This is a genomic window from Limnobacter parvus (assembly GCF_024623725.1).
GTDB lineage: Bacteria > Pseudomonadota > Gammaproteobacteria > Burkholderiales > Burkholderiaceae_B > Limnobacter > Limnobacter parvus.
This window is the reverse complement of the sequence record NZ_JANKHG010000017.1, coordinates 287819-345489: the sequence shown is the minus strand read 5'-3', so window position 1 is coordinate 345489 and position 57671 is coordinate 287819. Positions and strand designations below refer to the sequence as shown.

Annotated in this window: 54 protein-coding genes (2 of these 54 running past the window's edge); 25 read left to right on the top strand and 29 right to left on the bottom strand. The window is 51.7% G+C overall.

Features of this window, described 5'->3' with window-relative positions:
- The 6 genes from NSP04_RS08685 to NSP04_RS08660 form a co-directional block, all read left to right on the top strand.
- Positions 1-816, top strand: partial view of a lipocalin-like domain-containing protein gene (locus tag NSP04_RS08685; RefSeq protein WP_257511942.1) — the 3' portion only. 306 nt of this gene lie to the left of the window's left edge; only the last 816 of its 1122 coding nucleotides appear in the window; its start codon lies beyond the left edge, outside the window; its stop codon occupies positions 814-816.
- An 8-nt stretch (positions 817-824) separates the two neighbouring features.
- On the top strand, positions 825-2603 hold the full coding sequence (locus tag NSP04_RS08680; RefSeq protein WP_257511941.1) for an ABC transporter transmembrane domain-containing protein: 1779 nt from the start codon (positions 825-827) through the stop codon (positions 2601-2603).
- A 530-nt stretch (positions 2604-3133) separates the two neighbouring features.
- Complete coding sequence (gene thyA, locus NSP04_RS08675) at positions 3134-3928, top strand: thymidylate synthase (protein WP_257511940.1); 795 nt, start codon at positions 3134-3136, stop codon at positions 3926-3928.
- Positions 3929-3931: 3 nt separating this feature from the next.
- Entirely contained in the window at positions 3932-4504 is a 573-nt protein-coding gene (locus NSP04_RS08670) for a dihydrofolate reductase (RefSeq protein WP_257511939.1), read from the top strand.
- Between the two features lie 12 nt (positions 4505-4516).
- On the top strand, positions 4517-4789 hold the full coding sequence (locus tag NSP04_RS08665) for an oxidative damage protection protein (protein ID WP_130556630.1): 273 nt from the start codon (positions 4517-4519) through the stop codon (positions 4787-4789).
- A gap of 101 nt (positions 4790-4890) precedes the next feature.
- Positions 4891-5199, top strand: a complete 309-nt coding sequence (locus tag NSP04_RS08660) for a hypothetical protein (RefSeq protein WP_257511938.1) — start codon at positions 4891-4893, stop codon at positions 5197-5199.
- A gap of 72 nt (positions 5200-5271) precedes the next feature.
- On the opposite strand, the gene phoU is transcribed toward NSP04_RS08660, so the two are convergent.
- The 5 genes from phoU to aceE all read right to left on the bottom strand — a co-directional run bounded on the left by phoU (position 5272) and on the right by aceE (position 12829).
- Entirely contained in the window at positions 5272-5976 is a 705-nt protein-coding gene (gene phoU / locus NSP04_RS08655) for a phosphate signaling complex protein PhoU (RefSeq protein WP_257511937.1), read from the bottom strand.
- 144 nt (positions 5977-6120) lie between these two features.
- Positions 6121-6774 (bottom strand): ribose-5-phosphate isomerase RpiA, encoded by a 654-nt coding sequence (rpiA, locus tag NSP04_RS08650; RefSeq protein ID WP_257511936.1) that lies wholly within the window; start codon positions 6772-6774, stop codon positions 6121-6123.
- A gap of 193 nt (positions 6775-6967) precedes the next feature.
- On the bottom strand, positions 6968-8761 hold the full coding sequence (gene lpdA / locus NSP04_RS08645; RefSeq protein WP_257511935.1) for a dihydrolipoyl dehydrogenase: 1794 nt from the start codon (positions 8759-8761) through the stop codon (positions 6968-6970).
- A 12-nt stretch (positions 8762-8773) separates the two neighbouring features.
- Positions 8774-10111 carry a dihydrolipoyllysine-residue acetyltransferase gene (gene aceF, locus NSP04_RS08640; protein ID WP_257511934.1) on the bottom strand — a complete coding sequence of 446 codons (1338 nt, stop codon included), beginning with the start codon at positions 10109-10111 and terminating at the stop codon, positions 8774-8776.
- Positions 10112-10123: 12 nt separating this feature from the next.
- The gene (gene aceE, locus NSP04_RS08635; RefSeq protein ID WP_257511933.1) at positions 10124-12829 is read right to left on the bottom strand and encodes a pyruvate dehydrogenase (acetyl-transferring), homodimeric type; all 2706 of its coding nucleotides are present in this window, start codon (positions 12827-12829) and stop codon (positions 10124-10126) included.
- A gap of 232 nt (positions 12830-13061) precedes the next feature.
- Between aceE and NSP04_RS08630 the strand changes: the two genes are divergently transcribed.
- The 6 genes from NSP04_RS08630 (at position 13062) to NSP04_RS08605 (ending at position 22114) form a co-directional block, all read left to right on the top strand.
- On the top strand, positions 13062-15395 hold the full coding sequence (locus tag NSP04_RS08630) for a PAS domain-containing sensor histidine kinase (RefSeq protein WP_257511932.1): 2334 nt from the start codon (positions 13062-13064) through the stop codon (positions 15393-15395).
- A gap of 5 nt (positions 15396-15400) precedes the next feature.
- Entirely contained in the window at positions 15401-16048 is a 648-nt protein-coding gene (locus NSP04_RS08625; RefSeq protein ID WP_306815303.1) for a response regulator transcription factor, read from the top strand.
- Between the two features lie 84 nt (positions 16049-16132).
- A complete protein-coding gene (gene folD, locus NSP04_RS08620) occupies positions 16133-16978 on the top strand; it encodes a bifunctional methylenetetrahydrofolate dehydrogenase/methenyltetrahydrofolate cyclohydrolase FolD (RefSeq protein ID WP_257511931.1) in 846 nt (281 codons plus the stop codon).
- Positions 16979-17018: 40 nt separating this feature from the next.
- On the top strand, positions 17019-19082 hold the full coding sequence (locus NSP04_RS08615; RefSeq protein WP_257511930.1) for a M3 family metallopeptidase: 2064 nt from the start codon (positions 17019-17021) through the stop codon (positions 19080-19082).
- A gap of 20 nt (positions 19083-19102) precedes the next feature.
- The gene (xth, locus tag NSP04_RS08610; RefSeq protein WP_257512273.1) at positions 19103-19882 is read left to right on the top strand and encodes an exodeoxyribonuclease III; all 780 of its coding nucleotides are present in this window, start codon (positions 19103-19105) and stop codon (positions 19880-19882) included.
- A gap of 162 nt (positions 19883-20044) precedes the next feature.
- On the top strand, positions 20045-22114 hold the full coding sequence (locus NSP04_RS08605) for a methyl-accepting chemotaxis protein (RefSeq protein WP_257511929.1): 2070 nt from the start codon (positions 20045-20047) through the stop codon (positions 22112-22114).
- Positions 22115-22190: 76 nt separating this feature from the next.
- Here the strand turns inward: NSP04_RS08605 and ntrC are convergent, their stop codons facing one another.
- The 4 genes from ntrC to glnA all read right to left on the bottom strand — a co-directional run bounded on the left by ntrC (position 22191) and on the right by glnA (position 26990).
- Entirely contained in the window at positions 22191-23780 is a 1590-nt protein-coding gene (ntrC, locus tag NSP04_RS08600) for a nitrogen regulation protein NR(I) (protein ID WP_257511928.1), read from the bottom strand.
- Between the two features lie 23 nt (positions 23781-23803).
- Positions 23804-24880: a nitrogen regulation protein NR(II) gene (gene glnL / locus NSP04_RS08595; RefSeq protein WP_257511927.1), complete on the bottom strand. Its 1077-nt coding sequence runs from the start codon at positions 24878-24880 to the stop codon at positions 23804-23806.
- Between the two features lie 7 nt (positions 24881-24887).
- A complete protein-coding gene (locus tag NSP04_RS08590) occupies positions 24888-25403 on the bottom strand; it encodes a DUF4124 domain-containing protein (RefSeq protein ID WP_257511926.1) in 516 nt (171 codons plus the stop codon).
- Positions 25404-25577: 174 nt separating this feature from the next.
- Positions 25578-26990 (bottom strand): type I glutamate--ammonia ligase, encoded by a 1413-nt coding sequence (gene glnA / locus NSP04_RS08585; protein ID WP_257511925.1) that lies wholly within the window; start codon positions 26988-26990, stop codon positions 25578-25580.
- A gap of 334 nt (positions 26991-27324) precedes the next feature.
- Between glnA and NSP04_RS08580 the strand changes: the two genes are divergently transcribed.
- Entirely contained in the window at positions 27325-27789 is a 465-nt protein-coding gene (locus NSP04_RS08580; protein ID WP_257511924.1) for a rhodanese-like domain-containing protein, read from the top strand.
- A gap of 15 nt (positions 27790-27804) precedes the next feature.
- Here NSP04_RS08580 and NSP04_RS08575 read toward each other — a convergent pair whose 3' ends face one another.
- The 10 genes from NSP04_RS08575 to NSP04_RS08530 all read right to left on the bottom strand — a co-directional run bounded on the left by NSP04_RS08575 (position 27805) and on the right by NSP04_RS08530 (position 38234).
- Positions 27805-28179 (bottom strand): fluoride efflux transporter FluC, encoded by a 375-nt coding sequence (locus NSP04_RS08575; protein WP_257512272.1) that lies wholly within the window; start codon positions 28177-28179, stop codon positions 27805-27807.
- Positions 28180-28184: 5 nt separating this feature from the next.
- On the bottom strand, positions 28185-28652 hold the full coding sequence (moaE, locus tag NSP04_RS08570) for a molybdopterin synthase catalytic subunit MoaE (protein WP_257511923.1): 468 nt from the start codon (positions 28650-28652) through the stop codon (positions 28185-28187).
- Complete coding sequence (moaD, locus tag NSP04_RS08565) at positions 28653-28910, bottom strand: molybdopterin converting factor subunit 1 (protein WP_257511922.1); 258 nt, start codon at positions 28908-28910, stop codon at positions 28653-28655. It abuts the gene before it with no gap.
- Positions 28907-30127, bottom strand: coding sequence for a molybdopterin molybdotransferase MoeA (locus tag NSP04_RS08560; protein WP_257511921.1), 1221 nt, complete (start codon positions 30125-30127; stop codon positions 28907-28909). The genes moaD and NSP04_RS08560 overlap by 4 nt, the downstream gene beginning before the upstream one ends.
- Positions 30120-30650 (bottom strand): molybdopterin-guanine dinucleotide biosynthesis protein B, encoded by a 531-nt coding sequence (mobB, locus tag NSP04_RS08555; protein WP_306815302.1) that lies wholly within the window; start codon positions 30648-30650, stop codon positions 30120-30122. The genes NSP04_RS08560 and mobB overlap by 8 nt, the downstream gene beginning before the upstream one ends.
- Complete coding sequence (locus tag NSP04_RS08550; protein ID WP_257511920.1) at positions 30622-32739, bottom strand: sensor histidine kinase; 2118 nt, start codon at positions 32737-32739, stop codon at positions 30622-30624. Before NSP04_RS08550 ends, mobB begins: the two co-directional genes overlap by 29 nt.
- Before the next feature lie 29 nt (positions 32740-32768).
- On the bottom strand, positions 32769-34181 hold the full coding sequence (locus NSP04_RS08545; protein WP_257511919.1) for a sigma-54-dependent transcriptional regulator: 1413 nt from the start codon (positions 34179-34181) through the stop codon (positions 32769-32771).
- A gap of 87 nt (positions 34182-34268) precedes the next feature.
- Positions 34269-35684 (bottom strand): threonine synthase, encoded by a 1416-nt coding sequence (gene thrC / locus NSP04_RS08540; RefSeq protein ID WP_257511918.1) that lies wholly within the window; start codon positions 35682-35684, stop codon positions 34269-34271.
- Positions 35685-35686: 2 nt separating this feature from the next.
- The gene (locus NSP04_RS08535; protein WP_257511917.1) at positions 35687-37000 is read right to left on the bottom strand and encodes a homoserine dehydrogenase; all 1314 of its coding nucleotides are present in this window, start codon (positions 36998-37000) and stop codon (positions 35687-35689) included.
- Between the two features lie 7 nt (positions 37001-37007).
- The gene (locus NSP04_RS08530) at positions 37008-38234 is read right to left on the bottom strand and encodes a pyridoxal phosphate-dependent aminotransferase (protein ID WP_257511916.1); all 1227 of its coding nucleotides are present in this window, start codon (positions 38232-38234) and stop codon (positions 37008-37010) included.
- Between the two features lie 128 nt (positions 38235-38362).
- On the opposite strand from NSP04_RS08530, the gene NSP04_RS08525 reads away from it, so the two are divergent.
- From NSP04_RS08525 to NSP04_RS08510, 4 genes are all read left to right on the top strand, one after another.
- Positions 38363-38740: an Mth938-like domain-containing protein gene (locus NSP04_RS08525; RefSeq protein ID WP_257511915.1), complete on the top strand. Its 378-nt coding sequence runs from the start codon at positions 38363-38365 to the stop codon at positions 38738-38740.
- Positions 38737-39108, top strand: a complete 372-nt coding sequence (locus tag NSP04_RS08520; protein WP_257511914.1) for an SMR family transporter — start codon at positions 38737-38739, stop codon at positions 39106-39108. The genes NSP04_RS08525 and NSP04_RS08520 overlap by 4 nt, the downstream gene beginning before the upstream one ends.
- 80 nt (positions 39109-39188) lie before the next feature.
- Positions 39189-39659, top strand: a complete 471-nt coding sequence (locus NSP04_RS08515; protein ID WP_257511913.1) for a peroxiredoxin — start codon at positions 39189-39191, stop codon at positions 39657-39659.
- A 67-nt stretch (positions 39660-39726) separates the two neighbouring features.
- Complete coding sequence (locus NSP04_RS08510; protein WP_257511912.1) at positions 39727-41382, top strand: PhoH family protein; 1656 nt, start codon at positions 39727-39729, stop codon at positions 41380-41382.
- Between the two features lie 175 nt (positions 41383-41557).
- Here the strand turns inward: NSP04_RS08510 and NSP04_RS08505 are convergent, their stop codons facing one another.
- From NSP04_RS08505 to NSP04_RS08470, 8 genes are all read right to left on the bottom strand, one after another.
- Positions 41558-41764: a hypothetical protein gene (locus NSP04_RS08505; RefSeq protein ID WP_257511911.1), complete on the bottom strand. Its 207-nt coding sequence runs from the start codon at positions 41762-41764 to the stop codon at positions 41558-41560.
- Positions 41765-41943: 179 nt separating this feature from the next.
- Complete coding sequence (locus NSP04_RS08500; protein ID WP_257511910.1) at positions 41944-43329, bottom strand: replicative DNA helicase; 1386 nt, start codon at positions 43327-43329, stop codon at positions 41944-41946.
- Positions 43330-43462: 133 nt separating this feature from the next.
- Positions 43463-43915 (bottom strand): 50S ribosomal protein L9, encoded by a 453-nt coding sequence (gene rplI / locus NSP04_RS08495; RefSeq protein ID WP_257511909.1) that lies wholly within the window; start codon positions 43913-43915, stop codon positions 43463-43465.
- A gap of 18 nt (positions 43916-43933) precedes the next feature.
- The gene (gene rpsR / locus NSP04_RS08490; protein WP_257511908.1) at positions 43934-44203 is read right to left on the bottom strand and encodes a 30S ribosomal protein S18; all 270 of its coding nucleotides are present in this window, start codon (positions 44201-44203) and stop codon (positions 43934-43936) included.
- A 25-nt stretch (positions 44204-44228) separates the two neighbouring features.
- Positions 44229-44579 (bottom strand): primosomal replication protein N, encoded by a 351-nt coding sequence (priB, locus tag NSP04_RS08485; RefSeq protein ID WP_257511907.1) that lies wholly within the window; start codon positions 44577-44579, stop codon positions 44229-44231.
- Positions 44580-44603: 24 nt separating this feature from the next.
- A complete protein-coding gene (gene rpsF, locus NSP04_RS08480) occupies positions 44604-45008 on the bottom strand; it encodes a 30S ribosomal protein S6 (RefSeq protein WP_257511906.1) in 405 nt (134 codons plus the stop codon).
- A gap of 140 nt (positions 45009-45148) precedes the next feature.
- The gene (locus NSP04_RS08475) at positions 45149-46795 is read right to left on the bottom strand and encodes an AMP-binding protein (protein WP_257512270.1); all 1647 of its coding nucleotides are present in this window, start codon (positions 46793-46795) and stop codon (positions 45149-45151) included.
- Between the two features lie 174 nt (positions 46796-46969).
- Entirely contained in the window at positions 46970-47677 is a 708-nt protein-coding gene (locus tag NSP04_RS08470; protein ID WP_257511905.1) for an FFLEELY motif protein, read from the bottom strand.
- A 129-nt stretch (positions 47678-47806) separates the two neighbouring features.
- On the opposite strand from NSP04_RS08470, the gene NSP04_RS08465 reads away from it, so the two are divergent.
- From NSP04_RS08465 to NSP04_RS08450, 4 genes are read left to right on the top strand one after another with little or no spacing between them, the layout of a single operon-like run.
- Positions 47807-49261, top strand: coding sequence for a coniferyl aldehyde dehydrogenase (locus tag NSP04_RS08465; RefSeq protein ID WP_257511904.1), 1455 nt, complete (start codon positions 47807-47809; stop codon positions 49259-49261).
- Positions 49262-49272: 11 nt separating this feature from the next.
- Positions 49273-49788 carry a hypothetical protein gene (locus NSP04_RS08460; protein ID WP_257511903.1) on the top strand — a complete coding sequence of 172 codons (516 nt, stop codon included), beginning with the start codon at positions 49273-49275 and terminating at the stop codon, positions 49786-49788.
- Between the two features lie 2 nt (positions 49789-49790).
- The gene (locus NSP04_RS08455; protein WP_257511902.1) at positions 49791-51446 is read left to right on the top strand and encodes a GMC family oxidoreductase; all 1656 of its coding nucleotides are present in this window, start codon (positions 49791-49793) and stop codon (positions 51444-51446) included.
- A gap of 5 nt (positions 51447-51451) precedes the next feature.
- The gene (locus NSP04_RS08450; protein ID WP_257511901.1) at positions 51452-52462 is read left to right on the top strand and encodes an alpha/beta fold hydrolase; all 1011 of its coding nucleotides are present in this window, start codon (positions 51452-51454) and stop codon (positions 52460-52462) included.
- On the opposite strand, the gene NSP04_RS08445 is transcribed toward NSP04_RS08450, so the two are convergent.
- Positions 52459-54444 carry an SDR family oxidoreductase gene (locus tag NSP04_RS08445; RefSeq protein ID WP_257511900.1) on the bottom strand — a complete coding sequence of 662 codons (1986 nt, stop codon included), beginning with the start codon at positions 54442-54444 and terminating at the stop codon, positions 52459-52461. The genes NSP04_RS08450 and NSP04_RS08445 overlap by 4 nt on opposite strands.
- Positions 54445-54691: 247 nt before the next feature.
- Here NSP04_RS08445 and NSP04_RS08440 point away from each other — a divergent pair, with 247 nt between their 5' ends.
- The 4 genes from NSP04_RS08440 (at position 54692) to NSP04_RS08425 (ending at position 57559) form a co-directional block, all read left to right on the top strand.
- Positions 54692-55138 (top strand): phasin family protein, encoded by a 447-nt coding sequence (locus NSP04_RS08440; protein ID WP_257511899.1) that lies wholly within the window; start codon positions 54692-54694, stop codon positions 55136-55138.
- A 71-nt stretch (positions 55139-55209) separates the two neighbouring features.
- Positions 55210-56463 (top strand): patatin-like phospholipase family protein, encoded by a 1254-nt coding sequence (locus tag NSP04_RS08435; protein WP_257511898.1) that lies wholly within the window; start codon positions 55210-55212, stop codon positions 56461-56463.
- A 154-nt stretch (positions 56464-56617) separates the two neighbouring features.
- The gene (locus tag NSP04_RS08430) at positions 56618-57286 is read left to right on the top strand and encodes a TetR/AcrR family transcriptional regulator (RefSeq protein ID WP_257511897.1); all 669 of its coding nucleotides are present in this window, start codon (positions 56618-56620) and stop codon (positions 57284-57286) included.
- A gap of 18 nt (positions 57287-57304) precedes the next feature.
- The gene (locus tag NSP04_RS08425; RefSeq protein ID WP_257511896.1) at positions 57305-57559 is read left to right on the top strand and encodes an acyl-CoA-binding protein; all 255 of its coding nucleotides are present in this window, start codon (positions 57305-57307) and stop codon (positions 57557-57559) included.
- A 54-nt stretch (positions 57560-57613) separates the two neighbouring features.
- Here NSP04_RS08425 and NSP04_RS08420 read toward each other — a convergent pair whose 3' ends face one another.
- Positions 57614-57671: the end of an ArsR/SmtB family transcription factor gene (locus NSP04_RS08420; protein ID WP_257511895.1), read on the bottom strand. 287 nt of this gene lie beyond the right edge of the window; only the last 58 of its 345 coding nucleotides appear in the window; its start codon lies off the right edge, out of view; its stop codon occupies positions 57614-57616.

The following is a 57671-nucleotide window of genomic DNA, read 5'->3' as shown; positions in this document are numbered from 1 at the left end:
CATGCAGCCATTGCCCTGCCAAAAGCAGGCAAACTTCAACACGAGCAAATCATTCGACGCGCCGGAAGTGGCGGCGCTGAATTCAAAACCAATGGCAGCGAGGTGCTGAACATTCAAATGCCTGGCTGGCGATTGCAAACCGCACAAGGCGATGAATGGCTGTGTGTCATTCAAACGCCTCAACTGGCCATGAATTTGCGCATGGAGCAAACCCAGGCCCCGTGGATGCAAGGCCGTGGCGGCTATTCACAAAAAGGCCCGCTGCCTGAACAATCCAGCTACTACATCACGCTGCCACACATGAAAAGCAGCGGCACCATTCGTGTGAATGGCAAAACATCGCCAGTTACGGGCAGTTTCTGGATGGACCATGAATGGTCAAGTACCGTGTTGGCACCCAATGCACAAGGCTGGGACTGGGTAGGCTTGCACGGCAACAACGGTGAAGCGCTGATGGGCTTTCAAATTCGAGATAGGGATCAAACGCGCGACAACACAAAACCGCCAGTGTGGACCCACGCTGCGCTGCGCCAAGCCGACGGCAGTGTACGCAATTTCAAACAAGTGAAATTTGAGGTATTGCGCACCTGGAAATCGACACGCACGGGCATTGAGTACCCGGTTGCACAACGGCTGCTACTGGATGATCAAAACTTTGATTTGGAACCTTTGTTCGATGATCAGGAACTGGACGCCCGCGCCAGCACAGGCACCTTGTATTGGGAAGGCGCGGTGCGCGTGAAAAGCGAGGGCGCTTCACCCTGGGGGCAAGGCTACCTGGAAATGACAGGGTATGATCGGCCCATGCAACTTTAAACATCCCAATGAGCAACAACAAACTTCAAACCCTGGGCTCTACCCTGGGCTCGCTGGTAAAACCCCACAAAGCCTGGGCGTTTGCCGCCTTGGGCGCCCTGCTGCTGGGTTCGGCCATGTCGCTGACCATGCCGGTGATGTTTCGCTGGTTGATCGACAGCGGCTTTTTGGCCGGCGAGAACCCGGAAGGCTTGAACACTGCATTTGGCTACTTGTTAATACTGGTGTTTGTGTTGGCAATGGCCAGTGCCATTCGCTTCTACCTGGTAACCACACTGGGCGAACGCATTTCAGCCGACTTGCGCAACAGGGTGTACACCCACCTGCTGGTGCAACGCCCCGAGTTTTTTGAAACCTTGAAAGTGGGTGAAGTGTTGTCGCGCTTAACCGCCGACACCACATTGATTCAAACCCTGGTGGGCAGCAGTCTATCCTTTTTCCTGCGCAACAGCCTGACAACCCTAGGTGGGCTGGTCATGTTGTTGCTGACCAGCCCCCTGCTCTCGGGCGCGGTGTTGCTGTTGGTGCTTGTGGTAATGGTGCCTGTGGTTATTTTGGCGCGGCGCGTACGCAAATTGTCGCGGGCCAGCCAGGACAAACTGGCCGACAGCAGCGCGATTGCCCAAGAAGTGCTGAACCAAATCACCACGGTGCAGGCTTTTAACCAAGAACACACAGAAGCCGGAAAATTCGTAACATCGAGCGAACAAACCTACCAAACCGCGCGCAGGCGCACCGTGAACCGGTCGGCCTTGTTGTTCGTAGCGATTGGTTTGGCGTTTGCTGGCCTGGTGGCGGTGCTGTGGATGGGTGCAAAAGCAGTGGCCACTGGAGAAATGAGCGCGGGCGAACTAGCCCAGTTTGTTTTGTACGCGGCGTTTGTGGGTGCAGGCTTTGCAGCTTTGTCTGAGGTATTGGGTGAATTTCAGCGTGCCGCTGGTGCGGCTGAACGATTGGTTGAACTGTTGAATCTGGACACCACCATTCACAAACATGGTTTGCCACCGCCACCCAAGCAAGGCGGTTTTTTGATTGAATTCAGCCATGTTGATTTTGCCTACCCGTCTGCACCAGAAAAGTTCATTCTTGAAGACTTCAACCTGAGTATTCAACGGGGTGAAACGCTGGCCGTGGTCGGCCCGTCAGGGGCGGGAAAATCAACCCTGTTCAGCCTGCTACTGCGCTGGTACGACGTTTCACAAGGTCAAATTTTGGTTGAAGGTAAAGCACTGGAAACCTTGCACCTGGAGCAATGGCGTGCCAATTGCGCTTATGTGGCACAAGAAGCCGTTATTTTTTCTGGCAGCTTGAAAGACAATGTGCGCTACAGCAAACCCGATGCCACGGCAGCGGAAATCGACAAAGCCCTGGCCGATGCAGCCGCCAGCAATTTTGTGCGGCGAATGCCACAGGGGCTGGAAACCAATGTGGGTGAAAAAGGCGTGCGCCTCAGTGGTGGCGAACGCCAGCGCGTTTCAATTGCCCGCGCCGTATTGCGTGATGCCGGTTTGCTGCTGCTGGATGAAGCCACAGCCAGCCTGGATGCGGAGAGTGAGCAACTGGTGCAACAGGCCATTGAGAAAAGTCGCCACGGCCGAACCACATTAATTATTGCGCACCGACTGGCCACCGTAATGGCAGCGGATCGAATTGTGGTGATGAACGAAGGCAAAATTGTTGAAATGGGCACACACAAAGATTTGATGGCCAAGCAGGGTTTGTATGCCAAGCTGGCTTCATTGCAATTCATTGATGAGAATGCGCAGAAGCTGATGGCGCAAGTTTGATCGTCATCTCGTCGCGGCTTGCCTGATTCCGCACTGAAAACCGCTTAATCCCTATTTGAAACTCATCCTTGCTCAACAAATTCGGCAAAAAGGATGGCCGAATTTGATGTCGGCTTGCAGCCGAGCGCTGCGGCTGATTTCAAACGGGGCGGTTTCCTTGAAGTGCGGAACAAGCAATCCCGCTGCCGAGGTGGCTGCGAAAACGCGAGAGTGTGAGCAATCACCGGCAGATATAACGCCCAATCGATAGCGAATTCCCGATCGCCTCGCCTTCAAGAAAACCTGCCCGTTTGAATTCACACACCACGTTCGGCTACAAGCCGACAACCCGCTCGACCTTCAGTTTTGTCGAGCGGATTGAGTCAGTGTGAAGTTCAAAAAGAGATCGACAGGTTTTCAGGCGGAGCATTGGGACTCGCGCCGATTGAGCATCAACAAACTGGGTAACTGATCGGCACCGCGCTACCAATTGGAAATTAACAAGGTAAACTTGGGGGCCAGACTCCAACCGATTTCGCAGCGAAAACACCATGCAACAGTACCTCGACTTGATGCAGCACGTGCTGGACCACGGCACCAACAAAATGGACCGAACCGGCACCGGTACGCGTTCCGTGTTTGGTTATCAAATGCGCTTCAATCTGCAAGACGGCTTCCCCATGGTGACCACCAAAAAGCTGCACACCCGCTCGATCATTCACGAGCTGCTGTGGTTCCTGATGGGCGACAGCAACATTCGTTACCTGAAAGAAAACGGCGTTAGTATTTGGGATGAATGGGCCGACGAAAACGGCAATTTGGGCCCGGTGTATGGTGTTCAATGGCGCAGTTGGCCCACTGCCGATGGCCGCCACATTGACCAGATCAGCCAGTTAATGCAGCAAATCAAAAATAACCCCGATTCACGCCGCCACATTGTCAGCGCGTGGAACGTGGCTGAAATCAATAATATGAAGCTGCCGCCCTGCCACGCATTGTTTCAGTTCTATGTGGCCGATGGCAAATTAAGCTGCCAGCTTTACCAGCGCAGTGCCGACATTTTTCTGGGTGTGCCTTTCAACATTGCCAGCTACGCGCTGCTAACGCACATGGTGGCGCAGCAATGCGACCTGGAAGTGGGCGATTTCTTGTGGACTGGTGGCGACTGCCATTTGTACAGCAACCACATGGATCAAGTGGCCGAACAGCTAAGCCGCAAACCACATACGCTTCCTACACTTGAAATAAAACGCAAACCTGCCAGTATTTTCGATTACAAATTTGATGACTTTGAAATTCTGAATTACACCTGCCACCCGCACATCAAAGCCCCTGTGGCGGTTTAAATTATGAAAGTATCCATCGTTGCAGCCATTGCCAAAAACGGCATTATTGGCATTGACAATCGCTTGCCTTGGCACCTGCCCGAAGACTTGGCTTTTTTCAAGCAAACCACCTTGGGTTGCCCAGTGCTAATGGGGCGGAAAACCTATGAATCAATCAACCGCCCCCTGCCCGGTCGCCTGAATGTGGTGCTGACCAGCAACACGGACTGGCAACCCGCACCAGCGAAAGACGGCACACCACGCAACGTGATTGCGTACCCCACACCGCTACCCAGCGGAAGTACCACACAAATCGCCACAGCCACCAATTTGCCCAATGCCTTGCAGTGGCTTGCTAGGTTCGAGCAAATATTTTTGATTGGTGGCAGTAACTTGTATCAGCAGGCGCTGGAGCAAAACCTTGTGGACGAACTGGTATTGACCGAAATCCACCAGAACTTCGATGGCGATGCAAGCTTCCCGCAATGGGACCGCGAACGCTTCACTGAAGTGGATCGAATCACCAATCCAGCCACTAGCGAACGCACATGGGCCTTTGATTTTGTAAAATACGCCCAAGTCAACACGGGATTGTAAGGAGTTTAAGAAATGGCACGTACAGTGAATTGCGTTAAATTGGGAAAGGAAGCAGAAGGCTTGGACTTTCCACCCGCCCCGGGTGAGTTGGGCAAAAAGATTTTTGAGAACGTGTCCAAACAGGCTTGGCAAGATTGGTTGAAGCACCAAACCATGTTGGTGAATGAAAACCGCTTGAGCCTGGCCGATGCCCGAGCCCGTAAGTACCTGATGGAGCAAATGGACAAACACTTTTTCGGTGATGGTGCCGAACAGGCTGCGGGTTACGTGCCGCCCAGCAACTAATCTGTTCAAGAAGTGATGAAAACCTCGAAAGCCCCTGATTACAGGGGCTTTTCTTATTGGACAGGCCGTAGCATACTAAAACTGTCAACTGGGGTTTTAGCATGAGCAGCTTCCAAGACAGTGTGGTATTTCGATATTTTTTCTTTCACTGGCTGTTCCGCGACGCCAGCGTGAAAGAGTTTTATCAACGATCTGCGGCCATCGCGCACAACAAAGCCAATCGTCATCATCTGCTGGCGTACTTGCGGCGATGGATCGTGCTTGCCTTGTTGATGTTTTTTCTGGGCATCATGCTCGAACAATTCAACACGCCCGCCTGTGTATTTTTTTATACCATTGCCGCACTGTGCAGTTGCACCATTGTGAAGATCACTGTGGCCTGGATATTTTTGGGTCAAAGAAATTTATAGCGGGAATAAGAAATAAAAAAAACCCGCTTGACACTTTATGTAAAGCGGGCTTTTTAGAAGCAAGAACTAACTTCAGCTGTTGTCAGATGCTTCCTGCGCAACGGCTTCCGGGTTTTGGTGGCGCACATCACGCCCCTTGACCATGTACACCACATGCTCCGACATGTTTTTGGAGTGATCGCCGATTCGCTCAATCGCCTTGGCAATGAACAGAATCTCAATCGACCGAGAAATGGTGCGAGGATCTTCCATCATGAACGTGATCAATTGGCGCAGAATAGCTTTGAATTCATCGTCCACTTCAATGTCGGCCTTCACAACCTCAGCCGCAGAAACTGCGTTCACCCTGGCATAAGAATCCAGCACCTTGCGCAGCATGGCAATTGCATTGCTGGCGATTCTATGCAGATCCACTTTGGGTACAAAGTGTTTCCCAGCATCAGCGATCATGATGCCCATGCGAGCCACTTTCTCTGCTTCGTCACCGATTCGCTCAAGATCTCGAATCATTTTGATCGCAACAATCACTGAGCGAAGGTCAACCGCAGCGGGTTGACGACGGGCCAGAATGTGATTACACAGCTCGTCAATTTCCAGTTCGATCTGGTTAACTTCTTGCTCTCGGCGAATTACTTCTTTAAAAATGTTTGTGTCTGTGGCACCCAGGCCCTCAATGGCGGACACAATCTGATTTTCCACCAAGCCACCCATCTGTAGAACACGGGTACGCAGCGACTCCAGTTCTGCGTCGTACTGTTTGGACGTGTGTTCAGTCATTTGTCTTCCTTACCCAAATATTGTTGTATTCATACAATGTGGCACAAGCACATGACAGAAATTTGTCAAACCCACCCACTGCGCTATTTTATTCTGACATGTTACGCACAATTATTCAGGTCTTCATCCCGTCTGTTGTGGGGATTAACGCGTTTTTATGCCCTCTGCTGTTGCAATTAACACCACATCCGCTTTTCGAATGGCAAAAAGTCCATTTGTAACCACGCCCGGCCAATGATTGATCTCTTTTTCCAAGCTCACCGGGTCTGTGATTCTTAAGCCCGCTACATCCAGAATAATATTGCCATTGTCGGTCGTGAATCCTTCCCGAGGCTTCACCTGCCCACCCAGAGCTTCCAGTTTCCGGGCAATTGCATTGCATGCCATCGGCAGCACTTCAACTGGCAAGGGAAATGCGCCCAACACCTGAACCAGTTTCGATTGGTCAGCAATGCACACGAACTTCTCTGAAATGTCAGCCACGATTTTCTCGCGTGTGTTGGCACCACCGCCACCCTTGATCAAGCAGTTTGCGGGGTCCACTTCATCCGCACCATCCACATAAACAGACAGGCTTTCAACATCGTTCATGTCAACAATCGAAACACCGATTTCCCTCAACTTCTTCTCGGAACGTATGGAGGAAGAAACTGCACCTTTCAGTTGAATGCCCGAATCCGCCAGCGCATCGATGAAGCAGTCCACGGTTGAACCCGTGCCCACGCCCAATACTGTGCCTGGTTGAACATATTGAAGCGCAGCCTTGGCCACCATTTTCTTGAGAGTTAAAGCGTCCATGCGGTGCGAAAATTTCCTGGTGTGTGAGATGAGAACGTTCGATCAATGCTGCGATCTTTTACAGCGAAGCTGCAAAAGCTACAAACCGTATTTTAAATGGTCTTTGGATGAATCACCCCACTACGGGTCAAAACAGAAAAACCAACTGCGAACAGTTGGTTTTCCACATGCAGCACAGCAGTTTGCGCAGTACTTACTTCTTCTTTTGTGCCGGTAGATCGGTACAAACGCCTTTGTACACCTCAGCGGCCATGCCCACACTTTCACACAAGGTTGGGTGGGGGTGAATGGTTTTGCCAATGTCGACTGCATCAGCACCCATTTCGACTGCCAAACACACCTCGCCAATCAGGTCGCCCGCGTTCATGCCTACAATGCCGCCGCCCACAACACGCTTGGTTTCTTCGTCAAACAAAAGTTTAGTGAAGCCATCATCGGCGTTGTTGGCAATGGCCCGGCCGGAAGCCGCCCATGGGAATACTGCTTTGCCCACTTTGATGCCTTGGTCTTTGGCCTGGTCTTCAGTCAAACCAACCCAAGCCACTTCCGGGTGTGTATAAGCCACGCTTGGAATAACGCGGGCATCGAAATAAGCTTTTTCATCGGCTGCTGCTTCGGCAGCCACATGGGCTTCATGCACAGCTTTGTGCGCCAACATGGGCTGACCCACCACATCGCCAATCGCAAAAATATTGGGCACATTGGTGCGCATTTGTTTGTCCACAGGAATGAAGCCACGGTCGGTGACCGCTACGCCTGCTTTTTCGGCAGCAATTTTCTTGCCATTCGGTGTACGGCCTACTGAAACCAAAACCATGTCGTAAAGCTGTGGTTCTTTGGGGGCTTGTTCACCTTCGAAGGTCACCAAAATACCCTTCTTGGTTGCTTCAACACCCACCGTTTTGGTTTTCATCATGATGTTGTCAAAGCGAGGAGCATTTCGTTTTTGCCACACTTTCACTAGGTCGCGGTCAGCGCCTTGCATCAAGCCATCCAGCATTTCAACCACGTCCAGGCGTGCGCCCAGTGCGGAATACACGGTGGCCATTTCAAGGCCGATAATGCCACCGCCAATAATCAACATGCGTTTTGGAATGAAAGGCAATTCCAGTGCGCCGGTTGAATCAACAATGCGTGGGTCTTCAGGAACGAAAGGCAAGTGAACTGGTTGTGAACCGGCTGCAATAATCGCCTTGCTGAATTGAATCACCTGCTTGCTGCCTTCAGCCGTGACCACTTCAATGTGATTGGCACTCAAAAAGCTGCCCACACCCTGTACGGTTTTTACTTTGCGGCCCTTGGCCATGCCAGCCAAACCGCCGGTGAGCTTACCCACCACGCCCGCTTTGTGCGCGCGAAGTTTGTCCAAATCAATTTTGGGTTTTGCGAAGGCAATTCCATGTTCGCCCATGTGTTGCGCTTCTTCCAGAACCTGTGCGGTGTGCAGCAGTGCTTTGGATGGAATACAACCCACGTTCAAACAAACGCCACCCAAGGTGCTGTAACGCTCAATCAGAATGGTATTCATGCCCAGATCGGCACTGCGGAAGGCGGCCGAATAACCGCCGGGGCCGGCACCCAACACCAGCACGTCGCAGGTGTGATCCACCTGGCCGTTGTAGTTGCTGGCTGGGCCGGCGCTGGATGTGGCAGGCGCGGCCGGGGCTGGCTTTGCTTCAGGCTTGGGCTCTGCTTTCGCAGCGGGCTGTACCGCCGGCTGTATCGCCGGTTTTACTGCCGGTTGTGCGGCAGACTCACCGCCGCCACTGACTTCACAAATCTCGCTGCCCTTGGACACCTTGTCGCCCACTTTCACAAGCACTTTGGTTACCACGCCGTCATCGGATGCAGGAATTTCCATGCTGGCTTTGTCGGACTCAACCGTGATCAAAGACTGCTCTTTGCTGACTTTGTCGCCTTCTTTCACCAGCACTTCAATAATCTCTACGGAATCAAAATCGCCAATATCAGGAACGATCAATTTCATGTGTTCATCCCCTTAAAGCAGCACTTTGCGCATGTCGGCCAAAACGCCAGCAAGCTCGGTGGTAAATCGGGCTGCCATTGCACCATCAATAACCCGGTGGTCGTAGCTCAGGCTCAAAGGCAACATCAAACGCGGCTCAAATTCTTTGCCGTTCCACACTGGTTTCATGGCTGACTTGGACAAGCCCAAAATTGCCACTTCGGGTGCGTTAATAATCGGCGTGAAATAGGTTCCGCCAACTCCACCCAGTGAAGACACCGTGAAGGTAGCGCCTTGCATATCAGCACCCTTCAATTTGCCATCACGCGCTTGTGCAGACAATTCGCCCAATTCGTTGGCAATTTGCGAGAAGCCCTTTTGGTCCACGCCTTTAATGACGGGCACCATCAGACCGTTCGGTGTGTCTGCTGCAAAACCAATGTTCCAGTACTTCTTCACAATCAGCTTGTCGCCTGCTTCGCTTAACGATGCATTGAAAGCGGGGTACTTCTTCAGCACTGCTACGCAGGCTTTCATCACGAAGGCCAGCATGGTCAGCTTCACGCCCTGCTTGGCAAGCGCTGCATTGGTGTCTTTGCGGAACTGCTCAAGGTCGGTGATGTCGGCTTCGTCGAACTGCGTAACATGAGGAATCATGACCCAGTTGCGGTGCAAGTTGGGGCCCGACAATTTCTTGATTCGGGAAAGATCTTGTTCTTCAATTTCACCGAATTTGGTGAAATCAACTTTGGGCCATGGTAACAAATCAAGGCCAACACCACTGCCACCCTTGGCTGCACCTGCTGAGGAAGAACCCACGCCGGCAACGGCTGCTTTCACAAAGTTGCGTACATCGTCGGGGGTAATGCGGCCTTTCGGGCCAGAGCCTTGCACAGTCGCTAAATTCACACCCAATTCGCGCGCGAACTTGCGAACCGAGGGGCTGGCATGCGGTGCATTCACCGATGCGGCTGTTGGATCGTGTGGCTCAGTAGGTGAAGTGGGTGCGGCGCTAGCAGCAACCGGTGCAGCCGCAGCTTTAGGAGCCTCCTTGGGGGCTTCAGGCTTGGGGGCTTCCTTCGGTACTTCGCCTTTGGCCTCAGCAGCCGGTGCGGCTGGCGAAGCAGCGTCACCTGCTTCCGGTTCTAGAATCAGCATCAAGGTGCCTTGGGCAACCTTGTCGCCTACCTTCAGCTTCATTTCTTTCACAACACCGGCCTGTGGGCAGGGAATTTCCATGCTGGCTTTGTCAGATTCAACGGTGATGATGGATTGCTCCGCCTTTACCGTGTCGCCTGCTTTCACCAGCACTTCAATAATTTCCACCCCGTCAAAATCGCCAATGTCGGGTACTTTGATTTCGATTGTCATTTCTCGAGTCCTTTATGCGTAGGCTGGGTTGGGCTTATTGGGATTAATACCGTATTTCTTGATTGCTTCACCCACGGTGCTTAGTGGAATGTCGCCCTGATCGGCCAAAGCCTTCAGTGCAGCAACGGTTACGAAATGACGGTTCACCTCAAAGTGCTCACGCAACTTGGAACGGAAATCGGAACGACCAAAACCATCGGTACCCAATACTTTGTATTCACGACCCTTGGGCATGAATGGGCGAATTTGATCAGCAAACAACTTCATGTAGTCAGTTGAAGCCACAATCGGTCCTTCGGTTTTTGCCAGCATGGTTTCCACATAGCTTGGCTTGGACTTCTGCTCGGGGTGCAGCATGTTGTCACGCTCAACATCCAGACCTTCGCGACGCAACTCTGTGAAACTGGTGACCGACCACACATCGGCTGCAACGCCCCAGTCTTTCTCAAGCAACTCCGCTGCTTCCAGTGATTCGCGCAAAATAGTGCCGGAACCCAGCAATTGCACGCGCTTCTTGCCAGCCTTTTTCAAGGTCGATTCGCGGCAAACGTACATGCCCTTGATGATGCCTTCCTCTGTGCCTTTCTTCAGACCAGGCTGGGCATAATTTTCGTTCATGACGGTGAGGTAATAGAACACGTTTTCCTGGTCTTCGACCATGCGCTTCAAACCGTGCTGAATGATCACAGCCAGTTCATGGGCAAAGGTGGGGTCGTAGCTGACGCAATTTGGAATGGTCGAGGACAGAATGTGACTATGACCATCTTCATGCTGCAAACCTTCGCCGTTTAGCGTTGTACGGCCAGCGGTGCCACCCAACAGGAAGCCACGCGCCTGCATGTCGCCAGCAGCCCAGGCCAAATCGCCCACACGCTGGAAGCCAAACATCGAGTAGTAAATGTAGAAGGGAATCATCACGCGGTTGTTCGTGGAATACGAGGTGGCCGCTGCAATCCATGAACTGAACGCACCGGCTTCGTTAATACCCTCTTCCAGAATCTGGCCGGCTTTGTCTTCGCGGTAGTACATCACCTGGTCACGATCAACAGGTTCATACAATTGGCCTTGCGAGGAGTAAATACCCAACTGGCGGAACATGCCTTCCATACCGAAGGTACGGGCTTCATCCGGCACGATTGGCACGATGCGCTGACCCAGTTCTTTGTCTCGAACCAAGGCCGTTAAAACTCGCACGAAGGCTTGGGTTGTGGAAATTTCGCGACCTTCCTTGGTGGGTTCAAGTACCGCTTCGAATGCATCCAGCCCTGGCACTTTCAGCTTTTCATCGGCCTCGCGGCGGCGCTTGGGCAAGTAACCACCCAAGGCCTGACGGCGTTCATGCAGGTATTTGATTTCCGGTGCGTCGTCGGCGGGCTTGAAGAAAGGCACGTCGTCGATGATGTCGTCTGACACTGGAATGTTGAAACGATCGCGGAATTCCTTGATCGACTGAATATCCAGTTTCTTTTGCTGGTGGGTGGTGTTTTTACCCTGACCCACTTTGCCCATGCCGAAACCTTTCACGGTTTTGGCCAAAATCACTGTGGGCTGACCTTCATGCTTCATGGCTGCATCGTAAGCAGCATGCACCTTATGGGGATCGTGGCCACCACGGTTCAAGCGCCAGATGTCTTCATCCGTCATGCGGGCAACCATTTCCAGCAACTTGGGGTGTTTACCAAAGAAGTTCTTGCGCACGTAGGCGCCGTCATTGGCTTTACAGTTCTGATATTCACCGTCGACCATTTCCAGCATGACTTTGCGCATCAGGCCATCTTTGTCGCGGGCCAACAATTCATCCCAGTAGCCGCCCCAAATTACCTTCAAGACATTCCAGCCGGAACCACGGAATTCGCCTTCCAGTTCCTGAATGATTTTACCGTTGCCGCGCACCGGGCCGTCCAGGCGCTGCAGGTTACAGTTCACCACAAACACCAGGTTGTCGAGCTTCTCGCGTGCGGCCATGCCGATTGCGCCCAGTGATTCAGGTTCGTCCATTTCACCGTCGCCACAGAACACCCACACTTTACGCTTGGACGTGTCGCAGATGCCCCGCGCGTGCAAATACTTTAAAAAGCGGGCTTGATAAATTCCCATCAAAGGACCAAGACCCATGGACACAGTCGGGAATTGCCAGAAATCAGGCATCAACTTGGGGTGCGGGTAACTGGAAAGGCCCTTGCCATCGACCTCCTGACGGAAATTGTCCAATTGTTCTTCAGTCAATCGGCCTTCCAGAAAAGCACGGGCATAAATACCTGGAGACACATGGCCCTGAAGGTAAAGTAAGTCGCCGCCGTGGTTTTCATCTTCAGCATGCCAAAAGTGATTGAAACCAACACCCAGCATTGTGGCCAGCGATGCGAAAGAAGCAATGTGACCACCCAGGTCACCGCCATCGGGCGGGCTTTTCTTGTTGGCTCGCACCACCATGGCCATGGCATTCCAGCGCATCCATGAACGAAGACGCTCTTCATATTCCATATTGCCCGGGCAGCGGGTTTCTAGGTGAACGGGAATGGTATTGACGTATTCAGTGTTGGCCGAAAACGGAATAAACGCGCCACTCAGGCGCGCTTTTGAAATCAGTTGTTCGAGCAAGTAATGCGCGCGCTCAGGGCCTTCACGCTCTAGCACGGCCTCCAAGGCATCTAGCCATTCTTGGGTTTCTTGGAAATCGGGATCGTTTGATCCGGGGAAATCGAGTTGCGCTGACATTGCTTCCTCCTGGGGGTCTCTTGGTTCTTTTGCAGAACTGACAGCTTTTGACTGTAATTCCTGTAGATATTAGAGTATCACACCTAATCCAGAAAGTTTCAAATTGTGATTTATGTTTTCACATTATGGGATTTATAAGGATTTTCCCGAATCCCCTCCAATCCATTTCACCCAGCCTATCGCATGTTTTGTACACTTCAAGCATCTTCCGGTTTTCGAGACTTAACCAACAGTGCGCCTCAGCGATCAACCCCGTACAAGCCCCCTGGTGTGGGCCACCCCGCTGGTGGGCATCATCCTTTTTCTGTTGGCCATGGGTGCGTTTTTCTATACCCTGCATTCGGAAGATCAAAACCAAACCCAACTTCGCGTAATCCGGGATGTGGAACTGGCGCGTCAAACCATTCGCACCCGCCTGTTGACGTCACAAGAAAGACTTAACCAAATAGCACGGGCTGTTGAGCAAAACAGCGCAGATTTCGATGGCTTCAAGTCGCCAGCACAAGCCCTGCTAAATGAATTCCAGGAAATCAGTAGCGTGATGGTGATCGACAATGAACGCAGGGTTACCAAGCTGGCCCTGCCTGCACTGCGGTCTTCGGAGGTGTTGCACCCGCTTTACCAAACCATTGAAGACGCTGAAAGTTACTGGGCTTTTAACACGGCAAAAGAAACCCGGTTGGCAGTATTTTCGCGTCCATTTTTAGGGCCATCGGGCAAGGTGTTTATTGAAGTTCACAGCCCGGTTTTTGATAAAACCGAGTTTCAGGGCACTGTAGCAGCCACCATTCCCATGGCATCGCTGTTAAATGACGCCGTGCCGGATTCCTTTGTGCAGCTTTATCTTGTAAGTATTGTGGATGGTGGCGGCAACCCTGTGGCTTCGAATGTAAGTCGATCGATCGACAACGCCAAACTAAGTCACGAAGTACCCCTGGACCCCCCGGGACATGGCTTGAAGCTGCGTGCGGTGCTCTACAAAACAAACACCGAGCTGTTTTCAAACATGCTGGCCTGGACCGTATTTGGCCTTTCGCTGGTGATTGTATGGAGCTTCATTTTGCTGTTTCGGCATGCCAAGCTGCGTAGCCAGGCCGAAAAGCGCCTGCTGGCGGAAACCAAGTTTCGCCGCGCCATGGAAGACTCTGTGATTACCGGCATGCGCGCGATCGATATGCATGGACGCATAACCTATGTGAACCCCGCATTTTGTAAAATGACCGGCTTCAAGGAATCGGAATTGGTGGGTATGGTACCGCCCTTTCCGTATTGGCCTGACAGATCTTATGAAGCGCAACAAACCAATCTGGACTTGATTTTATCCGGCAATGCGCCACAAAAAGGCATTGAAGTACAAGTGCGCAGGCGCGATGGCAGTGTTTTTGATGCGCGCATGTCTGTGTCGCCACTTGTTGATAGCGATGGACAGCAAAGCGGCTGGATGACCTCGATGACCGACATTACAGAGCCACGCCGAATTCGTGACGAATTGGCTGCAGCCCACAGGCGATTTGTTCGCATTCTGGAGGAACTGGATGCCGCAGTGTGCGTTCAAGGTCCCGAGGCAGGCACCGACGAGTACATTTTCGTTAACCGACTTCACCGCGAATGGTTTGGCAAGGCGACGCCACCCCGCATGTCGAAGAATCGCAGAAACAGAACCAATTTGTATGAGCCTTTTGAGTGGCTGAACCCTGTTTCTCAGCGCTGGTACGAGGTTCGCCGCCGTTCTATTTCTTGGGTAGACGGCGCGACGGTGGTTATGCAGGTGGCCACCGACATTTCGTCACGCAAGGAAGCCGAGGACATGTCGCGCCAGCAACAGGAAAAACTGCAATTTACATCGCGCCTGATTACCCTGGGTGAACTGGCCTCTTCCTTGGCCCATGAAATCAACCAGCCGCTTGCCGCTATTTCCAACTACAACATGGGCAGCGTAACGCGGTTGAAAGCAGGCAAGGTGAGCCCGGAAGAATTGTTGCCTGTGCTGGAAAAGGTCAACGTGCAGGCCCAAAGGGCTGGCGATGTAATTCGCCGTATTCGGGAATTTGTAAAGCAACAGGAGCCCAAGCGCAGCCCTTGCCCGATTGGCAAGATTATTGAAGATGCCATCAGCTTTTCCCGGCTGGAAGCCAAACACCAGTCTGCCCGGATTGAAATGGACCTGCCTGACGCATTGATGTCAGTGGTGGCCGACCCGGTGCTCATTGAACAGGTTTTGATGAATTTAATCAAAAACGGGCTTGAAGCGATGGGGCACCTGCCCCCCGATCAGAAAAAGGTGGAAATTCGCGTGGGCCAATCAGCCCAGTTTGCCCTGGTTGAGGTTAGAGACCATGGTGTTGGTGTGCCAGAGGAAATCCGCCAGCGTCTGTTCGAGTCGTTTTTCACCACCAAATCAGATGGAATGGGCATGGGCCTGAACATCTGTCGTACTATTATTGAGTATCATCAAGGCCAATTGTGGGTAGAACCCGCGCAAAGTCAAGGCAGCGTATTCAAGTTCACATTGCCATTGGCTGAAGATGCTGTGCTTGCGCACATGAACCCACCTGTTATGGAATAAAACCAATGCTTCACACACAGCCACGACCCACTGAAATGCACGAAACCGTATTTATTGTGGACGACGATGAAGCCGTGCGCGACTCGCTGCAATGGTTAATTGAAACCGAGGGTTATCAGGTCAAAACCTTCGAAGACCCTGAACTTTTTCTTGAACAACTGCAGTGGCCACAGCCCTGTGTGCTGCTTCTTGACATTCGCATGCCCAAACTTTCAGGTCTGGAAGTCCAAAAAACCCTGAACGAACGCGGTATTCCAATACCAATTGTGTTTATTACTGGCCACGGCGACGTAACCCTTGCGGTGGAAACCATGAAGAATGGTGCAGTAGATTTTCTTGAAAAGCCTTTCAACGAGGTCAAAATCAAAGAATTGATACATCAGCACATGCGCTTGGCACATGACCTGGCGCAAGCGTACAAGCTTGATGAGCAAATCAACAAACTGTATTCCAAGTTGACCACCCGGGAATTGCAAGTGCTGGAACGCATTGTGTCGGGTCGTTTGAACAAGCAAATTGCAGACGACCTGAACATCAGCATTAAAACAGTTGAGGCGCACCGGGCAAACATCATGGACAAGCTACAGGTAACCACCGTGGCCGATTTGTTAAAGATTGCTTTGCGCAAGTCGCCTGAACTGGCCCAACCCTGAACCCATCAAAAAAAGACCTTCTTCGTGACAAAACAGAAGGTTTTTTTCATTTGAACTATTTCATTTCTTAGAACTCACTCAACCATGTCTGCACAAATCATTAGCGGCACTGAACTGGCCGCCTCAATTCGTGAAACCATTGCCACCCGAGCGGCAGAGCTGACTACGCTTGGCCACAAGCCAGGTTTGGCTGTAGTGCTGGTGGGCGACGACCCGGCTTCTCGGGTTTATGTGCGCAACAAGGTATCCGCCTGTGAAAAGGCGGGATTTAAGTCAGTGATGTATGAAATGCCTGAAAACACGAGCCAGGATGCCTTGGTGGGCTTGGTTCAGCAGTTGAACGCCGACCCGAGCATCCACGGTATTTTGGTGCAATTGCCTTTGCCCAAGCACCTGGATTCGCATGTCGTGATTGAAACAATTAGCGCTGCGAAAGATGTAGATGGCTTTCACATAAGCAATGCAGGACTGCTGATGACTGGCAAGCCACTTTTTCGCCCGTGTACACCCTACGGTGTCATGAAAATGCTGGAATTGACAGGGATCGAACTGCGTGGCGCCGAGGCCGTGGTGATTGGCGCCAGCAACATTGTAGGCAAGCCACAAGCCATGCTGCTTTTGCAGCAAGGTGCCACTGTAACCCTGTGCAACAGCAAAACAAAAGACCTGAAATCGCATTGCCAGCGTGCGGACATACTTGTAGTGGCTGTGGGTCGCCCCAATATGATTACGGGTGACATGATTAAACCCGGCGCAGTGGTGATTGATGTGGGCATTAACCGCGTGGACGGAAAACTGTGTGGGGATGTGGATTTCGATTCAGCCAAGGAAGTGGCCGGCTGGATAACGCCAGTGCCCGGTGGCGTTGGCCCAATGACTATTACCATGCTGTTGCAAAATACAATTGAAGCTGTTGAACGTAGCCTGTAAGCGCAGCATTTAAGAAACTTTTTAGCAGGACCCAAGAACCATGAGCATGACGATGAAAGTGAACAATCCCCTACTCGACTTTTCTGGACTGCCCCGTTTTTCGGACATTAAAACCGAGCATGTGGAACCAGCGATTGATACGCTGCTGGCCGCTGCAAGAAAACAGCTGGAAGTTACTGCCAGCACAGCGCCTGCACATGCAACCTGGGAAGAAACCCTGTTGCCTTTGGATGTGGCCTGCGAGCAGTTGAGCCGCGCCTGGGGTGTAGTTGGGCACTTGCATTCCGTGGCCGATACCGAAGAACTGCGCGCCGCTTACAACGCTTGTCTGCCTAAAACCACTGAGTTCTGGACCATGGTGGGGCAAGACGAACGCCTTTACGCCATATACAAAGCCATTGAACAAAGCGAAGTGGCCAAAGGTTTTACAGCCGCACGCCTGAAGGTGCTGGCCAATTCAATTCGTGGTTTCAAACTGGGCGGAGCGGAACTGCCTGCTGACAAAAAGCCCCGCTACGCTGAAATTCAAGATCGCCAAGCCGCTATTACCGCCAAGTTTTCCGAAAACGTACTGGATGCCACCAATGCCTTTGAATTGATCGTAACCGACAAGGCTGACCTGGCAGGTATTCCTGAATATGCAGTAAACGCTGCCGAGGAACTTGCCAAATCAGAGGGCAAAGAAGGCTACAAATTTACGCTGCAATTCCCCTCGTATTTTCCAGTACTTCAATATGCCGAAAAGCGCGAGTTGCGTGAAGCCCTGTACGAGGCCTATGCAAAGCGTGCTTCAGAATTTGGCCCCGCAGAATTGGACAACACGGCCCTGATTCGTGAACTGCTGCAACTGCGCTTAGAAGAGGCGCAAATGCTGGGTTACAACAATTTCGGCGAGCTAAGCCTTGTGCCCAAAATGGCTGACACACCCGATGAAGTGGCCAGCTTTCTGCGCGAACTGGCAGCCAAAGCAAAACCCTTTGCTGAACGCGACCTGGAAGAATTGAAAGGATTCGCAAAAGCCGAATTGGGCATGGATGAACTGCAAAGCTGGGACATTAGCTATGCCTCTGAAAAACTGAAAGAAAAAAAATACGCTTTCAGTGACCTGGAGGTGCGCCAGTACTTTCAGGAAGACCGCGTACTGGATGGCCTGTTTAAGCTCACCGAAAAACTCTTCAGTGTGAACATTGTGAAAGCCCAGGCTGAAACCTGGCATGCCGATGTGCGCTTTTTTGAAGTACAAAAAGAAGGCAAGGCCATCGCGCATTTTTACCTTGACCCCTACGCGCGGGCCAGCAAACGTTCTGGCGCATGGATGGACGATGCCCGGGGCCGCAAGCGCACCGAACAAGGCGTGCAAACACCCGTGGCCTACCTAACCTGCAACTACACCAAACCCGCTGCGGGCAAGGCTGCGCAGTTGTCGCATGACGATGTACAAACCCTGTTCCATGAATTCGGGCACGGCATTCACCACATGCTGACCAAAGTTGACGAACTGGACGTGGCTGGTATCAATGGCGTGGAATGGGATGCGGTTGAGCTACCCTCGCAATTCATGGAAAACTTTGCCTGGGAATGGAGCGTGGTTGAATCATTAACTGCACACGAAACCACAGGCGAGCCCATGCCAAAAGCGCTGTTCGACAAAATGGTGGCGGCCAAGAATTTCCAGAGTGGTTTGCAGGCGCTGCGCCAAATCGAATTTTCTTTGTTCGACATGTTGGTCCACACTGAATTCGACCCGCACAGCAACGCCAATATTCTTGACTTGCTGGCCACGGTTCGCGAGGAGGTTTCGGTGCTGGTTCCCCCAGCCTACAACCGCTTCCCGAATTCATTCAGCCATATTTTTGCAGGTGGTTATGCCGCTGGTTATTACAGCTACAAATGGGCTGAAGTGTTGTCTGCCGACGCATTTGCCATGTTTGAAGAAAATGGCGTGGTCAGCCCTGAAACAGGCAAAAAGTTTTTGGAAGAAATTTTGTCGGTTGGCGGCAGTCGCCCAGCCGCCGAATCATTCAAAGCCTTCCGTGGTCGTGAACCCAATATTGACGCCCTGCTTCGCCACACTGGCATGGTCGACAACCGACAAGCCGCGTAAGGGACAACACAGTGGCAACTATTCAACTGGCGAGCTGGAATGTGAATTCGCTGAAGGTGCGCCTGCCGCACCTGCTGCAGTGGCTTGAAACCAACCCGGTCGATTTGCTGGGCTTGCAAGAACTCAAATTGACCGACGAAAACTTTCCGCTGACCGAGCTGGAAGCCGCAGGTTATGGTGCCGTGTTTGCCGGGCAGAAAACCTACAACGGAGTGGCGATTTTGTACAAGAAAGCCACCATGCCTGAACCTGTCGATGTGCTGGTGAATTTGCCCAGTTTCCCAGATGAGCAAAAGCGTGTAATCGCGGCAACTTTTGGCGACTTGCGTTTTATTAGCGCTTATGTGGTGAATGGTTCTGAAGTGGGTTCAGAAAAATTCGAGTACAAAAAGGCCTGGCTCGATGGGCTTTTGAAAGATTGCGAAGGCTGGCTGGCCCAGTACCCCAAACTGGCACTGGTGGGCGACTACAACATTGCCCCAGACGATCGGGATGTGCACGACCCCAAAGCCTGGGCTGGGCAAGTGTTGTGTTCAGATGAAGAACGAGGCCGGTTCAACACCCTTCTCGGCTTGGGCCTGGTCGACAGCTTCAGGCTGTTTGAACAAGCCGAAAAAACTTATTCCTGGTGGGATTACCGCATGCTGGGCTTCCAGAAAAACAAAGGTCTGCGAATTGACCATGTTTTGCTGTCCAAACCCCTGGCCGAAAAATGCACAGCAAGTGTGATTGACCGAGCGCCCCGAAAATGGGAAAAACCTTCCGATCACGCGCCTGCAATCGCCACTTTGTCCATTTGAACTCTCAACATACCCCCTACCAGTTTGGGGGTACCAGTTTTCAGTAAGGCATTCGCTTTAAGTTGCTAAAGCAGGCGATTTACCCCTCTTATTGGGCGATTAGCCGAGTTACCCCGGTGCGATTATCTAGCTTGTTCTTCAACCCATCAATCGCATCGAACCATGAATCTAAAAACCTTGCCCTTGTCCAAGCAGATCAGCCTAACCAGTGCTGCCTTGGTGGCTTTGATTGTTTTAACTCTGGTGGGCGCAACAGCATGGTTCACCTTCAATGCGGCAACCCAGCGCACAGAACGCGCGGTGACAACCCAGGCCGAAGGTTTGAAACAAACCATGGACATTGCTTACAAACTGTCTGAAAGTTCTGTCACGCAACTGGCCGATTTGTTTGAACTGCAATTCAAGGGTGAACTTGCTGTAGACCCTACCCAGATGATCTCCATTACCCCGGAAGTTGAAGGCCCCATGGTGACCTTGGACTCCAACTTCATTACCGGCAATTTCGGCGTGGTAGACAACTTTTCACAGATGACCGGCGGGATCGCTACGGTGTTTGTACGCACGGGTGAGGACTACCTTCGCATTTCCACCAGCCTGAAAAAGGAAAACGGCGACCGCGCTGTGGGTACGAAACTTGACCGTAGCCACCCCAGTTACGCCAAGGTAATCAAAGGCGAAACGTACGTTGGAGAAGCGCTGTTGTTCGGCAAACGCTACATGTCGAAGTACCTTCCAATTAAAAGTACCGATGGCAAAACAGATTTGATTCTGTTCATTGGTTTTGACATGACCAACCTGTTTGCCGACCTGCAAAATGCGGTGCTGGGCACAAGAATTGGTGAAACCGGCGTGCCTTATGTGCTGTACACAACGGGCAGCAACGCTGGAAAGGTGATGATGCATTCGGAGTTAAAGGGCGACGACTTCAAAGAACTGGCCGCTACACAGGCCGATTTGCAAGCATTGCTGGCCACTATCACCGAAAAAGATTCTGGCATGGAGCAAATCAGCTGGACGGACCCCAAAACGGGTGCCAAGCGCGGCGAATTTGTTGCGTTCAGCAAAGTGCCTCAGTGGGGTGGTGCAACAGTGATTGCCCCTGCCTTAAAGTCTGAAATGTTCAGCACGATTTACTCCATGACGATTTTAATGATCGTAATGGGTTTGGTCGCCACAGTGATCATTGCGATGGCCCTTTTCCTGGTGACCAGCCGACTGACAGGCTCAACCAAGGGTTTGACCGCCTTGGCACTGAAATTGGGCAATGGCGACATGACCGCACGCGCCGCTGACGAGGTAACCAACGGCAGTGTGAACACCAAGAACGAAATCAGCCTGCTGGCACGTAGCATGAATCGCATGGCCGAAAGCATGGAACAGGCCTTGGGTGCCGTGAAACGCAGCACAGACCAGGTTCAATCTGCTTCGGAAGACCTGGTTCAAACAAGTGAGGAACTCAGCAAAGGCGCAGCTTCGGGTAGCGACGCAGCTTCGGGTATGGCCGCAGCTGTTGAAGAAATGTCCTCCTCAATTTCCAGCGTTGGCGAATCTGCCACGGAAGCCAAAGACGTCAGCAACAAGGCCCGCCAATTGGCAGACGATGGCTTGGGCGCAATCAATTCTGCGACTCAGCAAATGCACAAGATTTCAGAAAATGTGCAAGGCACAGCCGACGTGATTCAACAGCTTGGTGCACAGTCTCGTGAAATTTCCGCGATCGCTTTGATTATCAAAGGCATTGCCGAACAAACCAACCTGTTGGCCTTGAACGCAGCCATTGAAGCAGCACGAGCGGGTGAACAAGGCCGAGGTTTCTCGGTGGTTGCTGATGAAGTTCGCAAACTGGCCGAGCGCACACGCAAGTCCACCGACGATATTCACGGCATGATTGAAGCGATTCAAAACAGTTCGGGCGTTGCTGTGAACAACATGGACATGGCTGTTGAAAGCGTGAAAAAAGGCGTGGAGCTGGTGGATCGTGCCGGGCAAGCCATGAACCAGATAACAACCGATTCATCCGCTGTGGCTCATTCAGTTGAAAACATTCACGCGGCTCTGCTGGAACAGAACCAGGCTTCGGAAAGCATTGGCCACCAGGTTGAAGTGGTTGCCCAGCTGTCGGAAGGCAACCTGGACATGGCGCGCCGTGCTTCTAACGCAGTTTCTGGATTGAAAGGTGTTGCCACTGACTTGTCGAATATCCTGAAGAAGTTTCAGGTTAAAAACATGTAATTCAGCTCGGCTGCATAAAAAAACCTCTGCATGCAGAGGTTTTTTTTCGCACTGATTTCAGCCAACTTCATGCAAATCAATCCAGATCTTTCACATCAATGTTCAAGTCCTGAATTTTTCGAGTAATTGTGTTGCGTCCTATTCCCAGCCGCTGGGCCGCCTCAATTCGCTTGCCATGGGTGGCTTTCAAGGCCGCCTGAATCATGGTGGTTTCAAATTGGGCGGTTAGTGCATCCATTACATCAGGCATGCCGCTTTCAAGCGCTTTCTCTGCTTCCAGAAAAAGCAATTCGAGCCAACTGGCACTGCCTGCCTGAAGTGGCAAAGCAGCCAGCGAATCACTCGGTACATCGAACGGATACTTGCCTGCTGACATGCCAGAAGACGAAGGCCCCGTTCCAACCACCGCAACACCAACGGCACTGGGAACAGGCGCATTGCTTTCAGAAAGCCACAAATTCGGGCTCGGTGAATTGCCTGCCATTTTTTCAAGCGCAGGTGCACCACCCGATTGAAAAGCCTTGAGTTCTGGCGGCAAATCGCGTGCTTCAACCAGTTGCGCGGGGGCCATCACAGTAATCCAGCGGCATACGTTTTCAAGTTGGCGAACATTGCCGGGAAACGGAAATTCGCAAATAATTCGCACAGCAGAATCTGACAAACGCTTGGTTTCAGTGCCCAACTCGCGAGCCGACACACTCAGGAAATGCTTGGCCAGAATTGGAATGTCTTCCTGCCGCTCACGCAGTGGTGGCAAGCGCAGGCGAATCACATTCAAACGGTGATACAAATCTTCGCGGAACATGCCCTGCTTTACGCGTTCGTCCAAATTCTGGTGGGTAGCGGCAATTACCCGCACGTTTGCCTTGATGGGTTGTTGCCCACCCACACGGTAAAAATGTCCATCCGAAAGCACGCGCAACAAACGGGTTTGCAGTTCTGCCGGCATGTCACCAATTTCATCCAGAAACAATGTGCCACCTTCGGCTTGCTCGAACCGGCCTTGCCGCTGGGTTTGCGCCCCTGTGAATGAACCCCGTTCGTGTCCAAACAACTCCGATTCAAGTAGGTCTTTTGGAATGGCGGCTGTGTTCAGCGCAATAAAAGGTTTGTTCGCACGCGGGCTGTGTCGGTGCAAAGCTCGCGCAACCAATTCTTTGCCTGCGCCACTTTCGCCGGTAATCAACACCGTTACATTCGACTGTGAAAGCCGGCCAATGGCACGAAACACTTCCTGCATGGCAGGAGCCTGGCCTAGAATTTCGGGGGCCGATGTATCAGCCTCTTCAACAAATTCCTCGGTTTGAGATTCGCGCACCGCACGCAATATCAATTCGACCGCTTTTTCAATGTCAAAAGGCTTGGGCAGGTATTCAAAGGCACCACCTTGAAAGGCAGACACTGCGCTGTCCAGGTCGGAATACGCCGTCATGATAATAACCGGCAAATCTGGCTGCATTTCACGCACTTTGGAAAGCAGCGTCAGCCCGCTTTGCCCCGGCATGCGTATGTCGGAAACCAGCACCTGGGGCACTTCAGTTTCCAGTCGTTCTAATACTTCGGCAGCTGACGAAAAAATTTCGCAAGGAATACCTTCGCGGGAAATTGCTTTTTGCAAAACCCAACGAATAGAGTGGTCATCATCAACAACCCAAATTGGACGCATTAATTGTGGTTCCTTAAAACCGCTCAGCTGGTAGCGTGATCAAACTGCAGCGGCAATGTGACTTTGAAAAGTGTTTTTCCCGGTGTGGAGCTGCATTCAATAATGCCCTCGTGTTGTTGCACGAATGTTTGAGCCAGAGTTAAGCCCAAACCACTGCCCCCCTCGCGCCCTGAAACCAGCGGGAAAAAAATTCTTTCCATGATTTCTTCAGGTATGCCGGGACCGTTGTCTATCACTTGCAAGTCTAATGCCAGCCTGTGTTGCTTGCGGTTTAAGGTTACTCTACGCACCACTCTGGTGCATAGCGTTATTTGTGCGGTGCCGTCAGCAATTTTAGGTGCCAAAGCTTGTGCAGCATTGCGCACTATGTTCAGGATCGCTTGAATAAGCTGCTCAAGATCGCCCAGAAATTCAGGGATGGATGTGTCGTAGTCGCGAATAAACTTTAGGCCCTTGGGGTGCTCAGCCAAAATAACTGACCGCACACGCTCGCAGACCTCGTGAATGTTCATCATTGACACAATGTGGGGCTTTCTGTGGGGGGCCAGCAAGCGATCCACCAAGGTTTGCAAGCGATCCGACTCCTTGATCACCACCTGGGTGTATTCCTTTAATTCCGGCGAGGGCAGCTCCACTTCAAGCAACTGCGCCGCGCCGCGTATCCCACCCAAGGGGTTTTTGATTTCATGCGCCAGGTTGCGAATCAATTCCTTGTTGGCCAAAGACTGATCCATCATGCGGGCTTCACGGTCCACTTTCAACTGCTGTTCGATTTCTCGCAATTCCATGATTGTGGCGCCGTGGGCACCATCCGGGCAGGAAAGTGTGACATGAACATGTTCAGCCGTGCCGCTGGGCCGGATCAACTCAAACACCTGGCGCTTTACACCAAATGGGTCAAGTTGCGACTTCCTGAGAAACTCGCGAAAGGCAGTTGCTTCAACAAAAAGAGCGGCCAGTGCCTGCCCGTCTAAACTACGCCTTGAAACTTCAAGCAATGTTTCCGCTGACAAATTGGCGTACAACACCACACCATCGGGATTGCTTACCACCACTGCTGTGGCCAGCAACTCCAAACCTTGAAACCGTTCTTTGTTCAATTTGCCCTCATTTCGACAATCGGATCAATTCTGTTTTTAGTATTTCAATGTTGTCATTGGTCACCATGATCTCTTGCTCAAGGCGGGCAACCCGGTCCAGGTACTTCTGGTAGTTGCGCTCTTCGCCAAGTCGATCTGGCTGACCGTTCTTGTATTCATCTTGCAATGACTTCAGTTTGCTTTCCTCTATTCGCAACTCTTCTTGCAAAATTTTCATGCGGTCGTCTTTTGCATTGAAGTCACTGGCAGTTCGGCGGTCGTAGGCAGTTCCGGAATCAGTGTTTCGACCAGAATTGAATGATCCCGATTTCGGTACGCTTGATTTTGGCGCGGGTACTACCGTGATTGGATTGAGGTTCAAAGGCACGCAACCGGCACCACCATCGGAATTTTGATAGGTTCTAACACCGTCGCTACCTGTGCACACAAACATTTCAGAACCCTTGGCCTGCACGTTCGGCAGAGCCAATACACCAAACGCGATCAAAACCAAAAAATGCTGAACGGCCGGTTGCTTCACCATGATTACATCTCGGAAAATTTAAGGACAATTTTCATGATAACCGATCATTCCACGCCACCCCTCCCCTTGGAAGGCGAGTGCTGATACCAGACGGGTGAGGATCTTTACAAAAGCCTCAAAGCAAAAATGGCCCTTTGCAGGGCCATTTTTGATCAACTGAATACCAAGGTCTGATTAGAGGCCGTAGTACATGTCGTATTCGATGGGGTGCGGTGTCATGCGCATGCGCTGAACTTCTTCCATCTTCAATGCAATGTACGCATCGATCATTTCCTTGCTGAACACGCCGCCACGAGTCAAGAACTCGTTGTCGGCTTCCAGGGCTTCAAGAGCTTGCTCCAGGCTATGACACACGGTTGGTACCAATGCGTCCTCTTCTGGAGGTAAGTCGTACAGGTTCTTGGTAGCAGCTTCGCCTGGGTGAATCTTGTTCTGGACACCGTCCAGACCAGCCATCAACAAGGCAGAAAATGCCAGGTAGGGGTTGGCCATAGGGTCCGGGAAACGCGCTTCAATGCGGCGACCCTTGGGGTTTGCCACATGTGGAATACGAATTGAAGCTGAACGGTTCTTGGCAGAGTAAGCCAGCTTCACCGGTGCTTCGTAACCAGGTACCAGACGCTTGTAGGAGTTGGTAGAAGGGTTCGTAATCGCGTTCAAGGCACGTGCATGCTTGATGATGCCGCCGATGTAGTACAAGGCGAAATCGGACAAACCGGCGTAGCCGTTACCCGCAAACAGGTTCACGCCATCTTTCCAGACAGACTGGTGTACGTGCATGCCTGAACCGTTGTCGCCCCACATTGGCTTGGGCATGAATGTGGCGGTTTTGCCATAGCTGGCAGCCACGTTCCACACGGTGTACTTCAAAATCTGGGTCCAGTCAGCGCGCTTGGTCAGCGTGGAGAACATGGTACCGATTTCGTTTTGACCAGCGCCAGCCACTTCGTGGTGGTGCACTTCGACTGGCACGCCCTGCTGTTCCAGCAACAGACACATCTCGGAACGGATGTCCTGGAATGAATCAGTTGGGGATACTGGGAAGTAACCGCCCTTTACTGTTGGGCGGTGGCCCAGGTTACCGTGCTCGTAATCAATGCCAGTAGACCAAGAAGCTTCTTCAGACTTGATCTTGAAGAAACAACCAGACATTTCATCACCCCAGGTGATGCTGTCGAAAATGAAAAATTCGGGTTCTGGGCCGAAGTAAGCTGTATCGCCCAAGCCAGATGACTTCAAATACGCTTCAGCGCGACGAGCGATGGAACGTGGATCGCGGTCGTAACCTTTGCCATCAGTTGGTTCGATCACATCGCAAGTCAAAATCAGGGTTGGCTCTTCACGGAACGGGTCCATGCGAGCAGTGTCGGGATCGGGCATCAACAGCATGTCGGAAGCTTCAATGCCTTTCCAGCCAGCGATTGAAGAGCCATCAAATGCGTGACCTGACTCGAATTTGTCGTCATCAAACATTTTTACTGGCACGGACACGTGCTGCTCTTTGCCTTTGGTGTCGGTGAAGCGGAAGTCAACGAACTTGACTTCGTTTTCCGCAACCATCTTCATTACGTCTTGGGCGGTCGCCATTAAAAATCTCCTGGTACGTGAGGTGGGTATTGATCTAAAAAAATTTTGAGTTGAACTCTTTGATTTATGCGAAACAATAGCACGTTCGGTATAGCTATATATGACGCTTAGCACGAATTCACTCAACGACTTGGGGAACAAAAGCAAAGACCATACCAGCGGTCCGCTCACGTGAAACTGGGGCTTTCAGACCCACCACGACATCACCCACAATCGGTACTCGCCCAATTATGGTGCGTAACGCACCATTTAAGTGCATGCTGGTATTTTGCTAGGCAATCACATGCTTGTATTACAATATGCTCATCAAAAAAATCAACCCCACAAAATCTTTATGAGTACAACACTGAACCTTCTGGAATTGGCAAAACAACGTGCAGCCGAAAAAGGCTTGAGCTACCTTGGCGCACTATCGCCGAACGAGGCTTGGGCCTTGCTGAATTCCGATGAAAACGCGGTACTGGTGGATGTGCGCACTGACGCCGAACTGGATTGGGTGGGACAAGTGAGTTTTTCAGAAGACCGATCCTTCCATGTGGAATGGAACAATTACCCCGATGGAATTCGCAATTCAGACTTCATCGCGCAAATTGCGGCACGCGTGGAAACACACCAGCCTGTGCTGTTTATTTGCCGCAGCGGTGCGAGGTCACACCATGCAGCAACGCTGGCCGCCAAACACGGGTTCGAGTCTGCAATCAATGTGCTGGAAGGTTTTGAAGGCGACAAAAACGACAACCACCAACGCTCCAGCGTTAACGGCTGGCGTTTCCACGGGCTACCCTGGGAGCAGCATTGAACGCGTTTTCAGTGTTTACTGAGCAAACAAGCCAAACAATTTGCCTGCGATAAAAAATGCAGCCAAACACCCGGCAACATGTATCACAGCGTGGCCCAAAGCCAGCAACGGCTTGTCCAATAATAGGTTTGCACCTTCTGCTGTGAAGGCTGAAAAAGTAGTCAACCCACCCAGAACCCCGGTCATTAAAAACAGACCCACAGGGTTGGCCTTCAGCCACACAGGGCCAAGGGCTGCGAACAACGCACCAGCCAGAAAACCACCAATGACATTCGCCGCCAAAGTGCCCACAGCAAAAGGCATCCAACCGGGCTGCGCCAGTGCAAGGCCCAAACCATAACGACCCACACCCCCCAGGCCTGCGCCCACAAAAACCGCAAAGGCATTCATTACGTTCACTCGGCTTGCTCCCAACGCTCTTTTGCAGAGTCGTCACTGTCGCGGGCTGAAACCCAACGTGCGCCCTCGGGTGTGTCTTCCTTTTTCCAGAAAGGTGCCTCGGTTTTAAGGTAATCCATGATAAATTCGCAAGCCAAAAAAGCCTGTTGTCGGTGTTCACTGGTGGCGGCAGCAAACACAATTTGGTCTTCGGGGTACAGGGGGCCAACCCGGTGAATGATCATGGCCGAAGTAACTTCGAACCTTTCATCAGCCACCTTCAGAATATTCTCAAGCGCTTTTTCCGTCATGCCAGGGTAATGTTCCAGGGTCATTGCGCGCACTGTGCTGTTCTCATTGATGTCACGCACCGTGCCAACAAAGGTAGCAACTGCACCAATTTCAGGCAAGCCTCGCCGCAGCCATTGAATTTCTGCGCCAACATCGAAATCAGATTCCTGAACCAGTACTTTGGAGCGCTTCATTCAGCCCCCTGTCACAGGAGGAAAAAACGCAACCTCGGCGTGGTCTGCGACCGGGGTGTCGTCATCGGCCATGTCCTGATTCACCGCTGCCCGCAAGCGCCCTATTTCTGCAATCGCCTTTGCAAACGCAGGGTGCTCGGCACACAAATGGGCTCGCAAACCCGCTACAGTTGCTGGCTCGAAAACAGTGCTTACTTCCAGGCTGTCTTGCCCGAACTGTTCTTTCAAACTAGCGAAAAAACGAACCTTGACTTTCATTTCATTAAATCCTGATACGACACATAATCAACCCAATCACCAATATTCACCTGCTGACCCTTGGCCAAGCGAACCAAGCCGGTGGATTGCGCAAGCGAAGTCAACACACCAGAACTTTGGTTCGCGAACAGGGTCGCTTTGCCAGATTGTACATCCACGCGCAAAAACTCCTCGCGGCGCGAATCGGGCTTTTGCCAGTCAAAAGCAGCTTGGACCTTGCGCGTGCGATGACGCCAGTCCACTTGATGCAACGATTGCCCTTCAAGCAGATTCAAAAAGGGCTTCACAATCAGTTTAAATGCCACTGCGCTTGAGACCGGGTTGCCAGGTAATCCAAAAAACCAGCTGTGCCCGCCGCCTTGGCGATTGATGTGACCAAATGCAATCGGTTTGCCTGGCTTCATGGCCACTTTCCACGAACGCAATTCACCCACTTCTTCAATCGCAGGCTTCACATGATCCTCTTCACCCACTGACACACCGCCGGAACTGACCACGGCATCGCAATCAGCCAGCGATTCCAGCGCAGCACAAGTGGCCTCGAAATTGTCTGGCACCACACCGACCGACTGCACATCAATGTGCATACTTTCCAACAACCCACACCAAACGAATTCGTTGGAATTGTAAATTTGCCCTGCTTGCAAAGGTTGCCCCGGGCTTTGCAATTCGCTGCCAGTGGCCATTACCCCCACCTTCAGGCGCTTAAACACATTGACTTGCGGTACGCCAATTGAGGCAAGCAGACCAATGTGAATCGCACCCAACCTTGTACCCTGCTGCAGAAGGACCTGCCCTCTTGAAATGTCTTCTCCCGCACTGCGTATCCATTGGCCCTGCTTAGGCAATACTGCAAACGCGACTGAGCCATCTTCATTCACCACGACATCTTCCTGCATCACTACGGCATCCGCGCCGGGTGGAATTGGCGCGCCTGTAAAAATTCGGGCCACGGTGCCGGGCTTTAACGGGCTTGGCGATGAACCCGCCGGCACGCGCTGCGACACTTCGAACTGCGTTGCAAGCTGACAGTCAGCCACGCACACTGCATAGCCGTCCATCCCGCTGTTGTCGTGCTGGGGGACATCAATCGCCGACGATACATCTGCAGCAAGCACACGGCCAAGTGCTCGCCTCAAGGGCACAGTTTCCGGTTGGCTCGATCTTTGTGAGGCCAAAGGCCACACCTGTTCAAGCAGTTCATTCAAATCAATCATTCAAAAACCGTTTCACAATAAATTCTGCAATGGTGACTGGATGATTCAATGGCAACAACGGCAGGCCTTTGCAGTCAATTTCGGCATCGCATGCCACGGCCACGATGTTAGGGTCTTGAGGATACAACATTGGCTTGCCATTGGCCTCTCGCCATATCTCGATTTTGGGGAACTCCACGCGCTTAAACCCCTCCACGATCACCAAATCACAAGGCGATAATCGGCCCAGTTGCTCTTCGAGTGTTGGCTCGACTTCATTGCGCAATTCATGCATCAACACCCAGCGCTTATTGGCAGTAATCAACACCTCATGGGCACCTGCGGCGCGATGTCGGTAAGAATCCTTTCCGGGAATGTCGATGTCGAAGTCGTGGTGCGCATGCTTGATGACCGACACGCGAATGCCCTTCCCGATCAAAATCGGAAGCAGCTTCTCTATCAATGTGGTTTTACCCACGCCGGAAAAACCGGCAAATCCAAACACCTTGGGCACTTCAATTTCCTTCTGACAGTTGCTTTTCAATCAACAAAAGCTGTTGACCTGTTTCTTTCAAAATATCGGCAGATGGGCGTGCCCTGCAACGCAACACAATTTCGAAACATGCGCCGAATTGCGGCTGTGCCGAGGGCACCACCGGGCTGTTTGCAAACAGATCGCCGCCATAACGCTGCACTAGCATACGAGACACCGGCAAACCAAGACCAGTTCCACGACCGGCCTGCTTGCTGGTGTAAAACATTTTGAAAATCAATTGAAGTCGTTCCGCCGGAATTGCTTCTCCGTTGTTCAGCACCCTGATTTGAACTGCGGGCTGACCATCACCCAACACCACATCCGCAGTATCAATAAAAATGGTCGGTGGCTCTTGCAAAACCGCCCGCTGAGCTTCAAACGGCCCCTCAAGTGCGTGGCTTGCGTTAATCAATAAATTAACCATCACTTGTTGCAATTCTGTTCTACTAATTTGCACGGTACGTTTTGCTGCAAATTCGAATTTCAGCTGGGCACGTGCCAACTCCACTTCATTGCGTACAAACAAAATACTGTCCTGAATTACTTCGTTGACATTCACTTCTTCTGTGTACGAGGCGTATTCATCGGGTCGGCAAAACTGCAACAGCTTTTGAACAATGTTGCGCATGCGGTGAACCTGCTCATCCAGCAAACGCAGTGTTTTTGCGCTCTCCGGATCATCCAGAGTAATCCGTATTAAATCCAGATGCCCCATCATAATTGCCAAGGGGTTATTGAACTCATGCGCAATACCTGCTGTTAATTGGCCCAATGCAGCCAACTTTTCAGAAGCCAGCAATTGCTCCACCGCCTGGTGCAATTTCTGATTGGCAGCCTGTAGGTCGGCGGTGCGTTGACGAACCCGTTCATCAAGTTGTTCATTCAAACCAAGCAACTCGCTTCGGCGCGCGTCCAACTGATCGAGCAGCACATCAAAGTGATTGGCCAAATCAGCGAATTCATCGTCGCGACGAAGGTCACCTACACGGGCCGCGCTGTCGCCATGCTCTTGCAGACTCATGATGTAGTTCATTCGACGCAACGGGTAAAAAATACCCGACGTCAAACGGATCACCATCATGGCGCCCAGCACCATGGCTGCGCCCACCGCCAATAGAAACAGAATCAACAACTGGGTTTTAATGCTGGCGTAAGGTGCCTCCAGAAATCCGACATAAAACATGCCGATTCGGGCGCCCTCCGGGCTTAGCAAGGGCGCGTAAGCCGCAACATACCAATCATTGACCACGAACGCGCGTTCAAGCCACACTTCGCCCCGGCCCAACACACTTTGGCTCACAGCGTCTGACACGCGCGTGCCCAGCGCGCGGGACTCACCATTGCTTCGAACCGTGGTTGCCACGCGTACATCTTCCAGAAAAATGGTCGTGGTTCCTATTGATCCTTCCAGCAAAGTGTTGGGTGAGTAAATCAAATTGTTAATGTCGTCAACAATACCCAGGTTGCCATTCAACAGAATGCCTCCTTCCAGGTAACCCAGCATGTTTCCATTGTTGAATACAGGCTGAAGAACTTGCACCACCAAACCACGGTCCTCGGAACTTTTTGGCGTTGGACTGGCATTCGATGTAGGAACAATCGCCTGCACGGCACGCGTTGCGAGGTCGGTAGAAATTTCCATCAATTCGGAATTTGACAGCAGCACAATATAACTGCCCGATTCGCGAAATTTCACCGACTTTTGCAACTCAGGGTTCATCATGTACGGCAAGCGGGGCGGGTAGGAATTCATCACCATGCCGGTTGGATTGATCAAACGCAGGTAAGTGAAACCTAGCTTCTCGGCTTGCGCTTGAAGGTCTTTGCTGTTTAGTTTTCCACCGCGTTGTTGCAGCAAATTTCGAAGGTAAGCACTTTCCGACCAAGCTTTGAGGGCCTGCGATTTGTCGTCTTGAGCATCAGTAAATTTTTGCTGTGCCAGTACCAGGTCGCTGCGAACTTTGGAAATCAAAATCTTGGTGTAAGCGGCCTGGCCCGCCGACCACACCAGCATCGCTACCACCGGGATCAACACCAGCAAAGGAATGCAAGCGGTTACAACCAGTTTGGTTTTAACTGTCCAGTGGGAGGGCCACAAGTGCCCTCGGGGCGGGAAAGGCCGCTGACCTATTCTTGGCTCCACGCCATGCATTTTCGTTCTAGGGTTTTTCTGGACACACCCAAACGGCGCGCCGCTTCAGACTTGTTGCCACTGCATGCATTCAGCACGCGCAAAATATGTGCTTTTTCAACCTGCTCCAGCGACTCGTCTTGGGGATCCTCTTCAACTTCGCTGCGATCATCCAGATTCAGATTCAAAGGCAGATCTTCTTTGGGGAAATAACCCAAAATCAAAGACCGCTCAATAAAATTTCTCAGTTCGCGTACATTGCCTGGCCATTCATAGGCCTGCAGACGGGCCAGCATTTCAGGGCTGATTTTCAATGCATCAATGCGAAGTTTTTTAGCGAAAATCTTGATGAAGTAGTTGGCCAACAGCTCAACGTCTTCAGGACGAGAACGCAGCGGCGGCATTTCAATTGGCATGACCTGCAAACGATAGTACAAGTCTTGCCGGAACCGACCGCGCTTTACTTCCACATCAAGATTCACATTCGTCGCAGCAACAATGCGCACATCCACATCGACCTCTTTGGTGCTGCCAACGGGACGAATGCGGCGGTCTTCCAGCACACGAAGAAGCTTGGTCTGCATGCTCAATGGCAACTCACCGATTTCATCGAGAAACAGCGTGCCTCCCTGTGCGTAATAAAATAAACCTTGGTGCGACTCGTTCGCGCCGGTGAAAGCGCCCTTTGCATGGCCGAATAGCTCACTTTCAATCAATTCAGGTGAAATTGCGCCACAGTTAATGGGCACGAATGGCCGTTCGCTGCGCAAGCTCATGCCGTGCAAGGTACGGGCCAGCACCTCTTTGCCAGAACCTGATTCGCCGGTCAGCAACACGGTTGAATCGGTGGGGGCCACTTTCGCGACTAGCTTGCGCAATTGCCGCACGATAGGGCTTTCACCCACCATGACCTGTTCATTTTGCTGCAAGTTCGATACCGCTCGCTTCAACACAAAGTTTTCACGCTTCAAGCGGTTTTGATCGGCTGCCCGGTCTAGTGCATACCAAAGCTGATCGATTCGAAAAGGTTTCTGAAGAAAGTCTTGCGCGCCTGCGCGCAGGGCGCCAATTGCGGTGTCCATGTCGGCGTAGCCGGTAATCAGAATCACGTCACCCTCGTACCCGCCTTGGCGAAGCTCGTTCAACCAAGCCAACCCACTTTTTCCCGGTAAGCTGACGTCGAGAACAATGGTGCTGTAATCGTGGCCATCAAACATGGCCTGTGCCATTTCCACTGAACCTGCTGTGTCGACCCGTGCAAAACGGGTTTCCAATGCTTTCTCAAGAAAGTGGCGCATGCCGGGTTCATCATCGACTGCCAGCGCAGACAAACCCTTACGGGGCTGGGCGTCAATGCCTTGCCCAGGGATTGTTCTTGGGGTGTCAACTGTGTTGGATTGAAAGGTCAAAACAATGGTTTCTCAGGGCGATGCCGAACCCTCACATTGTTAATGATTCCGCCTAACGCTGCAAGTTAGGTAAACCCTATTTGTGCCTTACAAGCCCGTATTCTGGGCGATGAATGCCTTCACCATGTCCACGGAAATCGGCATCTCCACCACTCTCTGTGGCAGACCTTCAATTCCCATGAACTGCGGTGGTACAGCTGGCATTTGTCCGGTCGCTTCCTGAATGGTCTCAGCAAACTTCACGGGCAAAGCTGTCTCAAGCACAACCATGGGCACGCCAGGTTCGACCAACTCCCGGGCGACCTTCACCGCATCGGCCGTGTGAGTGTCGATCAGCGTGCCGGTCCGGGCATGCACCTCGCGAATTGTGTCTAGTCGATTCTGGTGGCTTGACGAACCTGACTGAAAACCGAAGTCTGTTTCGAGGTGTTTAAAGCGGGAATCCTCTGACAAATCAAACTGGCCTTCCTTGGCCAGTGTTTGCCAAAGGGCTTTCAACGCTTTGGGGTCGCGGCCCAGCAAGTCATAAACAAAGCGCTCGAAATTTGAGGCTTTGGAAATGTCCATGGATGGACTGGACGTGATGTACGTTTCCGCTGACTTGCGCGGGCGATACACCCCGGTTTTAAAAAACTCATCCAGCACATTGTTTTCGTTGGTCGCCACGATCAACTTGCGAATGGGCAAGCCCATTTGGCGTGCAATGTGCCCAGCCAGTACGTTGCCGAAATTACCAGAGGGCACCGCGAAACTGACGGGATCACCAATTTTTTCAGCGGTGCGCAAATAGGCATTGAAGTAGTACACCACTTGGGCTGAAATTCGCCCCCAATTAATGGAGTTCACCGTGCCAATTTTTTGTTGTGACTTGTAAAGCAGGTCTTCGCTGACCGCTTTCACAATATCTTGGCAATCGTCAAATAAACCATCAACAGCAATATTGAAAATGTTCGGGTCTTGCAAGCTATACATTTGTGCGCGCTGAAAGGCGCTCATTTTGCCCAAAGGGCTTAGCATAAAAACACGCACGCCTTTTTTGCCGCGCATGGCGTATTGGGCCGCCGAACCTGTGTCGCCACTTGTGGCACCCAGAATATTCAATTCACGGTTGGTGCGGGCCAATTGATATTCAAACAGATTGCCCAGCAACTGCATCGCCATGTCTTTGAAAGCCAGCGTGGGGCCATTCGAAAGCTCCAAGATCTTGATGCCATCAAACAACTCACGCACCGGGGTAATTTCCTCGGTGCCATACACCGCTTTGGTGTAAGTTTTGGTGGTCAATACTTTCAGGTCAGCTTCAGGAATATCGGTGACGAAAGGACGCAGCACCTCAAAAGCCAGTTCACCGTAGCTTAGGTGTTTCCAGCTTTCCAACACGTGCAAAGCCACCTGGGGATAAAACTCGGGCACTGCCAAGCCGCCGTCTGGTGCCAGGCCTTCCAGCAAAATTTCAGAAAAATCTTGGGGCGTCATGCCACCGCGGCTGCTGAGGTATTTCATATTCAGCTCAAGTCCTCGACACGAATGCGGGTTAGCGGGCCATGCACGCTGTCCAGTGCTTCAATGGTTGCGATCGCCTTTTTTACATCGCCTTCAAGACAGCGGTGGGTCAGCAACACAATTTCAGCAGTGCGCTTTTCATCAGTGGCTTGGCGCTGAATCATGGCTTCGATAGAAATTTGATTGTCGGCCAGCACGCGGGTTACTTCAGCCATCACACCAGGGCGATCTTCAACCGCCAGGCGCAAATAAAAGGCAGTAACCACTTTATCCATGGGCAGCACTTCAAGATTTTGGATGCCTGCTTTCTGGAAAGCCAATACAGGCACACGGCTGGCCAAAGGTGCCTGGCTAGCCCGGGCAATCTCTATCAGGTCGGCCACCACCGCAGATGCCGTGGGCATACTGCCCGCGCCTGCGCCGTAATACAGGGTTGGCCCCACGGCATTGGCCTTCACCAACACCGCGTTCATCACACCTTCCACGTTGGCGATCAAACGCTTACCTGGAATCAGCGTGGGGTGCACGCGCAATTCAATGCCTTGATCTGTGCGCTTGGCAATGCCCAGCAGTTTGACCCGGTAACCCAGTTGTTCTGCAAACTCAATGTCTTCTTTCGTCAGCTTGGTAATGCCCTCGATGTAGGCCTTCTCGAACTGAACAGGCACACCAAATGCGATTGAACTTAGCAAGCTGATTTTGTGGGCTGCATCGACACCTTCGATGTCGAAAGTGGGATCTGCTTCCGCATAGCCAAATGCCTGCGCCTGAGCCAACACCTCGGCAAAGGGCAAACCTTTGTCACGCATTTCCGACAAAATAAAGTTACAGGTGCCATTGATAATGCCTGCGACGTATTCAATTTTGTTGGCGGCCAAACCTTCTTTCACCGCCTTGATCACAGGAATACCACCAGCCACGGCGGCTTCAAACGCCACCATCACGTGTTTGGCTTCGGCGGCTGCGAAAATTTCATCGCCATGTACGGCCAACAACGCCTTGTTGGCTGTAACCACATGCTTGCCGGCTTCAATTGCGGCGAGTACCAATTGTTTGGCAATGGTGTAACCGCCAATCAATTCAACAACCACATCAATGTCATCGCGCTTTACAGCCTCAAAGGCATCGCCCACTACCTCAACACCGGGGCCAGCCAATTCTCGGGCCTTTTCCGTGTTCAGGTCGGCAATTACCTTGATCTCAATGGGAAAACCCACTCGACGTTCAATTTCGCCCGCGTTGTCTTTCAGCACATTGAATGTGCCTGAACCAACTGTACCCAAACCCAATAGGGCCACTCGAAGAGGTTTACTCATTTTTAAATCAGCCAAGGTGTTGTTTTCGATAACTTTCTAGGAAGCGTGCAATTCTACCAACTGCATCCGCCAAATCATCGGTATTGGGTAGGAAAACCACCCGGAAATGATCCGGGTTGATCCAATTAAATCCCGTGCCCTGCACCACCAGTACTTTTTCCGCCTCCAGAAGCTCCAGCACAAAGCGCTGGTCGTTCTTGATCGGGTACACCTTGGGGTCAAGGCGCGGGAACAAATACAAGGCAGCTTTGGGTTTTACGCAGGTAACACCGGGAATAGACGTCATCAGGTCGTAAGCCATGTCGCGCTGGCGAGTCAACCGCCCGTTTGGCCCCACCAAATCGTTAATGCTTTGGTAACCACCCAGCGAAGTTTGAATGGCGTATTGGCCGGGCACGTTCGCGCACAGGCGCATGGACGCCATAATGCCCAAGCCGTCGATGTAATCAGTGGCGTGGCGTTTGTCGCCTGAAATGACCATCCAGCCGGCCCTGTAACCACAGGCACGGTAATTCTTGGACAAACCATTCATGGTAATAAACAGCACATCGTCTGCCAACGAAGCAATCGAGGTGTGCTCTGCACCGTCGTAAAGCATCTTGTCGTAAATTTCGTCCGCGAAAATAATCAACTGGTGTTCGCGGGCTATTTGCACCAATTCCTGCAACACTTCCTCGGGGTACAAAGCACCTGTGGGGTTGTTGGGGTTGATGATGACCATGGCTTTGGTTTTTTCATTAATCAGACTGCGCAAGTGCTTTGTGTCCGGGTACCAGTCGCTTTGCTCATCGCACAAGTAATGCCTTGGCGTGCCGCCAGAAATACTGACCGCGGCGGTCCACAGCGGGTAATCGGGCGCTGGCACCAACACTTCATCGCCATTGTTCAACAGGCCTTGCATACTCATCACGATCAATTCCGACACACCGTTGCCGACAATAATGTCGTCGAGTGTCACGCCCTTGATTTTCTTTTGCTGCGTGTAATGCATGATGGACTTACGCGCTGCAAACAAACCTTTGCTGTCGCTGTAGCCAGAGGCATCTCCGAGGTTCATGATGACGTCCTGACGTACCTCGTCGGGCGCCTCGAAGCCGAATGGCGCCAAGTTGCCGATGTTCAGCTTCAGAATGCGGTGCCCTTCCTCTTCCAGCTGACGCGCTCGCTGCATCACCGGTCCGCGGATGTCATAGCAAACATTGGCCAGCTTGGCAGATTTGAGAATGGGTTTCATGTCGACCTGTGTGGATTGTTTTGTTGCTTGTTTGGGGTGGTAATTTTTTTGCTTGCGCAAAGTCTTATAATTTAACCGTTTAGGCCAGTGCCTGCAAAGGTTTGGCCGCATCCTGGAGCATCTTTCGAATGAAATTTCAACCTGAATCGCTCGACAATCAATTCGTCGTGCAACGGTATGACGAAGACGGTGTCGTGATCAGCGGCAGACTTCAAACCGAAAGCGTGGTGTTTGGCACCGACTTCACCCCCCGAATCTGGGAAAATGCGGGTTCTGGCCCCCTAAACATTGCGCACTGCGAATGGCTGCACAGCCAATGCCCGCCCAGCATGGAAGTGTTGTTGATTGGCACTGGAACAAAGCAAATATTTCCGGGCATGGACATTCGCAAATTTTTTGCCGACAAGCGCTGCCCAGTGGAATACATGGACAGCCAGGCCGCCTGCCGCACCTACAATATTCTGGTGGGTGAAGGCCGTCATGTAATCGCAGCGATTCTGATATGACCGCCTACGCTGCCCTCTTGGTACTTTCAGGCGTTGTGTTGAATGCAGTTGCACAACTTTTGCTAAAAATGGCCACCAACAAAGTGGGAGTGATCGAAGCTTCGAGTGCGCTGAGCCTGGGGGCCATGTCTGCCCTGTTTTTACAGTGGCCAATGATCCTCGGTTTGTTCTGCTACGGATTTTCCTTGCTTATCTGGTTAATGGCTCTTTCCCGTGTTGACGTAACGCTGGCCTACCCCATGCTGGCCATTGGTTACGTGATCAATGCTTTTGCTGCCCAATACTTTTTGAATGAGCCGGTCAGCCTGCAACGCTGGGTGGCCATTGGAGTGATCGTACTGGGTGTTGCCCTTTTGGCACGTTCCTGACGCTGGGCGCATTTTGTTGTCAAAAGCTGTGGTTATACTAATTCATCAAATAACCTCCAGAAAGTGCAAGGAGCAGTACCGTGTCAGTCGAAATCAACGGCAAAGTGCCTGATTTTTCAGCAAGTTGTACAGGCGGTGCTGATTTTAAATTGTCGGCCCATGCCGGTAAAAACCTGGTGATCTACTTCTACCCCAAAGACAACACGCCGGGTTGCACCACAGAGGGCGAAAACTTCCGTGATTTGCATCCAGAGTTTGTGAAAGCCGAATGCGCGGTGTTCGGCGTTTCTCGCGACTCGTTGAAATCGCATGAAAATTTCAAAGCCAAGCTTGAGATGCCGTTCGAGCTGATTTCTGATCCGGATGAAAAGGTATGCGTAATTTTTGACGTCATGAAGATGAAAAACATGTATGGCAAACAGGTGCGCGGCGTGGAAAGAAGTACCTTTGTAATCAACAAGAAAGGTGTTCTTGTGCAGGAATGGCGCGGTTTGAAGGTGCCAGGCCATGCGCAGGCAGTACTTGACTTTGTACGCACAATCGGGGACTAATATCCCCACGGGCGCAGGAGTGACGACCCCGCGCGATTCATGAGCTTCTTACTTCAGATCGTTGACAATGCCACTTCCCAAAGAACCCAGCAAACCCGCAACCACACTGAACGAAATCCCGCCGATTACGGCGCCCAAATCGAGAAAGCCGACCAAGAAGGCGGACCCAACCGGTGCGCTCGCTTCAGGGGGCAAAGCTCCGCTAACACTGGCTGCCGACAACACAGTTATTGCCAAGGCACCAGACACAAGTCGAACTCGCAACATACCCAACGCGGCATCAAGCAAGGCACGCAAGCCTGGCACCACGTCAATCGCGAAAGCGAATCGACAAGTCACGCACACCGGCAAGAAAATCTTTGTACTCGACACCAATGTGTTGATGCACGACCCGGTGTCGCTGTTCCGCTTCGAAGAACACGACGTGTTTCTGCCTCTGATTACGCTTGAAGAACTGGACAACCACAAAAAAGGTATGTCCGAAGTGGCTCGCCACGCCCGCCAGGTAAGCCGCTCGCTAGATGCACTGATGGAGAACATCGACGACATCGAAAAGGGTGTAGCACTTGACCGCCTGGGCAACGTGGACGCCTTGGGCCGCTTGCTGGTTCAAACTACCGAGTTGTCGGCTGAACTGCCAAAAACTCTGCCCGTGGGCAAAGCCGACAATCAAATTCTGGGTGTGGTGTTTGCGCTGAGCAAGCTACACCCTGAACGCGAAGTTGCACTGGTGTCCAAAGACATCAACATGCGGATTAAGGCACGCGCGCTGGGCTTGCTGGCTGAAGACTACTTCAATGACCAAGTGCTGGAAGACCGTGATTTGCTGTACTCAGGCATCATGGAACTGGCTTCCGATTTCTGGGAGAAAAACAGCAAGGGCATTGAAAGCTGGCAACAAGGCGGCAGCACTTACTACCGCATTAGTGGCCCCGCAGTGAAAGACATGATGGTGAACCAGTTCGTGTATTGCGAAACGGGTATTCCATTAATTGCGCAGGTCATCGAAGTGAGCGGTCGCACCGCAGTGCTAAAAACCCTGCGCGATTTCAGTCATAACAAAAACAGCGTGTGGGGCATTACCGCACGCAACCGCGAACAAAACTTTGCGCTGAACCTGTTGATGAACCCGGAATGTGATTTCGTAACGCTGCTCGGCCAGGCAGGCACAGGTAAAACTTTGCTGGCACTGGCAGCTGGCTTGTCGCAGGTGCTTGAAAGTAAACAGTATTCCGAAATCATCGTGACCCGCGCCACTGTGCCGGTGGGTGAAGACATTGGCTTCTTGCCAGGTACGGAAGAAGAAAAAATGGCACCTTGGATGGGCGCATTTGAAGACAACCTTGAAGTACTGAACAAGCCCGACCCCAGCAGTGGCGACTGGGGCCGTTCAGCCACAACCGATTTGATTCGTACCAAAATTCGAATCAAATCAATGAACTTCATGCGTGGCCGCACCTTCATCAATAAGTTTTTGATTATTGATGAAGCCCAGAACTTGTCGCCCAAGCAGATGAAAACCTTGATTACCCGGGCAGGCCCAGGTACCAAGGTGATTTGTTTGGGTAACCTGGCGCAGATTGACACGCCATACCTGACAGAAGGCTCGTCTGGCCTGACGTATGTAGTAGACCGTTTCAAGGGCTGGCCGCATGCGGGGCACATTACGCTGCAGCGTGGCGAACGCTCAAGGTTGGCTGACTTCGCGTCGGATAACCTGTAAAGCCTTGAAGGGCGTGTGCGAAATCGCACGCCCGGTGCGTTAAGGGGTATTCGCGAAGTCGAATGTCCCTTATTAATAGCATTAGCGAAGTCGAATGTCCCTTATTAATAGCATTCGCGAAGTCGCATGCACTCCTCCGCCTGAAAGCCTGAAAAACCCCTTTTTGAAATTCACACTAGCTCACCGAATTCGGCAAAAAAGATGGCCGAATCTCGGTGTCGGCTTGCAGCCGAACGCGGCGTGTGAACTTCAAACGGGCAGGCTTTCTTGAAGGCGGAAAGACGGCAAAGCGAACTTCGCGAATGCCCACAACCCAATGGTGACGTTCGACTTGGCGAATGTCGCTGCCTTGGTTGGCTGATTTGTAGCAGCGTTTCATCATTCTGCCGATTCAAGATCAAGTCGCCCGATTTGATTCGCAGAGAGGGGCGACCGGCAAGGTCGATGCGAAGACGCTTTAGCGTTTCGCATGCCCCAAACCAGAATCAACAGCGGGGAATTCGACTTGATCAAGGCAGAATGAGTGACGCGCTGCAAACTTCAGACACCCCAACGAGAGAGTTAATCGCCTTCCGGCTGCATCCCCGCATAATTTTCAAACTTGGTGTACATGCCCAAGAAAGTAACCCGCACTGTACCAATCGGGCCGTTACGCTGCTTGCCGATGATAATCTCGGCAGTGCCTTTATCGGGCGAATCCGGGTTATACACTTCATCACGGTAAATGAACAGAATCACGTCAGCATCCTGCTCAATCGCGCCCGATTCGCGCAGGTCACTCATCACTGGGCGTTTGTTCGGTCTTTGTTCCAGCGAACGGTTCAACTGCGAAAGTGCAATCACCGGGCAATTTAATTCTTTGGCCAAACCTTTCAGCGATCGCGAAATTTCAGAAATTTCAGTGGCGCGGTTTTCACCTGGGGAAGACGCACCCATCAACTGAATGTAGTCGATTACCACCAGGCCCAACTGCCCGCACTGGCGCGCCAATCGACGGCAACGGGCACGCACTTCCATGGACGACAAAGCAGGCGTTTCGTCAATAAACAGCTGCGCGTTCTGCATTTTCTCAACTGCGTAGGTTAGGCGGGGCCAATCCTCATCGGTCAAACGCCCTGTGCGCAAGCGATGCTGGTCCAGCCGCCCGACAGAGCCCAACAAACGCATCGCCAGCTGAGTTGCTCCCATTTCCATGGAGAACACAGCAACCGCGTGCCCCTCTTCCACGGCCACGTGTTCGCCAATATTTAGGCTGAATGCTGTCTTGCCCATTGAGGGCCTTCCAGCCACGATAATCAAATCGCCGGGCTGAAGGCCCGAGGTTTTGCCATCCAAGTCCACGAAGCCAGTTGAAATGCCGGTGATGTCGCTGGTGCTGTCGCGGTGATAAAGCTCGTCAATTCGCTCCACCACTTTGCTTAGCACTGGCTGTAATTCCTGAAAGCCACCCGCCCCACGCGCACCGTCTTCAGCAATCTTGAAAATCTTGCTTTCAGCTTCATCCAGAATGGTTTTGGTGTCTTTGCCCTGCGGGTTCAATGCCGTGGTGGCAATGTCGTCGCTAATTGTAATTAGGCGGCGCAACACAGCACGGTCGCGCACAATTTCAGCGTAGCGGCGGATGTTGGCGGCAGACGGTGTGTTGGTTGCCAGAGTATTCAAATAGGCCAAGCCGCCCACATCCTGGGCTTTGCCGGAAGACTGCAACGATTCATACACCGTTATGACGTCAGCGGGCTTGGAGCCATCAATCAGCTTGGCAATGTGCTCGAAAATAACTCGATGGTCGTAGCGGTAGAAGTCATCGGCACGAATAACATCGCCAATTTTGTCCCAAGCTTGGTTGTCGAGGAGCAGGCCGCCCACCACCGATTGCTCGGATTCCAGCGAGTGCGGCGGCACCCGCAAGCCCGTCATTTCTTGTTCTGTAAGTCGATTTTCGGACATAAATTCGCAATAGAAAAAGGCCACCCTGAGGTGACCTTTTTGTTGGTTCAGGCAGACCAAAAGTATAACCGAATGCGGCTGTTACCTTGGGTCTGATTTACCTTTAGCCCAGCGCCTTAAGCCTTTTTAACTCTTAAGCAGCTTCGCCAGCAATAACAACTTTCACGTCTACAACCACATCGGGGTGCAGGGCTACGGTTACAGTGTGCTCGCCAGCAATTTTCAGCGCGCCGTTGGGCATGCGTACTTGCGCTTTTTCAACCTTAATGCCAGTTGCGTTCAAAGCGGCTGCAATGTCGTTGTTGGTTACAGAACCAAACAAACGACCATCCACAGCAGCCTTCTCGCTCAACTGAACAACAGTTTGACCCAACAGGGCTCCCATTGCCTGAGCTGCTGTCAATTTTTCGGCTGCTGCTTTTTCCAGATCAGCACGACGTGCCTGAAATTCAGCGATTGCTGCTTCAGTGGCGCGCTTGGCCTTGCCATAAGGGATCAAGAAGTTGCGTGCGTAGCCGTCTTTCACACGAACCACATCACCCAATTGACCCAAATTGGGCATTTTTTCAAGAAGAATTACTTGCATGTTGTTCTCCCGTCCTGCTTAGTGATTATCGGTGAATGGCAGCAAAGCCAGGAAACGTGCACGCTTGATCGCTGTGTCCAGCTGGCGCTGATAGTTCGCCTTGGTACCAGTGATACGAGCGGGCATGATCTTGCCGTTTTCGCCGATGAAATCTTTAAGCGTGTCGATGTCTTTGTAATCGATTTGCTCTACTTTGCCCACTGTGAAGCGGCAAAACTTCTTGCGCTTGAACAAGGGGTTCTGCTGTGGACGACGTCCCTTGCGATCATTTTTACGACCAAAAGCCATAATGTTCTCCAACTATTTCAAGCCTTCAACATTCGCGCACTGCGCAAACATGGAATCGAAGACTTTTTGATTTATGCGAACGAAGAGCAATAAATCCAGACCAGTTTTTCAGGCTTCCCACTTCCAAACCACTCACTTGGTTGGCTGCCACCCCAAGCGCAAGCGCTTGGACTGTACATTTCACCATTCTTGGTTTGGATGCTTCAAGCTGTTCACTTTCATGTTCAAGCTCGAATTCGCAAATGGGCAGACCTGCCGGGGTGTATCGCACAATTGATTTTGCAATCAGTGTGGCAGTCAAGGTGAACTGGTTGACACCAGCCGTTCCTTCTTCCCCGTACTTGTTTGAATTTGGTTTCCCTTCCTCCTGATTCATTGATTCAGCGTGCTGTGTCGACGATTACTCGTCGTCACCTTCGCCTGAATCGGAACTGTCGTCATTTGAAGACGATGTGGCAGTCGCGGCTTTGCGCTCTTGCTCACGCTGAACTTCCTTCATCATTGGAGAAGGAGCAGTTTCAGCTTTTTTCATCTTCACAGTCAGGTGACGCAGTACGGCATCATTGAATTTAAATGCAGTTTCCAGTTCCTCAAGAACTTCCTGGCTGCATTCAATGTTCAACAACACATAGTGGGCTTTGGCCAGTTTCTGGATTGGATAGGCCAATTGGCGGCGACCCCAATCTTCATGGCGGTGAACTTTGCCGCCGTTGGCTTCGATGGTTCCACGATACTTCTCAACCATGGCAGGCACTTGCTCGCTTTGGTCGGGATGCACGATGAAAGCAATTTCATAGTGACGCATTGATAAACTCCTATGGATTTTCCACAATTGGAAAAGCCGCCACACCCCCGTGGTGCAGCAGCAGGTAACCCGCAATTATAGTAGGGTTTTTGAAACTTGACAACGATGAAAAGCGTTGGCAAATAAGTTTTTGGTTTAAATCAGGCCGCTTGGTCTAAAAGGCGCTTCTTTTCCATGTCGCGCAGTTCACGGCGCAATACCTTGCCCACGGGGCTTTTGGGCAGCTCTTTCATGAATTCCACATGACGCGGTATTTTGTAGGCCGTCATGTGCTTTCTGCAGTGGTCTATCACCTGTTCTGCAGTCAGGTCTGGGTCTTTTTTGACCACGAACAGCTTGACCGCCTCGCCAGTTTTGCTGTCGGGCACACCCACGGCTGCGGCCTCGAATATGCCACCAAGCAAAGTGGCTACTGCTTCAATTTCCTTGGGATACACGTTAAACCCCGAAACCAAGATCATGTCTTTCTTGCGATCGGTGATGTAGAAATAGCCGTTTTGGTCCATGTAAGCGATGTCGCCGGTTTTTAGCCAACCGTCCTGCGTCAGAATTTCAGCGGTTTCACGCGGCTTGTTCCAATAACCACGCATCACTTGCGGGCCTTTCACGCACAACTCGCCTTCCTGGCCCACGGGCAGCTCATTAAAGTCATCATCTCGAATGCTGACTTCCGTGGAAGGCACAGGCAAGCCGATCGACCCGTTGTATTCTTCGTGCAATGGGTTGATGCACACGGCTGGCGAAGCTTCGGTTAAACCATAAGCTTCCGACAATCTAGTACCGGTTACCTTTTTCCATTTTTCAGCCACCGCCGGTTCAATGGCGGCACCACCGCCCAGCACCAGTTTTACATGAGAAAAATCAACCTGATCAAATCCTGGTGTGTTCAGCAAGCCATTAAACAGGGTGTTAACGCCGGTTAACGCAGTGAACGGCACGGTTGCAAGTGTTTTCACAAAGGTTTTCATGTTGCGTGGGTCGGTGATCAACAGGCAATGCCCCCCCACTTTAATGAACACTAGAATGTTCGCGGTGAGGCAGAAGATGTGGTACATCGGCAAGGCTGTGATTGCAATTTCCTTGCCTTCCTCGATGTCTTGGTTCAACCAGGCCGATGCCTGCTGCAAATTGGCCACAATATTGCCGTGCGTGAGCATGGCGCCTTTGGCAACGCCTGTGGTGCCGCCGGTGTACTGCAAAAACGCCAGATCGTCCTGGCTAATATTGACCTTGCGCAGCTCATTGTTTCGCCCCAATGCCAATGCCTTCTTGAAGGTGATGGACCCCGCAATGTTGAAAGCAGGTACCAGTTTCTTCACATGGCGGACCACAAAATTCAGCAACAGGCGTTTGAAGAACCCGTGCATTTCGCCCATAGAGGCCAGCACAATGTGCTCCACCGGTGTGTTCTTGATTACCTTTTCAAGCGTGTGCGCCACATTCTCGAACACCACAATCACTTTGGCGCCCGAATCACGCAGCTGGTATTCAAGTTCGGTGGGGGTGTACAAAGGGTTGACGTTCACAGCAACGAAACCCGCCCGAATGGCTCCCAACATGGCCACGGGATACTGCAGCAAATTAGGCAACATGAAAGCAACTCGGTCGCCCTTCTTCATGCCAGGCAGGCTTTGCAGATAGGCTCCGAAATCGCGGGTTAAGGCGTCAAGCCGTTCGTAACTAATACCTGTTCCCATGTTGCTGAACGCAGTTTTGTCGGCAAATTTGCGACTGGCGTCCTCGAAAATATCGCGAATCGAGGAATATTGATCCAAGTTCACCGCCATGGGTACGCCGGGGGGGTAGCTTTGAATCCATGCTTTATCTGTCACAAATGTCTCCTTCTGTGGGCACTGCTGTGCTTCGCAACTATTCTGAATTGCTGAAACAATTCTGGATTATCAAAGAACATGGATTCTAAAGCACTACGATTACCATGTGTACCTGCCCTATGACACTGCTTAAGGAAATGTCGACAAGGTTCCTTGTCGAATACCAACGAGAATCGACATTTCGCGCTCTTGGATAATCTGGAAGAACAGTGTGGGCTTTTCAAGCGAGGTGAATGCCTCAAGCCCCTGACTCAAGAAATCGTGGAAATCCTCTAAATTTGACTTTTGCGCTGCACCACGCGTCATCTTTAGGAGCTGTTTCAAAAAAGGCAGGCGCATCAAGCGGCGCAACGATTCGCCAATCTCGCGCACAAGAAGAATTTGTTGCTCACGAAGATCGTACTGGCCTTGCATTTTAAAAGCATGAATGTAATTGCTTTCTTGAAGTAGTTTATTAGAATACCATTTCTCAACGTTGATAAATTGAGTGATTTCATCATCAAGAAGTTCTGCCAAGTAATCCATATAGATCACTTTACGCACTGTATTCACTGCGCTGGCTGGCAATAGTTTTTCCAACTTTGGCAGGACGCGTTCTACCTGGTGATCGCGGGTACTGAGGTCATGCGTGCAGTACAACTGATCCAGAAAGAACCGGCAAGCCAATCGCATACCCTGCTGCTCAAGTAAGTCACCATAAGTATTCTCCAGTCTGTTGTTTTGAAAGCGTTTTATCTCTTTCTTTAACTTTAAAAATTCAACAGATCGATCGCTGCCCTGCCGCAAGGTGCGAATCGCCTGTTGTAATTCAACGGGAGAACTGTTCGTATCAATCATGGCTGCAAGGCTGGGGTGGTTTCATGGAGTGCTCGGTTTCACTGCTGCAATGCAGCACAAATCAGACATGGAAAATAGTCAAAATTTATGTTTACATCCGTTAATGTTAAACCGGAGAGTGAGACAAAAATGAACGCCCCATCCAAAGCACACGGACAAGAATTAACGGCAGCAGAACTAAAAGCAACTTTGGAGTCCTTGAAGCAAGCTTACCGCATCAACCCCTACCCAGAATGGAACCAACGCAAAGCTTGGTTGTTGGCTTTGAGCGAAATGATCTACGACAACAAGATGCGCATTGCAGAGGCCATTTCGGAAGATTTTGGCCACCGCTCACAAAACGACACGCTGTTGGCAGAGGTGTTTCCATCGCTGGAGGGCATTCGCCATGCAATCAAACACGGCAAAAGCTGGATGAAGCCCCGCAAACAAGGTGCCAGCATTTGGTTCAAACCCGCCAGCACTTGTTTAATGCCCCAGCCCTTGGGCGTGGTTGGTGTCATCGTGCCGTGGAACTACCCCTTGTTTCTGTCGATCGGCCCAATGATCGCCGCGCTGTCTGCGGGCAATCGGGTTTTTATCAAAATGAGCGAATACACGCCCCGATTCAGCGCGCTGCTCGATGAGCTATTAAGTAAGGCCCTAGGCCGTGAAGTGGTGCAAGTTATCAACGGTGGTCCGGAAGTGGCGGCAGAGTTTTCGCGCCTGCCATTTGATCACTTGCTATTCACTGGCTCCACGCCAGTGGGCAAACTGGTGATGAAAGCAGCCAGTGAAAACCTGGTGCCAGTCACACTTGAACTGGGTGGGAAAAGCCCGGTTATTATTACTGCGCCCACTGTGGCGAACGCTGGCCGATTCGAAAACGCCATTGCACGCACACTTTCTGGAAAATCGATCAACGCAGGCCAAACCTGCATTGCCCCCGATTATTTGATGGTGCCGGAAGGATGTGAAGAACAATTGATCAGTCATGCAAAGGCAATCACAGATCGTCGCTTCCCCGACGGCATACTGTCCCAAGACTTCACGGGCATTGTTTCCGATCGCCATGCGACACGATTGCAGCGTTTAATTGACGAAGCGGCGGAACAAGGTGCGCGTGTGGTGACACTCATGAAAACCGCTGACAGCCCCGGACGCAAGATACCCATGACCCTGGTGTTCAACGCGAAACCCGATTCGATGCTGATGCAGGAAGAAATTTTTGGCCCGGTACTGCCCGTGATCACCTACAAACGGCTGGATGATGCGCTTGATTTCATCAATGACCGTCCTCGCCCACTGGCCCTGTACTTATTCGATGATGAATCGAAAACCCAGGACATGGTCATGAAGCAGACCATTGCAGGTGGCGTATGCTTGAACGAAACCCTGTTTCACATTGCTCAGGAAAACCTGCCATTTGGTGGCGTGGGTGACTCGGGTATGGGCCATTACCACGGCAAATTTGGTTTTGACACCATGACCAAATTAAAGCCTATTTTCAAACAAAACCGTTTTCATGTGATGGAAATGTTGTCCCCCCCCTATGACAACAAATTATTTGCCTTCATGACCAAATTGTTGACACGCAAGGTATAAAGTCAAGGCCAATGAACAGACGTAAATTCTTTAAATTCGGTGCCGCTGGCCTGCTTATGGCTGGCGGCCTGGGTTGGCTGGGCAAGCATTTTGCTCAAGTTGATGTAATTGCAGGGAAGTCTGTTGTTCAGCCACAGCACATGTCCATGTTGCGTGCCATTGCGGCAGGCCTTTTACAGCCTGCATTGCCTGCAACCGGCAGAACTGAAGCAATCGAAAAGGCAGCAAATGCATTTGTGGACGCCAGCAAAACTCTGGCTGCCAGCGCGCAGGCGGAGCTGGGTCAGTTGCTGAATATTCTTGAAAATCCCGTAGGGCGAAGACTAATTGCCGATTTGGGTACCAGCTGGGAAGAAGCCACGTCCGCGCAAGTGCAGGCCTTTTTGATTTCATTTCGCGACCACCCCATTCCGGCGTTGCAGCCTGGTTACCATGCGCTACACGACCTCATGATGGCGGGCTGGTACGGCCTGCCTGAGCAATGGGCTGAAATGGGCTACCCTGGCCCACCCTTCCAAGTTTCCTGAAAATGACTGAACAAGAAATCAAACCCATGGGTAGCTTATCCAATACGTTGGTGCCCGACCTGTTTGCGGCGGGTGTTGCCGGTGGCTGGAATGCCTACGAAGCGCACAGCCGCGAAATGCCCAAGCAAATGACCGCTGATGTGGTGATCATTGGTACGGGCGCGGGTGGCGGCATTACTGCTGAAATTTGTGCCAAGGCAGGCCTGAAAGTACTGTTGATTGAGGAAGGTCCACTAAAAACTTCCAAAGATTTTAAAATGCTGGAATCGGTGGCCTACCCCACGCTGTACCAGGAAAGCGCGGGCCGCAAAACAGCAGACAAGGCCATCAATATTTTGCAGGGCCGCGCTGTGGGTGGTTCAACTACAGTGAACTGGACATCCAGCTTCCGAACACCCGCCGACACCCTGGAATTCTGGCAAAACCAATTCGCCTTGAAAGACATGACGGTTGAGGCCATGGCACCCTGGTTTGAACAGGCCGAACGCCGTTTGAACATCGCCGACTGGCAAGTGCCCCCGAACGAGAACAATGACATTCTGCGCCGCGGGGCAGAAGCCAAGGGCATTTCTTGGGGCGCCATTCGCCGCAACGTCAAAGACTGCTGGAACCTGGGTTACTGCGGCATGGGCTGCCCCACCAATGCCAAACAGTCCATGCTGGTATCAACCATACCCACGGCGCTTGAAAACGGCGCTGAGCTGGTGGCCTCCCTACGCGCACACTCATTCAAAATATCCCAAGGCCGCATTCGTACCCTGCGTTGCCAGGTCATGAATCCGGATGGCGTGCTGCCTTCTGGCAAAGAAGTGGAAATTACTGCCAAGCATTTTGTATTGGCTGGCGGATCCATCAACAGCCCTGCAGTGCTGCTGCGCTCCAATGCAAGCGACCCTTATGATCGCCTGGGCGAGCGCACTTTTTTGCACCCGGTGGTGATATCCGCGGCATTCATGGACCAGGAAGTTCGCGCCGATGCGGGTGCACCGCAAACCATTTACAGCGACCATTATTTGCACACTGATCCGATTGACGGGCCCGTGGGTTTCAAACTTGAAGCGCCGCCCTTGCACCCGGTGATTTTTGCATCCACTTTGCCCGGCTTTGCAAAAAAACACGCTGAGGTGATGCGCAACTTTTCAAAAACCCACATGCAATTGGCCTTGCTGCGTGATGGCTTCAATTCAGGCAGCGTGGGTGGTCAAGTTCGTTTAAACAGCGACGGCAGCCCAGTACTTGATTACAAACTTACTCCTGCCATTTGGGATGCTGCACGCCGCGCATTGGTGGCCATGGCTGAACTGCAACATGCCGCAGGCGCGTTAACCACTCTACCCGTGCATGAGTTCGCGGAACCCGCTAGGAATATTGACGAAGCGCTCAAACAAATCAATCAACTTGAAATGAAACCGTTAAGCATGAAAGTGGTGTCGGCTCATGTGATGGGTGGTTGTGCCATGGCAGGAGAGGAAAAACTGGGCGTGGCCCGCCCCGATGGGCGCCACTGGCAAATCGAAAACCTGTCGATTCACGACGGTTCATTATTCCCTACCAGCATTGGTGCAAATCCGCAGTTGTCTATTTACGGATTGACCAACAAACTCAGCCAACAACTGGTGGCCGAGTTGACAGGGCAAGCCGCCACCGCGCTCGCCTAAGTACCATGATTCGCCACCTGAACAGGCTTTACTGGATTGGCTACATTTCAGTCATGTTTGGCCTGTATTGGGTGCTTCATCACTGGCTTGGATTTCGCGCAGACAATGCCGCAGTGGCTGCAATTGGTTTGGTGGTGGGCGTGCTATTCGCAGCCCATGTCGGCTTCAATATTTCAGGCTTTGCGCTTTCATACAGCGTTCGCCAAATTCCGCAAGTGCGCGACAAAGGGTTGCCCTTTCACAGCACCGAAGGCGAAGGTTTCCATCGACTCAGCATTGCTCGATGGATTAAGGCAGTGCTGCTCGAAAGCATCGCTTCGCTGAAGCTGATTACTCTATTACAACCCTGGGCACCCAATCCAGACGGCATTAAACTGGCGGGCAAAGCCTGGCGAAAGAAAAAGCCACTGCCAGTTTTGTTGGTTCATGGCTATTTGTGCAACTCAGCAGTATGGGCGGGTACGCGTGCTTTGCTAGACCGTGCCGACGTGAGCACACACGCCATTACACTCGAACCTGCGATAGGGTCCATTCGCAGTTACTCCGAAGCCATTCATGAAGCAATTGATGAACTGCTGGTGGCCACAGGTGCGCCGCAGGTAAAAATTATTGCGCACAGCATGGGCGGCGTGGCGGTGCGCTACCACGCCACTGAATATGGCCACCACCGAATTGCAGGCATGATCACGGTGGGTAGTCCACACTACGGCACAGCGTTGTCAACATTGGGAATCGGTAAAAACGTCAAGCAAATGGCCTGGGGAAGCTTTTTCCTGAACACCCTGCGCGAACACCCAACAGATCAGGAATTTCAAACAAAAATTTGGTCATTGTGGAGCCCGCAAGACAACATTGTGTGCCCGCCGGTTTCAAGCAAACTGGAATTTGGAAAGAACACCGCCGTGCCCGGCTGCGGGCACGTGGCCTTGCTGAACGACTCCACCACGGAAGACCTGATACTCAACTGGCTTGCAGAAGATTCTCAGGCCTACCCGCTGGCAGAAAACCGGGCTTAGAAGTGAATGCCCTGCATCAGGGTGGAGAATGCAACCTGCTCTGCTGAGGGCCCACCGCCCTTCTTGCCCTTGGCCGCCGATTCCGAATCGGGGAACATGCGGAACGATGTATTCATCAAAATTTGAGCTGGCTTCGGGATCAACGCATGCATCACCTGACCCAACACACCCAAGCGCGTTGCAATTCGAACCGGCTTGTGAATTACGGCTTGCGCAATCAGATCAGCAGCCTGTTCAGGGCTAAGAGTGGGTACATTGTTATAAAGCTTGGTCGGTGCAATCATGGGCGTGCGCACCAGCGGCATATTGATGGTGGTGAAAGTGATGTTCAAGTCTGCAAACTCAGAGGCCGCACAACGGGTCCAGGAATCCAAAGCGCCTTTGGAAGCCACATAAGCCGAAAAGCGCGGGGCATTGGTCAGCACACCGATTGAAGAAATATTCACCACATGGCCTTTTCGGCGTTCCATCATTTTGGGCAGCAAACCATAGGTCACACGCAAGGCACCGAAGTAGTTCAGTTGCATGGTCCGTTCCAAATCATGGAAACGGTCAAAGCTGTTTTCAATGCCACGGCGGATTGAACGACCAGCGTTGTTCACCAACACATCCACATGACCGAAATCAGCCAACAACTGCGCCACAAATCGATCACAGTCTTGCATGTCGGCAATGTCGACAGAATACGTGTGCAGCGTATTACCTTCAGACTTTACCAAGGCTTTGGCCTCGGCCAGTTTTTCCTCATCACGACCACAAATAATCGTGATGGCACCCGCTGCTGCAAACTTTTGCGCTGCAGCCAAACCAATGCCGGAAGAGCCACCCGTGATCAACACCACTTTGTCTTTGACCTGCCCATTCAAGCTTCGGTCAATGAACAAATCGGGGTCCAAATGGCGCTCCCAATAATCCCAAATGGTCCAGGCATAATCTTCAAGGCGCGGGCATTCAATGCCACTCCCATCCAGCGCAGTCAAGGTTTGGCGGCAATCGTAACGGGTTGGCCAATTGATGTAACCAAACACCTCCTCGGGTAAAGCCAGGTCTTTCAGCAAAGCGTTGCGAATTCGGCGCACAGGGGTAAGGCTCATCAAACCCTTTTTAACAGCACCTGGCACAAAACCAAACATGGCTGCATTAATGCGCATTTCCATTTTTGGCGCATGGGCAGCGCGTGCAAAAATATTCAACACATCGCCAATGCGGTTGGGGCTGGGGTCCACCAAATGGAAAGCTTTTCCATCCAGATCAGGTTGGTGTGCAATGTAGTCCATGGCATTCACCACAAAATCAACAGGCACGATATTGATCCGCCCGCCTTCAATACCAATGGTAGGCACCCAGGAAGGCAGCAACTTGCGCATTTTCTGGATCAGTTTGAACAGGTAATACGGACCGTCAATTTTATCCATCTCGCCGGTTTTTGAGTCGCCCACTACAAAGCCAGGTCGGTAAACACGCCACGCGCCTTTCACTTTCTTTCGAACAATGGCTTCCGAATCGTGTTTGGTGCGAAAGTACGGGTGATCCAGGTTTTCTGCTTCCTCAAACATGTCTTCGCGAAACACGCCCTCGTACAAACCGGCTGCCGCAATCGAAGATGTCAATTGAAAACAACCCGCGCCAATCGCATTGGCCAAATCAACTGCGTTTTCTGTGCCCTTGATATTGGTTTCCTGCTGACTTTCAGCATCAGCGGCCAAGTCATAAATGGCAGCCAAATGGAAAAAGTGAGCAACGTTTTTGCTCAATTCTTTAATTTCTGTGGCCTTCAAGCCCAGCTTGGGTTTGGTCAAGTCGCCCACCACTGGCACACACTGCCCTTTTTTGGCACCCCAGTATTTTTGAAGTTCAGAAACTTTGTCCAAACTCGATTCACGAATCAAAAAGTAAATGGTGCCTTTGCGCTTTTGTTCCACAAGGCGCTTTACCAATCGTTTGCCAATGAAGCCAGTGGCTCCTGTTACAAAATAATTCATCGTATGTCTTCTCCGCGCTGGGTTTTTTATTTGGAATGTAAGGCTCACGAAGGCTTACTATAACTTCCTGTCTGCGTTTCGCAAACACTGCAAATACGGCATGGCTGTTTTGTCAGTACCCTGCGTACGGGAAAACACGAATGGGGTTTAGTGTGCCTTCTCTAGTGGGGCCTCGATAAACTACTACAATAAGTAAAAAAAGCGGTGGCCCATTGGGGCCCCTTCGCCAACCACAAGGAGAGACAAAATGGCCGGAAAGAAAAAGCCCATGAAAGGCGCCGTAGACAGCGCGCAACAACTGTGGACAGCTGGAGTGGGCGCCATATCCAAAGCGCAGGAAGAAAGTAACCGTGTTTTGGAAAGCCTGGTAAAAGAAGGCCAAGACATACAGGAGCGGACCGTGAAATTTGCAGATCAAAAGGTGGTCGAAGTGACAGGCAAAGTCAGTAAATTGGCGGGGTCTGTGTCCAGCAAGGCCACCCAGCACTGGGATAAGCTAGAACAGGTTTTTGAGGAACGAGTTGCCCGAGCGTTGGGTCGGCTGGGTGTCCCTACGAACAAAGACGTTCAGCAACTGTCGGAGCGCATCGATCAACTTTCAGCGGCGATTGCAGAGTTGACTGGCAAAAAGCCTGAAGCCAAATCAGCTCCAGTCAAGCGCACTACAACACGCGCCAAAAAATCAGCTGAATAATTGAAACTATCAAGGTCAAGGCCAACGGCGGTCTTGACTCGCACACCTTTGGGCTGGAGTTTACGACCCGCATGAACAAACAAAACTCTGGTCCAAAAATAGGGCTGGCTTTGGCTGGCGGCGGCCCTTTGGGTGCCATTTATGAAATTGGTGCTCTGGTTGCATTGTCAGAGGCAATTGATGGCCTCGACCTTAACGACATGAGTGTGTATGTGGGCGTTTCTGCGGGTGGCATCGTCGCCACCGGACTGGCGCATGATTTAACCCCACATCAAATTTACCGTTTGTTTATCGAAGGCGAACCCGAAGAATTTGCCTTTGAGCCTTCAATTCTTCTGCGCCCGGCGTGGAAAGAATACTGGATGCGCCTTCGCAAGGTTCCCAGTTTGCTCGGCACCGCAATTTCAGATTATTTTTTACGCGACGACGCTACTTGGGTCAGCTGTATTGAACGCCTGGGCGCAGCCATTCCAACCGGGCTGTTCAACGGCGATGAACTGCATGAGTGGATGGCCGACCTGATCGCCAAGGGCGGCGGCACGAACGACTTTCGCAGCCTTCGCAACCGGCTTATTCTGGTGGCCACGGATCTGGATTCAGGCGACTCCATTCCTTTTGGCATGCCGGGGTTCGATGATGTCCCGATTTCCAAAGCAGTGCAGGCTTCAGCCTCACTTCCAGGCCTATTCCCGCCGACTCGAATCGCAAACCGCCATTATGTGGACGGTGCGTTGAAAAAAACACTGCACGCTTCCACCGCCTTGAAAGAAGGCGTGGAACTACTGATTTGCTTGAATCCGCTGGTGCCTTACGACGACCGATTGAACCCGAAGAACCACCGTCGCCGCACCAAAGGCAAAGCTTTTCAACCAGGTTCACGCTTGTACGAAGGTGGCTTGCCACTGGTGTTGTCACAAACCTTCCGTTCAATCATTCATTCACGCATGGACATTGGCATGGAACGCTATGGCCACCAATACCCGAATGCGGATATTGTGTTGTTCGAACCGCAACACGGCGATGGCGAATTTTTCTTCACCAACCCGTTCAGTTATGCCAGCCGCCGTCGGCTTTGCGAACATGCGTACCAGCGCACGCGCGAAGAACTTTGGGCACGGCGCTATGACTTGTCCGAGAAATTTTCCAGGCATGGCCTTGAGCTAAACCTTGAAATTTTGAAAGACCCAAGCATGCAATTGGCCAACAAAGTGGCCAAAAAACCGGCGCGTGCGGGCTCTATGGTGTCGAAATTCGACCAGCTTGAAGACTCTCTTAATGAGCTGGATCGCTACCTTCGAATTGCAAAAACAAGAAATGCTGCCTGATTGGCGCTGTTTCAGTCCTTTTACTGCGTAAGCAGTCCCCCAAATGCGTGATAAAACAACGTAGACTAACTAAAATTAAAAAACCAAGAACAGACTTGCTGCATGAAGTCTTATGTTCAATCAGGACTTTGGCCAGACAGGAGACGACCCGAAGATGGAACGCAAGCCTCCAAGAAGAACAAGAGAACGAATCCTTGATTTGTCGCTGCGGCTTTTCAATGAATTTGGAGAGCCAAACATTACGACCACGGTGATTGCTGATGAAATGAATATCAGCCCCGGTAATTTGTATTATCACTTCCGAAATAAAGACGACATTGTCAACAGCATTTTTGCGAGCTTCGAGAAAGAAATTGACGGCTTGCTGGATGTACCTGGCAACCGCCAAGCCAATATTGAAGACGCATGGCTTTACCTGCAAGTGTCGTTCGAACTGATTTGGCGCTATCGCTTTCTATACCGTGACTTGAACGATTTGCTGTCACGCAACCGCACACTTGAGATACATTTCAAACGTATCCTGAAACACAAAGTGGATGTGGCGCGTCGTTTGTGTCAGGGTTTGGTAGAGTCGGGCGACATGATGGCTTCGCAAGCACAAATCAACGCCTTGGCCACAAACATGGTCGTGGTGGCCACCTACTGGCTTTCATTTGAATACGTGAGAGACCCCCGCCATTTCAATGATGAGGCCACCATGAGTGCAGCCCTGGCCAATGGCGTTTATCAGGTGATGTGCCTGCTGGCCCCCTACCTTCAGGGCAACGCGAAAGAACTTTTCGAAAGCTTGGCGCAATCTTTTATTACTGACGAAAACACATAACAAGACTTAGGAGAATTTATGAGCGACCTGAAAGCCCGTTTTGAAAAAGCGGTGGCTGAATCTAAATCACTGCCAGCCCGCCCAGACAATCAAACGCTGCTGAAAATTTATGCACTGTTCAAGCAAGCCAGTGAAGGAGACAACACCGGCAAGCGCCCAGGCTTTACCGACATTGTTGGTCGCGCCAAATACGACGCATGGAAAGGCCTTGAAGGCACTAGCAATGAGCAAGCGATGCAAAACTACATCGACTTGATTGAATCGCTGAAATAAGCTGAATTTCGATGAAAAGCCGGCCGTTCGATTCAATTCGTATGGCCGGTTTTTTTATTTCTGTCTGAAAAAGTCGCTTAGTTGGGTGGGCTCTGCGGGTACTGCGTCCATT

Excerpts from the sequence above, each read along its gene's own strand:
- NSP04_RS08435 (WP_257511898.1), top strand. The coding sequence starts at position 55,210 with ATGAACAAACAAAACTCTGGTCCAAAAATAGGGCTGGCTTTGGCTGGC.
- NSP04_RS08670 (WP_257511939.1), top strand. The coding sequence starts at position 3,932 with ATGAAAGTATCCATCGTTGCAGCCATTGCCAAAAACGGCATTATTGGC.
- NSP04_RS08520 (WP_257511914.1), top strand. The coding sequence starts at position 38,737 with ATGACCGCCTACGCTGCCCTCTTGGTACTTTCAGGCGTTGTGTTGAAT.
- NSP04_RS08605 (WP_257511929.1), top strand. The coding sequence starts at position 20,045 with ATGAATCTAAAAACCTTGCCCTTGTCCAAGCAGATCAGCCTAACCAGT.
- NSP04_RS08505 (WP_257511911.1), bottom strand. The coding sequence starts at position 41,764 with ATGATGAAACGCTGCTACAAATCAGCCAACCAAGGCAGCGACATTCGC.
- NSP04_RS08465 (WP_257511904.1), top strand. The coding sequence starts at position 47,807 with ATGAACGCCCCATCCAAAGCACACGGACAAGAATTAACGGCAGCAGAA.
- moaD (WP_257511922.1), bottom strand. The coding sequence starts at position 28,910 with ATGAAAGTCAAGGTTCGTTTTTTCGCTAGTTTGAAAGAACAGTTCGGG.
- phoU (WP_257511937.1), bottom strand. The coding sequence starts at position 5,976 with ATGACTGAACACACGTCCAAACAGTACGACGCAGAACTGGAGTCGCTG.
- NSP04_RS08455 (WP_257511902.1), top strand. The coding sequence starts at position 49,791 with ATGACTGAACAAGAAATCAAACCCATGGGTAGCTTATCCAATACGTTG.
- NSP04_RS08425 (WP_257511896.1), top strand. The coding sequence starts at position 57,305 with ATGAGCGACCTGAAAGCCCGTTTTGAAAAAGCGGTGGCTGAATCTAAA.
- NSP04_RS08590 (WP_257511926.1), bottom strand. The coding sequence starts at position 25,403 with ATGGTGAAGCAACCGGCCGTTCAGCATTTTTTGGTTTTGATCGCGTTT.
- NSP04_RS08680 (WP_257511941.1), top strand. The coding sequence starts at position 825 with ATGAGCAACAACAAACTTCAAACCCTGGGCTCTACCCTGGGCTCGCTG.
- NSP04_RS08450 (WP_257511901.1), top strand. The coding sequence starts at position 51,452 with ATGATTCGCCACCTGAACAGGCTTTACTGGATTGGCTACATTTCAGTC.
- NSP04_RS08575 (WP_257512272.1), bottom strand. The coding sequence starts at position 28,179 with ATGAATGCCTTTGCGGTTTTTGTGGGCGCAGGCCTGGGGGGTGTGGGT.
- NSP04_RS08445 (WP_257511900.1), bottom strand. The coding sequence starts at position 54,444 with ATGAATTATTTTGTAACAGGAGCCACTGGCTTCATTGGCAAACGATTG.
- ntrC (WP_257511928.1), bottom strand. The coding sequence starts at position 23,780 with ATGCGTCCAATTTGGGTTGTTGATGATGACCACTCTATTCGTTGGGTT.
- rplI (WP_257511909.1), bottom strand. The coding sequence starts at position 43,915 with ATGCAAGTAATTCTTCTTGAAAAAATGCCCAATTTGGGTCAATTGGGT.
- NSP04_RS08440 (WP_257511899.1), top strand. The coding sequence starts at position 54,692 with ATGGCCGGAAAGAAAAAGCCCATGAAAGGCGCCGTAGACAGCGCGCAA.
- aceE (WP_257511933.1), bottom strand. The coding sequence starts at position 12,829 with ATGTCAGCGCAACTCGATTTCCCCGGATCAAACGATCCCGATTTCCAA.
- NSP04_RS08580 (WP_257511924.1), top strand. The coding sequence starts at position 27,325 with ATGAGTACAACACTGAACCTTCTGGAATTGGCAAAACAACGTGCAGCC.
- glnA (WP_257511925.1), bottom strand. The coding sequence starts at position 26,990 with ATGGCGACCGCCCAAGACGTAATGAAGATGGTTGCGGAAAACGAAGTC.
- lpdA (WP_257511935.1), bottom strand. The coding sequence starts at position 8,761 with ATGAAATTGATCGTTCCTGATATTGGCGATTTTGATTCCGTAGAGATT.
- priB (WP_257511907.1), bottom strand. The coding sequence starts at position 44,579 with ATGAATCAGGAGGAAGGGAAACCAAATTCAAACAAGTACGGGGAAGAA.
- folD (WP_257511931.1), top strand. The coding sequence starts at position 16,133 with ATGTCTGCACAAATCATTAGCGGCACTGAACTGGCCGCCTCAATTCGT.
- NSP04_RS08660 (WP_257511938.1), top strand. The coding sequence starts at position 4,891 with ATGAGCAGCTTCCAAGACAGTGTGGTATTTCGATATTTTTTCTTTCAC.
- NSP04_RS08470 (WP_257511905.1), bottom strand. The coding sequence starts at position 47,677 with ATGATTGATACGAACAGTTCTCCCGTTGAATTACAACAGGCGATTCGC.
- NSP04_RS08430 (WP_257511897.1), top strand. The coding sequence starts at position 56,618 with ATGGAACGCAAGCCTCCAAGAAGAACAAGAGAACGAATCCTTGATTTG.
- rpiA (WP_257511936.1), bottom strand. The coding sequence starts at position 6,774 with ATGGACGCTTTAACTCTCAAGAAAATGGTGGCCAAGGCTGCGCTTCAA.
- NSP04_RS08535 (WP_257511917.1), bottom strand. The coding sequence starts at position 37,000 with ATGAGTAAACCTCTTCGAGTGGCCCTATTGGGTTTGGGTACAGTTGGT.
- NSP04_RS08615 (WP_257511930.1), top strand. The coding sequence starts at position 17,019 with ATGAGCATGACGATGAAAGTGAACAATCCCCTACTCGACTTTTCTGGA.
- moaE (WP_257511923.1), bottom strand. The coding sequence starts at position 28,652 with ATGAAGCGCTCCAAAGTACTGGTTCAGGAATCTGATTTCGATGTTGGC.
- NSP04_RS08460 (WP_257511903.1), top strand. The coding sequence starts at position 49,273 with ATGAACAGACGTAAATTCTTTAAATTCGGTGCCGCTGGCCTGCTTATG.
- thrC (WP_257511918.1), bottom strand. The coding sequence starts at position 35,684 with ATGAAATACCTCAGCAGCCGCGGTGGCATGACGCCCCAAGATTTTTCT.
- NSP04_RS08560 (WP_257511921.1), bottom strand. The coding sequence starts at position 30,127 with ATGATTGATTTGAATGAACTGCTTGAACAGGTGTGGCCTTTGGCCTCA.
- NSP04_RS08500 (WP_257511910.1), bottom strand. The coding sequence starts at position 43,329 with ATGTCCGAAAATCGACTTACAGAACAAGAAATGACGGGCTTGCGGGTG.
- aceF (WP_257511934.1), bottom strand. The coding sequence starts at position 10,111 with ATGACAATCGAAATCAAAGTACCCGACATTGGCGATTTTGACGGGGTG.
- NSP04_RS08530 (WP_257511916.1), bottom strand. The coding sequence starts at position 38,234 with ATGAAACCCATTCTCAAATCTGCCAAGCTGGCCAATGTTTGCTATGAC.
- NSP04_RS08625 (WP_306815303.1), top strand. The coding sequence starts at position 15,401 with ATGCTTCACACACAGCCACGACCCACTGAAATGCACGAAACCGTATTT.
- rpsF (WP_257511906.1), bottom strand. The coding sequence starts at position 45,008 with ATGCGTCACTATGAAATTGCTTTCATCGTGCATCCCGACCAAAGCGAG.
- NSP04_RS08665 (WP_130556630.1), top strand. The coding sequence starts at position 4,517 with ATGGCACGTACAGTGAATTGCGTTAAATTGGGAAAGGAAGCAGAAGGC.
- rpsR (WP_257511908.1), bottom strand. The coding sequence starts at position 44,203 with ATGGCTTTTGGTCGTAAAAATGATCGCAAGGGACGTCGTCCACAGCAG.
- NSP04_RS08525 (WP_257511915.1), top strand. The coding sequence starts at position 38,363 with ATGAAATTTCAACCTGAATCGCTCGACAATCAATTCGTCGTGCAACGG.
- NSP04_RS08510 (WP_257511912.1), top strand. The coding sequence starts at position 39,727 with ATGCCACTTCCCAAAGAACCCAGCAAACCCGCAACCACACTGAACGAA.
- NSP04_RS08475 (WP_257512270.1), bottom strand. The coding sequence starts at position 46,795 with ATGGCGGTGAACTTGGATCAATATTCCTCGATTCGCGATATTTTCGAG.
- thyA (WP_257511940.1), top strand. The coding sequence starts at position 3,134 with ATGCAACAGTACCTCGACTTGATGCAGCACGTGCTGGACCACGGCACC.